The organism is Nocardia sp. NPDC004711, assembly GCF_053601595.1.
The window spans coordinates 57,374-99,470 of the sequence record NZ_JBSGCB010000039.1 but is presented as its reverse complement, the minus strand read 5'-3'; the positions used below and the strand labels follow the sequence as shown (position 1 = coordinate 99,470).

The window sequence follows — 42,097 nt, the reverse complement described above, 5'->3', positions numbered from 1 at the left end:
CTCCCCACCCCCCCCTTTCTCCGCCGGGGCCCCCCCCCCGCGGGGGGGCGGGTCCCGCGCCCCGCCCCCGCCCCCCCCCGCCCCCGCCCCCCCCCCGCCCGACGCCAGGTGCGGGTCGGGCCTACCTGATGCAGGCCCGGCGGACCGGTAGACCGCGGTCCTCCAGCACGGCGAGCATGGCCTGGCCGCGGCGCGCGCCCTCCGAGGACGAGGTGCGCGACAGCGCGGGCACGTAGGTCGCCGCGCCCACAACGGATTCCGCGACCAGGCCCCAGAAGCGGCGGACGCCCAGACCCGAGCAATGCGCCATCGCCTCCTGGACCAGGGACAGGGCCGGCAGGCAGCGGTGGGCGAGCCAGACGTAGAGCGCCGGCTCACAGGGCAGGGCCACGACGCCGTCCTCGCCGGTGAGGAGGTCGCCGTCGATCACGCGGATCGTGGTGTCGGACAGGCCCGCCCAGTCGATACCGCCGTCGTTGTCGGTGTGGATCCACAGGTTCTCCAGGCCCGGATCCCAGGCTCGGCCCTCGGACACCACAATGGCCATCACCCGGCCGATCACCGCGTGGATGAGCGCCGTGGCCACCACCTCGGCCGCGATGTCGGCATTGCTCATCTCGGCCGCGTGCCGCCGGTACATCATCTCGATCCGCCCCTCGCGGATGCCGTCGGCGAGCCGCCACCAGCGGCGTTTGCCCTGGTCGGCCATGGCGGCGACGGCGTAGACGCGCGGGTGTTCGGGTTGCAGGGCGCGCAGGCGGGAACAGGCCGTCCCGAAGGCGAGCCGGGAATCGCGCGGCGGACACACGGTTACGGGTTCGAGCATCGAACCTCCTCATTCATCGACTATTCGGCCAATGCAGGGGCAATGAGCACGGGAAGATAGGTTAGGCTTACCAGACTTATCGAAGCAATGAACGCGTCAGGAGTAGTTCGTCACCGTGCCCGCCGTAGTCACCACCAGACGGCGACGTCTGTCCGGACTTCTCGTTCTCGCCGCCCTGCTGCTGTGTGCCATCGCGGCCAGCATTGCCCTCGGCTCCCGGAATCTGAGCCTCGGGACCGTGTACGACGCGCTCATTTGCCCTGGTGGACTGCCACTCTCGTGTCCCGCGGACGGCTCGGCCGCCCAGATCGTGCGCGAATTACGCCTTCCGCGAACAGGACTCGCCCTGGTCGCCGGACTCGCGCTCGGCATGGCCGGAGCCCTGATCCAGGGCTACACCCGAAACCCGCTGGCGGACGCCGGATTACTCGGCATCAATGCGGGCGCGGCCTTCCTGGCCGCGCTGAGCATCCACCTGCTCGCCCTCACCACGCCCGCGCAGTACATCTGGTTCGCCTTCGCGGGCGCGCTGCTCGCGGGCCTGGTGGTGTTCGGCGTCTCCTCGCTCGGGGGCGGCCGGGCGAGCCCGCTCAGCCTGGTCCTCGCCGGCGCGGCGGTCACCGCGTTCCTGCAGGCCATGACCAATATCGTTGTCCTGCTGGACGGCACGGCCCTCAATACCTACCGCTACTGGGTGGTCGGCGACGTGGCCGGGCACGACGCCTCCACCTTCGGTCAGGTGCTGCCGTTCCTCGCGCTGGGCGCGATCCTGGCCCTGGCCTCCGCCCCCGCCCTCAACCTGCTCGGCCTCGGCGATGACGTCGCCCGCGGTCTCGGCGTGAACGTCACCCGCAGCCGGGCACTCGGCCTGGCCGCGGTCGTCCTCCTGGCGGGCGCGGCCACCGCCGCCGTCGGACCGATCGCCTTCCTCGGCCTGATCGTCCCCCACCTGGCGCGCGCCCTCACCGGCCCCGATTACCGCTGGCTACTCCCCTTTTCGGGCCTGCTCGGCGCCCTGGTCCTGCTGCTGGCCGACACCGCCGGCCGCCTCATCGCCCGCCCGGGCGAACTCCAGGCCGGCGTCACCCTCGCCGCCCTGGGCGCACCCTTCTTCATCCTTCTGGTCCGCCGCCGAAAGCTGGTGAGCCTGTGACTCTTCCGACACCTCCCAATGCCACCCGCAGCGCAGTGAGCCCCAGCCACCCCATGGCAAACACCCGGGGAAACACCGCGCCGAGTTCCGTCGACAAGGTGCGCACGGTTCGACCTGCGGTGCGAGTGGGTCGAATCTCGGCGGTGCTGCGAATCGGCGCGGTGCTCACCGTGGTTGCGCTGGCAGCGATTCTGCTCGGGTTGTTCGCGCTGGATATCGCGGTGGGCGAGTTCCGGATTCCGCTCGGGCGGGTGCTGGATGTGCTGGGCGGCGGGGGGACTCGCGCGCAGCGGTTCGTGATCATGGATTCGCGGCTGCCCAGGGCGCTGACCGCGATCGTGGTCGGGGCGGCGCTGGGGTTGGCGGGCGCGGTGACACAGTCGATTCTGCACAATCCGCTGGCCAGCCCGGATCTGCTGGGCATCACCTCCGGCGCGAGCTGCGGCGCGGTCGCGGTGCTCGTCGGGATGGGTGGCGTCGGGACGGGTACGGCCGCGGCGCTGGGTGTTTCGGCGGCGGCACTGGCCGGCGGGCTGCTCACGGCCGTGCTGATCTACCTGCTGGCCTGGGGCCGGACCACGACCGGGGACAGCGGGGTCATGGGATTCCGGTTGGTGCTCATCGGGATCGGCGTGAACGCGGCGCTGCTGTCGGTGGTGAGCTGGCTGCTGACGCGGGCCACGCTCACCGATGCCGCGCATGCCCAGCAGTGGCTCACCGGGTCGCTGAACGCGGCGGACTGGTCGACCCTGGTGCCCGCCGCGATCGGCCTGGGCGTCGCGCTGCTCGTCACGGCCGGGTCGGCGCGGACGCTGGCCGCGCTGCGATTCGGCACCGACACCACACGCATCCTCGGCGTCCGCATCCAGACCCAGCAGGCGATTCTGATTGCCGCCGCGGTCGGTTGCGCCGCGCTGGCAACCGCGGCGGTGGGCCCGCTCGGGTTCGTGGGGCTGGCCGCGCCGCAGATCGCGCGGCGGCTGCTGCGCACGCCCGGGGAACCGGTCATCGCTTCGGCGCTGGTCGGAGCGATCGCGGTGGTCGGGGCGGACCTGCTCGCGCGCACCGTCTTTCCCGTCTCGCTGCCGGTCGGCGTGGTCACCGCGGCCGTCGGCGGACCGTTCCTGCTCTACCTGCTCGTTCGGACCAACCGGAAGGCGACACTGTGACTCTCGCGGCGGAAGACATCACCCTCGGCTACGGCGAGCGGATCATCGTCGACGGGCTCTCGGTGCAGATCGAGCCCGGGCTGATCACCACCGTCATCGGCCCCAACGGCTGTGGCAAGTCGACGCTGCTGCGCTCCCTGGGCCGGTTGCTGCGGCCCCGGTCGGGCCGAGTCCTGCTGGACGGCAAGGCCATCTCCACCATGAAGACCAAGGACATCGCCCGCATCGTCGGCATGCTGCCCCAGACGCCGGTCGCGCCCGAGGGCCTGACCGTCGCGGATCTGGTTGCCCGCGGCCGGCATCCGCATCAGTCCTGGTTGCGGCAGTGGTCGGCCGACGACGAGGCCGAGGTGACCGCCGCGCTGGAACTGACCGGTATCGCGGAGCTGGCGGGCCGGACCCTCGACGAGCTCTCCGGTGGCCAGCGCCAGCGCGCCTGGATCTCCATGGCCCTGGCCCAGGGCACCGACATCCTGCTGCTCGACGAGCCGACCACCTACCTCGACCTCGCCCATTCCCTCGAGGTCCTCGACCTGGTCGATCGCCTGCACGACGATCTCGGCCGCACCGTGGTCATGGTCCTGCACGATCTGAATCTGGCCATCCGCTACAGCGACCGCCTCATCGTCATGCACGCCGGCCGCATCGTCGCCCAGGGCGTCCCCGCCGACATCATCGACGCCGAGCTGCTGCGCGCGGTGTTCGGCCTGCGCGCCGAGGTGCTCGAGGACCCGGTGTCGGGGCGGCCGATGATCGTGCCCATCGGCGCCCGGCACGTGCGCGACTCCCGATCCGGAGACATGCCGGCCGATGCCGGGGTATGAGCAATACCACACCAGCAACTCGCCGGTTACGACGGGCTGTAGTACGCATTCCTGTCGTTGTCTCCGTAAACTTGTGGGATGGCAGGTCTTGGTGAACTCGAGAAAGCGGTCATGGACCAGTTGTGGTCGGCCGACGAACCGCAAACGGTCCGGCAGGTCCATGAAGCCCTCGCTGAGCGTCGTGAACTCGCGTACACCACGGTGATGACCGTTCTGCAGCGCTTGGCGAAGAAGAATCTGGTGGTCCAGCAGCGCGACGACCGTGCGCACCGCTACGCGCCGGTGCACACGCGCGACGAACTCGTCGCCAGCCTGATGGTCGACGCACTGCAGCAGGCGGACGAAGTCGGCAGTCGCCGCGCCGCGCTGGTGCACTTCGTCGAACAGGTCGGCGCGGACGAGGCTGCCGCATTGCGCGACGCACTCGCTAAGCTCGAAGCCACCGAGGTGGCGCGCAAGGACAAACCCGAGTCCAAATAGCCGTAGCCTCGGCCCGAGCCCCACAACGCAGTGAGCTGAGGACATGGACTGGACAGCGCCGGTTTTCGCCGGTCTCGCCTTGTTATTGGCGGGACCGGTGCCAACGCTGCTCAGCCGTGCCACCTGGCCCTATCGCAGCCCCCGTGCGGCGCTGGTACTGTGGCAGGCGATCGCGCTGGCCGCGGTGCTGAGCGCCTTCGGTTCCGGACTCGCCATCGCCTCCCGGCTCCTCGTCCCGGGCGGCGACGGCCGTCCGACCACCACGCCCAGCAAGGAGATCGACGCCCTCGGTCTGCCGCTGTGGCTGGCCCTGGTCCTGGTGTTCGCGCTCACCCTGCTCGTCGGGGCGCGGCTGATCTGGTCGGTGATCCGGGTCGGCATCCACACCCGCCGCCGCCGCGCCCACCACCGCATGCTGGTCGACCTGCTGGATCAGTCCGGTGTGCATCGGAAATCCGCCGACATCCGGGTACTGGCCGCCACCGAGCCGATCGCCTACTGCCTGCCCGGCCTGCGCCGGCGCGTGGTCCTCAGCCAGGGCACCGTCACCAATCTGTCCGACGAGGAACTCACCGCCATCGTCAGCCACGAGCGCTCCCACCTGCGCGCCCGCCACGATCTGGTGCTCGAGGCCTTCACCGCCGCGCACGAGGCGTTCCCCCGCGTGGTCCGTTCCAAATCCGCGCTGGACTCGGTGAAGCTGCTCATCGAACTGCTCGCCGACGACTCCGCGGTCAAGGTCACCGGTCCCACTCCCCTGGCGCGCGCCCTGGTGGCCTGCTCCAATTCCCCGGCCCCGCAGGGCGCCATGGCCGTCGGCGGCCCCACCACCCTGATCCGCATCCAGCGCCTGGCCGGTCCGATCGGCGATCTCCGCATCGCCGTCGCCGCCTACTTCGCCGCCGCCGCGATCCTGGTCGTCCCGACCCTCGCCGTCGCGATCCCCTGGCTGGTCGAGCTCAGCCGCCTGGTCAGCCGTGCCTGACTCCCACCTGCCCGCTCCCGAATCCGACTCGGGCGCGGCGCAATCCGCCATGCCCGCCGCCGATTCCGGCCCGGGCGAGAGCCTTTCGCCACCGCCCGCGACCAGCGGCCACCCCACTTCGACTTCGACACCCACTTCAGCCCGGGAGGAAACCATCGCCACCGACTCGTCACCCGCAGCCGAGGCTTCGCCGACCGACCGAGCGGCCGAAGCCCTCCTCCGGACCGGCGCCCGCGAGAGCGGGCGGGACCAGCGCGACCCGGCTGGGACCGCGAGCCCGGTGGACGAGCGCGTGAGGGTCGGTTCCGAGGGTGGCGAGGTGCGGTTCACGGATCTGGGACTGCCGCCGGTGCTGGTGCAGGCGCTGCGGCGGGGCGGAATCGATAAGCCGTTTCCTGTTCAGGCAGCGGTGATTCCGGACATTCTGGCTGGACGGGACGTGCTGGGCCGGGCGGCGACGGGGTCGGGGAAGACGCTCGCGTTCGGGCTGCCGATGCTGGTGCGGCTGTTCGGTGCGCCGAGTGCGCCGCGGCGGCCGCGCGGGCTGATTCTGGCCCCGACGCGCGAGCTGGCGATTCAGATCGAGAGCGCGTTGGACGAGCCCGCGCTGTCACTGGGGTTGCGGCTGGCCACGGCGGTCGGCGGGTTGCCGATCAAGAAGCAGGAGGAGCGGCTGGCACGCGGGGTGGACGTCGTCATCGCGACGCCGGGGCGGTTGACCGATCTGCTCGGGCGGAAAGCGGTGCAGCTGGGCGACATTCGGGTCGTCACGGTCGACGAGGCCGACCATATGGCCGAGCTGGGCTTCCTGCCGCAGCTGACGGCGCTGCTCAACAAGGTGCCGGGCGAGGCGCAGCAGCTGCTGTTCTCGGCGACCCTCGACGAGACGGTCGACGGACTCGTACGGAAGTACCTGCGGGAACCGGCGACCCATGCGATCGGCACCCTTCCGGCCGCGACGTCGGCGGGGCCGGTGGAAGCGGGTGTGGCAGACACGGATTCGGGCAGCGAGCTCGGGAGCGTCGCGGCCGGACCCGATATCGCGCACTACGCCCTGCATGTCCGGCGGTCCGACAAGCGGGCGGTGGTCAGCGAGATCGCCGCGCGGCAGGGCCGGACGCTGCTGTTCGTGCGCACCCAGCACGGTGCCGACAAGCTGGCGCGCAAGCTGCGCGAGATCGGGATCGGCGCGGTAGCGCTGCACGGCGGGAAGGCGCAGAACCAGCGCAATCGCATGCTCGCGGCGTTCGCGGACGGGACGGCACCCGTACTGGTCGCCACCGATGTGGCCGCCCGCGGGCTGCACATCGACGATGTCTCGCTGGTCGTGCACGTGGATCCGCCCGCGGATCCCAAGGACTATCTGCACCGGACCGGGCGGACCGCGCGGGCGGGCGCGTCGGGCACGGTCGTCACCATCGTCACCCCGGACGATCGGGAGGAGGCCGCGCGACTGGCGGAGCGAGCCTCGGTGACGCTCTCCGACGTGGAGGTGCGGCCGGGCGATCGGCGGCTGCTCGAGATCACGGGCGCGCGCCGGCCGAGCGGCCGTCCGGTAGCGGATCCCTCGGCGCCGCCGGCGCCCGCGGCGGAGGCTCCGCGCGAGCAGGCGCGGTTCCGGCAGCGGTCGCAGGGCGAGAGCCGGCCGCACAACAAGAAGCGCAAGCCGGGCGCGGCCCGACGCTCGTCCCGGTGACGCCGACACGTTTGGACGTTCCTACGACACGCGCGCGAAATCGAGCGGGTTTTCCGGCAAATCGGACGAGATTGAGATAACTCCGAGCCCGAAAGTGGCCGTAGCAATCTATTAGCAAACGGCACTTGGATGCCCCGGCACGGGGAGCGGACAGCCTCCGCGTCATTCCCCGCAGGGAATCGCGAACTCGCAGCCGGGCGGTGAACATTTGGGCCATGAGCGAACGAAAGAACCTGCGCTACACCGTCATCGAAGCCACGAACGAGGGCGGTTCGACCTTCACCGACGCCGAAATCCCTTTGGCTGAGCGAACTCTGGCGATCGGAGTGCCCGCCATGGCCGTCGGCGGCATGCCCTCGACCGCGGGTGTGTCCTATCTGCGCAGCGCGGGCTTCGACAGTGCGCCGCATCCGGCCCCGGCCCGGCAGTGGGTGGTCATGCTGCGCGGCGTGATCGAGGTGACCACCTCCGACGGTGAGCGCCGGCGGTTCGCACCGGGCGATCTGGTGCTGGCCGCCGACACCGAGGGACGCGGTCACACGACCGTCGCGGTGGGCGAACCGCCCTTCGAGGCGCTGTTCATCCCCACCGCGTCCTGAGCTACCGCTCAGAGCAGGTCGGCATTGCCGTCGATGGTCTTCAGCTGGTATTCGAAACGGTCGATGCGCCAGCCCTTTTCGGTCCGCCGCAGGCCGAGGACATAGCTGCCGACGAACCAGCGGGTGGTGCCGCCGGTGGCGTCGTTCTTCACGTGCACGGCGATGGCATCGGCGTGGGCCAGCGCGGTGTCGCCGGTGATCTCGACGAGGTGATTGCCGGCCTGGTGGTGGACGGCGTCGAGAGCGCCCAGGCCGGTGGCCCAGGCATCGGCGATGTCGGCGCCGGGCCGCGGGCCGACGGGTCCGCCGAAGCCGTTGTCGAAGAACACCTCCGCCGCGAGTACCGACTCGCGCAGGTCGGCCCAGCGGGCCTGGTCGCAGTAGACGAAGAGTTTGGTGATGGTGTCGCTGACATCCAGTCGATCGGCGAGCGCCGCAAGATCGGTCACGGACGCCAACATAGGAGACCCCGCTGGCGCCCGCCTGGCATTTTCCCCGCCCGATCGCACCGCGAACTCCCAGCATTCAGCTACCATGGTCCAACGTGCAGTTTCTTCCCGGGCAGACTCCGCCCTACGACCTGACCTACGACGACGTCTTCCTCGTCCCCCGCCGGACGGATGTGGCGTCCCGGTTCGATGTCGATCTCTCCACCACCGATGGGAGCGGCACGACCATTCCGCTCGTGGTCGCCAATATGACAGCCGTCGCCGGCCGCCGCATGGCCGAGACCGTCGCCCGCCGGGGCGGCATCGTGGTACTGCCGCAGGATCTTCCGATCCCCGCGGCCGCCGCCACCATCGCCTTCGTCAAGAGCCGCTCGCTCACCGCCGACACCCCCGTGGTGCTCGATCCCGACCAGTCGGTGTCCGACGCGCTGGCCCTGATCCACAAGCGCGCCCACGGCGCGGTCGTGGTGGTCGAGAACGGCAAGCCGGTCGGTGTGGTCACCGAGGCCGCCTGCGCCGACGTGGACCGCTTCGCCCGCCTGAGCGTGGTCGCCGACGCCAATTTCGTCAGCGCCCCGGCCGACTCCTCGCCGCGCGACATCTTCGATCTGCTCGAGGCCGAGCACGCCCACCTGGCCGTGCTGGTCCATGCCGACGGCACCCTCGCCGGCGTGATGACCCGGACCGGCGCCATCCGCACCGGCATCTACACCCCGGCCACCGACGCCAATGGCCGGCTGCGCATCGCGGCCGCCGTCGGCATCAACGGCGACATCCCGGCCAAGGCCAAGGCCCTGGTCGACGCGGGCGCCGATGTCCTGGTCATGGACACCGCGCACGGCCACCAGCAGAAGATGCTGGAGGCGCTGGCCTCGGTGGCCGCGCTGGGTCTGGGCGTGCCGCTGGTCGCGGGCAATGTGGTCTCCGCCGACGGCACCCGCGATCTGATCGCGGCCGGCGCGGACATCATCAAGGTCGGTGTGGGCCCCGGCGCCATGTGCACCACCCGCATGATGACCGGGGTGGGCCGCCCGCAGTTCTCGGCGGTGGCCGAATGTGCCGCGGCCGCCCAGGAATTCGGCAAGCACGTGTGGGCCGACGGCGGCGTGCGCCACCCGCGCGACGTGGCCCTGGCCCTCGCGGCCGGCGCGGCCAACGTGATGATCGGCTCCTGGTTCGCGGGCACCTACGAGTCGCCCGGCGACCTGCGCGTCGACCGCGACGGCAACCGGTACAAGGAGTCCTTCGGCATGGCCTCCAAGCGTGCCGTGGCCGCCCGCACCGCCACCGACTCGGCGTTCGACCGGGCCCGCAAGGCGCTGTTCGAGGAGGGCATCTCCTCCTCGCGCATGCGCCTGGATCCCGAGCGCCCGGGCGTCGAGGACCTGATCGACCACATCACCTCCGGCGTGCGCAGCTCCTGCACCTACGCCGGCGCCCGCACCATCGGCGAGTTCCACGAGCGCGCCGTACTGGGCGTGCAGTCGGCCGCCGGTTTCGCCGAGGGCCGGCCGCTGCCCTCCGGTTGGTGATCACCACCGGGTAGTACTGCACATCCCGAACCCGGCGGGTCCCTCTCGGACCCGCCGGGTTTCGCGTGTGCGGAGCCCGGCCCTGCGGCGATGCGGGGCCGCCGCCGGATGTGATACGGCACCGCTGTGCGGAAACCACGGAAGCCGCCCGGTAGCATGGCCTGACCGGACCCAAGAAATGGGTATCCGTGGCGTATCTCCGCCAGTAACCCCTGCGAAAGGAACAAGTTGTCACCCGCGTCCAAGGGCGCTTCACAGGAGGGCTCCTCTACCGAGCCGGGTGACGAACCCGGCTTCCCCGCAATACCGGCTTCGGAAACGGCCAGGTGGTGCTGACCGTGTCGGTCCTGCTCACCGTTCTCAGTCTGCTCGGATTCATCGCTCTGACCGCCGGCACGGCACTGTTCGTCGCTGCCGAATTCTCGCTCACCGCCCTGGAACGCTCCACCGTGGAGGCACACGCCCGCGACGGCGACCGCCGGGCCCGGCAGGTGCGGCAGGCGCATCGCACACTCTCGTTCCAGTTGTCGGGCGCCCAGCTGGGCATCACCATCACCACGCTGATCACCGGTTATATCGCCGAGCCCGTGCTGGCGCGGCTGCTGGAGCCGATGTTCCGCTCGTTCGGGGTGAGCGCCGGTACCGCACAGGGCATTTCGCTGGCGCTGGCACTGCTCATCGCGACCTCGCTGTCCATGATCTACGGCGAGCTGGTGCCCAAGAACATCGCCATCGCCAACCCGCTGTCCATGGCACGGCTGACCGCCGGGCCGATGATCGCGTTCTCCACCGTGTTCAAGTGGATGATCAATTTCCTGAACGGGGCCGCCAACTGGGCGGTGCGCCGGCTGGGCGTGGAGCCCGCGGAGGAACTCCGTTCGGCGCGCTCGCCGCAGGAATTGGGTTCGCTGGTGCGGACTTCCGCGCTGCACGGGGTGCTGGATCAGCGCACCGCGCAGGTGGTGGACCGCTCGCTGCAGTTCGGTGAGCGCACCGCGGAGGAGCTGATGACGCCGCGGATGACGATCGAATCCCTTGATCAGGACTGCACTCTCGCCGATCTGGTCGACGCCGCCCGCGAGACCGGTTACTCCCGCTTTCCGGTCATCGACGGCGACCTGGACAACACCCTGGGCTTCGTGCACGTGAAGCAGACCTTCGTGCATCCGGCCAGGGATCGCCGCAGCATCAAGCTGAAGACGATCGCCCAGCCGGTGCCGATCGTGCCCGCCAGCCTCGATGGTGACGAGGTGCTCGACCGGGTGCGCCGGGACGGCATGCAGGTGGCGCTGGTGGTCGACGAGTACGGCGGCACCGCCGGCATCGTCACCATGGAGGACCTGATCGAGGAGATCCTCGGCGACGTACGCGACGAGCACGACGAGGAGGAGCTCGACGTGCGCCGCACCCCGAACGGCTGGAACTGCTCGGGCCTGCTGCGCATCGACGAGGTCTCCCGCACCACCGGTTACGACGCGCCCGAGGGTGAGTACGAGACCATCGGCGGCCTGGTGCTGACCCGTTTGGGCCGGATCCCCGAGACCGGCGACGAGGTGCTGCTGCCGCACCCGGGCAACCACCAGCTGGAGCAGCCGCACACCAAGGGCGGCTGGATCGCCCGGGTGGAGCGGATGGACGGCCGGCGCATCGACCGCGTCCTGATCCGGCCCGTCGACGCCGAGGCCCTCGCGACCTGGGAGCACAGCCATGGGTGACCTGTACGCCGTCCTGCTCACGCTGGTGCTGCTGCTGGGCAACGCGTTCTTCGTGGGTGCGGAGTTCGCGCTCATCTCCGCCCGCCGCGACCGGCTGGAAGCGCTTGCCGCGCAGGGCAAGCGAAGCGCCAACACGGTGATCGAGGCGGGTCAGAACCTGTCGATGATGCTGGCGGCCGCGCAGCTGGGCATCACCATCTGCTCGATCCTGCTGGGTCGCGTGGGTGAGCCGGCGGTGGCGCATCTGCTGGAGAAGCCGTTCGATCTGGTGGGCGTGCCGGATTCGCTGCTGCATCCGATCTCGTTCGCGCTGGCGCTGACCATCGTGGTGATCCTGCACATTCTGCTGGGCGAGATGATTCCGAAGAACATCGCGCTCGCGGGGCCGGAACGGTCGGCACTGCTGCTGGTCCCGCTGCATCTGATGTGGCTGCGGCTGGCGAAGCCGTTGATCGCGATCTACAACTTCGCGGCCAATATCACCCTGCGCGCCCTGCGGATCGAGCCAAAGGACGAGCTGGATTCCACGGTGTCGTCGGTGGAGCTGGCCGAGATGTTCGGCGAGTCGCGTTCGGAGGGTCTGCTGGACGAGGAGGAGCACCGCCGCCTCACCCAGGCGCTGGGCTCGAGCGACCGGATCGTCGCCGATGTGATGGTGACGCTGGCCGAGACCCGCTCGGTGCCGCTGCGCGGGGACGGGACCACGCTGGGCGATATCGAATCCGCCGTCGCCGAAACGGGATTCTCCCGGTACCCGGTGCGCGCGGACGACGGTTCCCTGGTCGGCTACCTGCACGTCAAGGACGTGCTCGATCTGACCGCCGACGACAGTGCGGGCCCGGGCACCCCCATCCCCCGCACCGATATCCGCCCGCTGCCCACCGTCAGCATGGGCACGACTCTGTTCGAGGCGCTGGCCCGCCTGCGCCGCACCAACTCGCATCTGGGCCGCGTGGTCGACAGTCGCGGCAATACGGTCGGCATCGTGGCCCTCGAAGATCTGGTGGAGGAGTTCGTGGGCACCGTCCGCGACGCCACCCACCGCCTCGCCGAATGATGAACGCGCGCACCGATTCCACCGTGTCACCCGGACCCGAATGGCTGTCCGGCCCCGCTTGGCGGGGCCGGGCGGCCGCCCACCGCGACCGCGTCGACGCCCTGGTCGGCCCGTACCTCGAACGCCGGGCGGTCGGTTCGAAACACCCGGTGATCGATTTCCTGTTCACCTACTACGGCCACAAGCCCGCCCAGCTCAGACGCTGGCACCCCGGCTTCGGCGTGGTCCTCGCCGATGCCGGCGACTACGCGGGTTCCCGCGGCTACCACCAGGTCTCGCCCCCTCCCGCCGACGGTGTCCCCTCCTCCGGCTGGACCGCCGACCCGGCCTTCCTCGAAAAGCGCCGCGACACCCTCGAATTCGTCGCCCGCCTGCTCTCGGCCACCGCCACCCGCCCCGCCCAGCTGTCCTGCTTCGGCCTCCACGAGTGGGCCATGGTCTACCGCACCGACGACGTCCGCCACCAGCAGGTCCCTCTCCGCCTGGGCTCCGAAGGCACCGACGCCGTAGTCGACTCCATGCAGCTGCGCTGCACCCACTTCGACGCCTTCCGCTTCTTCACCCCCGAAGCGGCCCCCCGCAATGCCGAACCCCTCACCCGCGACCTGCAAATAGACCGCGAACAACCCGGCTGCCTCCACGCCAACATGGACATCTACAAGTGGGGCTTCAAACTCACCCCCCTGATCTCCTCCGACCTCCTCTTCGAGGCCTTCGAATTGGCCTGCGCCGCCCGCGAACTCGACATGAAGGCCAGCCCCTACGACCTCCTCTCCTACGGCTACACCCCCATCTGCATCGAAACCCCCACCGGCCGAGCCGAATACGTCCGCGCCCAAGCCGACATCGCCACCCGCGCGGAAGTCCTCCGCACCCGCCTGCTCGATGCCTGCCGAGCGCTGCTGACCGGGGTGATCACGCCCGCGCCGTAAAGCGGAGGGGCGGTGGGTCTATTCCGTAGTCGCCGCCAGATCGGCGAAGTTCGGCGTACCGGGCTCGTTCGGCAATCTGGTCACACGCGCGACGAAGCTGATCGCGTGGTACCAGCCGCACAGCAGCACCAGATCCAGCAACTGCCGCTCGTCGAACTCCTTCGCCAGCGCGCCCCACAGGCCGTCATCGATATCGCCCTCGCCGTGCAAGGAGTCGACCGCGCGGATCAGCAGGCGTTCGGATTCCACTGTCCAGCAAGGATCGTCGGGCTCGCCGTGGGTGAGCGAGATCTGCTGTTCCGTGGTGAGCCCGGCACGCCCGGCGAAGACCGCGAGGTGTACACCCCACTCGTACTCACAACCGCAGCGGGCAGTGGTCCGGTCGATGACGATCTCGCGTTCGCGCAGGTTCAGTGACAGCTCCTTGCTCAGTTCATAGCCTCCCCAGCCGTGCATTGCGGTGGCCATGGGCAGGTTCTTGACGAAGAGCCGGAACAGACCGATCGGGGCCGCGCCGCCGGGCATCATTCGGGCCAGCAGTGAGCCGGTTTCCTCGGCGTACGGCGGCTCGAGAGGTTCGATCCTGGACATGTCCAACTCCCATGTTTCGGAAATAGAAACACCCCGGATGCTTGTGTTTCGATATTCGAAACACAAGGAGTGCGATGGGAGTCCCACGGCCCGGAAGACCGGTACGCGGTTCATCGACGGGACGTCCGCTGATGGCGGCCCTCGACCTGCTCGGACGGCGGTGGACCCTGCGCATCATCTGGGAACTTCGTGACGGCCCGGTCGGAGCGCGAGGTCTACTCGCTCGATGCGAGGGACTGTCGTCCAGCGTGCTGTATCAACGGCTGAGGGAACTCACGGAGGCCGGGGTGCTGCACGCAGACGAAGACGGGTACGCGCTGACTCCACTGGGCGCCGCGCTGCGCGGCGCACTCGGCCCACTCGACGCCTGGGCCATCACTTGGGCCGAAACCCATTCCAGCACAGACTGACTCGCAGAGACCACGACCATCGGCACCTCGACTGCCCTGTTCGCGATCATCGTGAGCACCGAGCGAAGGCAGTGGCAGCCAACGCGTTACTCGGTGACGGGGTGGATCTCGAGGGTGCAGGTGTAGACGGCGGTGTCGATTACGCGGGTGTCGATTGAGTTGGGGGCGGTTACTTCGGTTTTGACGACTTTGGGGTCGGGTTTGCTGTAGGGGCCGCAGGAGGTGCCCTCGGCGATGGCGTGGGCGGGGTGGCCGGATTTGACCACCACGGTGGGTGGGGTGTCGGTGCCGGCGGGGAGGCCGCCGATGTAGCCGTTGGGGGTGCGCTCGGCGTGGATGACGGTGCCGGTGTCGGTGATTTCGTCCAGGCCGGGGTAGCCGGTGAGGGTGCAGGCCTGAGACGGGTTGGCGATGGCGAAGGTGAGGGTTATGCCGTTGTGGCTCATGGCGGCGCCCATGCTCTTCGCAGTGACGTCGACCTGGCCGGAGGCGCAGGCGGGGATGGGGGTGTCGGTGGGTTGCGCGGCCGTGGAGGCGGGAGTGCCGGTGGCCGGGCCGCCGCCGGGATTGCCGCCGCCCTGGTTGCCACCGGACGGGGTGCCGCCCGTGGTGAGCGCGGAGGTGGTCGGCGCGGCGGATGGAGTGGAGGACGGGGAGCTCGAGCAGCCGGTGGCGGCTGCCAGTACGGCGCACGCCAGTAGTGCCGTGAATCCTGTTGTGCGCATGAGTCACCTATCCCCTTCGATCATCGGATGTTTCCGAAATCGACGGGCCGACCGGGTCTGTTACGCACTGCAGCAAGGGATTTGGCCCGGCACCCGAGACGATCAGCCCCATTGACCGATAGTGTCACAGACACTTATTTGTGACTCGCCCTACCGGACAGTCAGTTTATGCGTTAGCGTTTCGAGACGTAATGGTGACCACATTGCATAGCTGTCTGTGCCACCGGTCACGATACGGACATTTCGGAAGAAGACGGGGGTAACCGCAATGATGCGGTTCACGGGCGTGCGCCGGTCCAAGCCGGCGGCGGTGCTGGCGGTGACGCTGCTGGGGGCGGCCCTGCTGCCGATGCAGGGTGCGACGGCGGACCTGCAGTCCGACATCGCGAATCAGGTGCAGCAGTTCCTGGATGTCGGGCGCACCTCGGTGCCGCGGGCGGACTGCGGGGACGACGCGCTGCCGGAAACCGGTCTGCAGGGCGATGTTCCGGCCGAGGATCGCAACAGCGGGCGCAGCACGCTGGGGTATCGGTGCAATCTGTCGTTCGTCGGCGGCTATGTGGGCAGGGGCGCGGGGATCACCTCGGCGACCTACGACCACTGCTCCTACACCGGGTCGATGTTCCCGGGCAATATTCTCGGGCCCGCGCAGGGTGTGCAGGTGCTGGATGTATCGGATCCGGCGAACCCGGTGGTGACCGGCAGCCTCACCGAACCCGCCATGCTCGCCGGCACGTGGGAATCGCTCAAGGTCAATGCCGAGCGAAAGCTGCTGGTGGGCACCGGCGTTCCCGTCGGCGAGGGCGCCGGGTTCCTGTCGGTCTACGACATCTCCGACTGCGCCCACCCGAGGCTGCTCAATCCGGGTGCGGGCACGAATCTGCTGATGCCGCTGCCGATCACGACCCACGAGGGCGGGTTCTCCCCGGACGGCCGGACCTACTGGGCCTCGGGCATCGCGCCCGGTTTCGTCAGCGCGGTCGACCTGACCGACCCGGCGAATCCACACGTGATCTGGCAGGGCCTCACCGGCATCGAGGCGCACGGCTTCGGGATCAGCCCGGACGGCAACCGCATGTACCTGTCCGCCCTGGCCGGTTTCACCGTGCTGGACATCAGCGCGGTGCAGCGCCGGGATCCGAACCCGCAGGTCAACCATCTGGGACGGGTGTTCTGGACCGATGGCTGGGCGACCCAGCACAGCATTCCGGTCACCTATGACGGCAAGCCGTACCTGTTCACCGTGGACGAGGGCGGCGCGGGCGGGGTGAAGCTCATCGATATCTCCGACGAGACCAACCCGACGGTCGCGGCCAAGATCAAGCTGGAGATCAACCTGCCCGAGCATCAGGATTCGATGCTGGCCTCGGCCATGGGCGGCTCGGTGTTCTCCTACGACGCCCACTACTGCGCCGCCGATCGGCCGGAGAATCCGACCGCGCTGGCGTGCGGCTGGGAGGAATCCGGCATCCGGGTGTTCGATGTGCGGGATCCGTTCCACGCCAAGGAGATCGCGTACTTCAATCCGCCCGCCCGCAAGGGCCGGAACCTGGAGCTGTGGAACTCCCCGCACGCCCTGGCCTCACTCATCGGTGTGCCGGTGATGGAGTTCCCGTCGGCGGCGCGGGCGGTGCTGGAGGGCAAGTTCGATCCGAACAAGGCGCTCTCGTCGCGGTCCGGCATGGTCGCCTTCGGTGACCTGTCCACCGACTGGTGCTTCTCCCCGCCGGAGTGGCACGGCAACCAGTTGTGGGCCACCTGCAATGACAACGGCTTCATGGTGTTGCAGCTCGCCGACGACGTGTACACCCCGCCCGCCGACCAGCAGTCCGTGGTGGGATCGTGACGGCTCGCCCGGGCGCTCGGGTCCGGCGGCCGGTGGCGCTGGCGGTGCTCGCCCTCGCCCTGCTGGCGGCCGGGATGCTGCTGCGCCCACTGCTGATTCCCGAGAGCCGTTCCGCGCCACCGGTGCTCAGCCGGGTCGAGATCGGCTTCAGCCAGGACATGACCGCCCATCACGAGCAGGCGCTGATCATGGTGCAGCGCTTGGATTCCGCGGTGGATCCCACGGTGCGCCGGCTGGCCCAGCAGATCGCCGATGCCCAGCGCATGGAGATCGGCACCATGCTCGGCTGGCTGCGCCTGGCCAACGCCTCGCCCGACTCCACCCATCCGATGGCGTGGATGACGGCGGATGCGGCTGCCGCGCACGACCATTCGATGCCGGCCATGACCGGTACGAACGGCACCTCCATGCCCGGCATGGCCACCCAGGCCGAACTCGACTCGCTGGCCGCCGCCCGGGGCAAGGCCGCCGAGGTCCTGTTCCTGCAGCTCATGCTGCGCCACCACCGCGGCGGCGTGGCCATGGCGCAGGCGGCCGATCGGCTGCTCGCGTCGGGTCCGGTGAAGGAGGCCGCGCGGGGCATGATCACGGCCCAGTCGCAGGAATCGGGGCTGATGACGATCCTGCTCGCGCAGCGCGACGCCCAGCCCCTGTCCTGAGGTGCGGCTGAGGCACTGCCTGTCGCCCACGGCCGCAACGGTTTTGGAGTCTTCATCGCTCGACTGGCGGAATCGGACGCTGCCGCGGGACGCCCCTGTCTCCGCCACTCGATGTGCTGTACTGGCGGCATGATCGAATCTGGTGGCCTGACCGAGGCGGTCGACGCGGTGGTCGAACGGTCGTTGCTCGGCGGCCCGCGCCGGTACACCCGCGCGCAGGTGGCCGAGCTGTCCGGTGTGCCCGCCGACCGGGCCCGCAAGCTCTGGGTGGCGCTGGGCTTTCCGGCCGCGGCCAGCGACGACGAGGTGGCGTTCACCGACAACGATGTCGCCGCGATTCGCGCCTTCACCAGCCTGGACCAGGCCTCGATCGCGAACGAGCAGAACCAGATCGCCGCCGCCCGCACGCTGGGCCAGGCGATGGCGCGGCTCGCCGAGTGGCAGGCGGATCTGATCACCCGTGAGATCGGCGGCCGGATCGCGGCCGGCGCCGGGCGGCCCGAGGCGGGCCGGGAGGCCACCGAACAGGCCATCGCGGTCCTCGCCGAATTGCAGGACTACGCCTGGCAACGGCACATGGCCGCGGCGCTCACCCGCTCGCTCGCCTCCGGCGGAGCCACCCGCCACCTGCTGGTCGGCTTCGCCGATATGGTCGGCTACACCCGCCTGTCCCGCCACCTCGACCCCGACGAGCTGACCGAACTGCTGGAGACCTTCGAGTCCGCGACCACCGAGGTGATCACCGCGCACGGCGGCTGGGTGATCAAGAATGTCGGCGACGAGGTGATGTTCGCCGCCGAGGACGCCCGCTCCGGCGCCCGCATCGGGCTGGACCTCAATACGGCGATCACCCGTGCGGCCCAGACGATTCCGGAGATGCCCCAGATCCGGGTGGGCCTGGCCTACGGACCGGTCCTGACCCGCTTCGGCGACCTCTACGGCACGGTCGTCAATGTGGCTGCCCGGCTCACCGGTGTGGCCCGCCCCGGCACGGTCCTGGTCGACGACGGCGCGGCGGCCGAACTCGACGGCGACGATGAACTGACCATCCGCCGTCTGCGCAGCGTGCGGGTCAAGGGCTTCTCCCGCTTGCGTTCCCACCTGGTCCGCGAGCGCAAGCGCCGCTAGCCCGACCGCTCCGCCGCGGCCGGGCCCGGGCAACCGTGGGCCGGCCCCGGTGATTCCCGCCCGAACCTCGGCTGTTCCGGCCGATGCCCGGCCTCGTCATCGCTCTCACCGCGAGTGGGAAATTTCACCGGCTGCGCCCCGGCCTGCCGTGGGTATGGTCGAAGGGATGATCGGCCGACCGGCCGGGAGAGGTTGACTGTCAGCATGACTCGGGCCGAGGCGCTCACCATTCCGACGCATGTCCACGGCTATCCGGAGATCGCGTTCGGCGGCTACCTCGCGGGCCTGCTGGCCGCCCATTCCGGCGCGGACACCGTGCGCGTCGACTTCCGGCGTGCCGTCACGGTCGACACCCCGATTCTGCTCTCGCGTCCCGGCGACGGCCGCGTCGCCTTCACCGCCACCGACGACACCCTGCTGGTCGAGGCCGCGCCCGCGGCGCTCACCCTCGATCCGCTGCCCGCGCCCACTTGGGCGGCGGCGAAATCCGCTGTCGAACTGGGGTTGTCGGGCGACCGGACGGTCACCGACTGCTACGGCTGCGGGCTGGCCTGCGAGCCGGGCCGCGGGCTGCTGCTGTTCCCGTCGGAGCTGCCCGGCGAGCAGATGATGGCCGCCGCCTGGACCCCCGACGCCGGGCTCGCCGACGAGTCCGGGGAGCTCCCGCCCGAGGTGGTCTGGTCGGCGCTCGACTGTCCGGGCGGCCGCGCCGCGTTCGTCTTCTCGCGAATGGGCAGCGGCGCGTTCACCGCCGCCATGACCTCACAACAGCTGCGCCCGATGTACGCCGGGGCCGACTACATCTCGCACGCCTGGGTGGTGGCGCGCGACGGCCGCAAACACACGGTCGGCGTGGCGCTCTCGACCGCCGACGGCGAACTGTGCGCCCTGTCCGAAGCGCTCTGGATCGAACCGCGCCGGGGCTGAGCCCGCGCGCCGCGCGCGCCGCGCCGCCGATGCCGTTGGCCGCGAGGCGGACTCGCCGCAACCGCTGAGCGCGGCAACGGCACGCGTGCCACACTGACCGGGTGGCAGGATCTTCGTCGCCCCAGGCCCAAACCGACGCCATGGCAGCGGTCATCGACTGGAATGTCGTCGGCCCCGCGTTCCACGATTTCTGGACCAGCACCTACGCCCGCGAGATCGCCAACACCGGCCGCCTCACCGGCCGATTCCGCAGCTGGGGGCAGATTCTCCGGTTCATCGCGATGGTCGCCAGCGCCGTGGTGACGGGACTGGCCGGATTCGAGGGCTCCCTCATCCGCGCCGCCACCGCCTTCGCCGGCGGGGTGGCCGTGGTGGCCACCGGCAGCGCCGCCATCTTCCACGCCGACCAGCGGGTGGCGACCAACCGCCGCACCCAGCAGTTGCTGCTCTCCGAAGGCTGGCGCTTCGTCGCCGGCGCGGGCGATTACGCGGGCGGCCCCACCCCCGCGAACGCCACCAAGTTCCTGCTCAGTGTCGAGCAGATCCTCTCCACCTACGTGGACGACTACATCAAGACCATCGACGAACCCTCGCCGGCGCCCTGATCGCCGATCGGCCCGCGGACGAGAGGCACCGGATCGCCCTCGTCCGTGGGCCTTTCGATCAGGCGGGCTAGAGGTTTCCGACGGCGTGCTCGAGCCGGTCGGCCACCAGCTGCCGCGCTTGTTCGCGCAGGGCGGGCCGGAAACCACTGGGGTAGACCGGATCTGCGGGCGCGTAGGTCTTCAGGACCTCCTTCGCCAAGGTGATCTTGTGCACCTCCGTCGGCCCGTCGGCGATCGCCATCACCTGGGCGTAGTTCATCATGTCGAGGAACGGCAGATCGGTGCTGACGCCGATGGCCCCGTGCAGATGCATGGCACGCTGGGCGATATCGTGCATGACCTTGGGCATGGCCACCTTGATCGCGGCGATGTCGTGGCGGACCTTGCGGTAGTCCTGTTCCTTGTCGATGCGCCAGGCGGTGCGCAGCACCAGCAGCCGGAACTGCTCCATCTCGATCCAGGATTCGGCGATCTTCTCCTGGGTCAGCTGCTTGCCGCCGAGCACGCCCTTGCCCATCGGCCGCGACACGGCCCGCTCGCACATCATGTCGAAGGCCTTGCGCACCAGCGCGACCGTGCGCATGGCGTGGTGGACGCGGCCGCCGCCCAGGCGGGTCTGGGCCACGACGAAGCCGAGGCCCTCCGCGCCCAGCAGCGCGTCCGCCGGAATGCGCACGTCGGTGAAACGCAGGTGGGCCTCGTGCTCGCTGAAACCGGGGACGGTGAAGTTCCGCACGATCTCGAGACCGGGGGCGTCAGCGGGCACGATGAACATCGACAGCCGCTGATGCGGCGGCGCGTCCGGATCCGTCACCGCCATGACGATGTGGAAGGCGGCGAACTCGGCCGCGGAGTTGAACCACTTCTCGCCGTTGATGACCCACTCCTCGCCCTCGCGCACCGCGCGGGTCCGGAAGGCCGTCGGGTCCGAACCGCCGGTGGGCTCGGTCATGACGTAGCACGAGCCGATCTCGCCATCGAGCAGGGGCTGCAGGTATTTCGCCTTCTGCTCGGGCGTGCCGAAGTGGGCCAGGATCTCGGCGTTGCCGGAATCCGGTGCCTGACAGCCGAAGACGAGCGGGGCCCACAGGGACGTGCCCAGCATCTCGTTGAGCAGCGCCAGCTTCAGCTGCCCGTAGCCCGGTCCGCCCAGCTCGGGTCCCAGGTGGCAGGCCCACAGCTGCTGCTGTTTCACCTTCTCCTGCAACGGTTTCATCAGCGCCCGGATCTCCGGGTTCCGACGGTCGTAGGGGTTGGGGTAGAGCAGGTCCAGAGGTTCCACCTCGGTCCTGACGAACTCCGCGACCCAGTCCAGTTTCTTCTGGTATTCCGGGTCCGTCTCGAAATCCCAAGCCATGATCAGCCTTTCGTGCTCTTGCGCGGTTGGATGAGTCCGTCCAGGACGGTGGTGCAGAGAATGTCGGCGATCTCGTCGGGGGTGTGCTGCCCGTCCGCCCGGTACCAGAAGGTCACCGAATTGAGCATGCCCAGCACGCCGTTGGTGACCACGTGGTCGTCGGTGCGCAGCACGCCCGTGGCCCGGCCGGCGTCGATGACCTGCTGCCACAGCGCTTGCAGGCGGTCGCGCAGCTCCTGCAGCTCCCGCGCCCGTTCGCCGGTCAGCGCGGTGACGTCGCGCAGCTGGATGGCCACGGCAAGGCGATTGGCGATGATCAGCCGGACGTGGCTGTGGATCAGCTTGCGCAGCTTGGTGATCGGATAGTCGGGGCCGTCCGCGATCTGCTCGGCCTCGGCCAGCATGAGCCGGGTGTAGTCGGCGAGGATCTGCCACAGCAGCTCCTCCTTGGATCCGATGTGGTAGTACAGCGCCCCGCGCTGCACATCGGCCCGTTCCCCGATCTCGGCGACGCCGGTGCCGTGGAAACCCTGCTCCGCGAACAGTTCCAGCGCCGCGCGCACGATCCGCTCCCGGGTCTCCCCCGGTCCGCTCGCCGACGCGGGCGGGCGGCCGCGGCGGCGGGCCGGGACGGCGGCGGTCATCGGAATCCACCGTCCAGGGCGAGGGTCGCGCCGGTGCAGTAGGCGGAGGCGTCGGAGGCGAGGAACAGCACCGCCCCCGCGATGTCGGCGGGCACCCCGATCCGGCCGAGGGCGGTGTGCCGGGCCAGTTCGGCGCGCATCTGCGGCGGCCACGCCTTGGCGATATCGGTGTCGAAGGGGCCGCAGCGGATCGTGTTCACCCGCACCGACGGCCCGTAGGTGTGCGCCAGCCCCACGGTCAGGGCCTCGAGACCGGCCTTCGCGGCGGCGTAGGGCACCGCCAGCGGTTCGGGATGCGCGGCCTCGATGGAAGATATATTCACGATCGATCCGCCGCCCGCCGCGGCCATGCGCGCGCCGATGAGCGCCGAGAGCCGGAAGGGCCCCTTCAGATTGGTGGCGATCACCTTGTCGAACATGGCCTCGGAAACCTGGTCCAAGCTGGGATAGAGCAGGGACATCCCGGCGTTGTTGACCAGTACGTCGACCGTCCCGAACTCGCCGTAGGCGGCCTCGGCGAGCGTCTCGCACTGCTCCCAGTCGCCCACATTGCAGGCCACCGCCAGCGCCCGCTGCCCGGTCTTCGCGCGCACCTCGGAGGCTAGTTCCTCACATGCCCCGAGCTTGCGGCTGGCGATGACGACATCGGATCCGGCCGCCGCGAGCGCCAGCACCATCTCGCGCCCGAGCCCGCGACTGCCGCCGGTTACCACAGAGACCTTGCCGGACAAGGGTTTTCCCATGAATCGCACCTTCGCTCGGAGCGGCCGGAAAATGTTCCAACCAGTACATTAAATATACCGATCGATACAATCAACCCCCATCGTTCGAGGCCTCAACCCCGAGGCCGTGAAATACCGCCCGGTAACCGCGAGTAATATGACGCCCGTACTTTTTCCACCCGGCTTCTCGAAATGAGGCAGTAGATGACAGAGCGGATTCAGGTCGGCGGGCTGCAGGTTGCCAAGGTGCTCCACGATTTCGTGGAGAACGAGGCCCTTCCCGGCACCGGTGTTGATTCCGCCGCGTTCTGGTCGGGTGCCGAGGCCGTCATCAATGACCTCGCTCCCCGCAACCGCGCACTGCTGGCGGAACGCGACGACATCCAAGCCAAGATCGACGAGTGGCACCGCGCGAACCCGGGCGCAGGCTACGACAAGGCTGCCTACAAGCAGTTCCTCACCGAGATCGGCTATCTCCGTCCCGAACCGGCCGACTTCCAGATCGGTACCGAGAACGTGGACGCCGAAATCGCCACCCAGGCGGGACCGCAGCTGGTCGTGCCGGTGATGAACGCTCGCTTCGCCATCAATGCCGCGAACGCGCGCTGGGGCTCGCTGTACGACGCCCTGTACGGCACCGACGCCATCTCCGAGGCCAATGGCGCGGAGAAGGGTTCGGGCTACAACAAGGTCCGCGGCGACAAGGTCATCGAGTGGGCCCGCAACTTCCTCGACGACGCCGTGCCGCTGATCACCGGCTCGCACGTCGGCTCCACCAAGTACTCGATCGAGGACGGCGAGCTCGTGGTCGGCCTCGAGGACGGCACCGAGATCGGCCTGGCCGACAACGACGCGCTGGTGGGTTACCTGGGCGACCCGGCCAACCCGACCTCGGTGCTGCTGAAGCACAACGGCCTGCACATCGAGATCCAGATCGACCCGGCCTCCCCGATCGGTTCGACCGACACCGCGGGCGTCAAGGACGTGGTGCTGGAGTCCGCGGTCACCACGATCATGGACTTCGAGGACTCGGTCGCGGCCGTGGACGCCGAGGACAAGGTCCTCTGCTACCACAACTGGCTGGGTCTGATGAAGGGCGATCTGGCCGAGCAGGTGTCGAAGGTCGGCAAGACCTTCACCCGCACCATGAACCCGGACCGCGTGTACACCGCCCTCGACGGCAGTGAGCTTGTGCTGCACGGCCGTTCGCTGCTGTTCGTGCGCAATGTGGGTCACCTGATGACCTCCGACGCGATCATCGACGCCGCCGGCAACGAGGTGCCCGAGGGCATCATGGACGGCCTGATCACCGTCCTGATCGCCAAGCACGCCCTCAACGGCGAGACCCAGCTGAAGAACACCCGCACCGGCTCGATCTACATCGTGAAGCCGAAGATGCACGGCCCGGACGAGGTGGCCTTCACCAACGAGCTGTTCGGCCGCGTCGAAGAGGTCGTGGGCCTGCCGGTCAACACCCTCAAGGTCGGCATCATGGACGAGGAGCGCCGCACCACGGTGAACCTGAAGGCGTCCATCTTCGCCGCCAAGGACCGCGTGGTCTTCATCAACACCGGCTTCCTGGACCGCACCGGCGACGAGATCCACACCTCCATGGAGGCCGGGCCGATGGTCCGCAAGGCCGAGATGAAGGCCCAGCAGTGGATCAAGTCCTACGAGGACTGGAACGTCGACACCGGCCTGGCCACCGGCCTGCCCGGCAAGGCGCAGATCGGTAAGGGCATGTGGGCCATGCCCGATCTGATGGCCGAGATGCTGGTCCAGAAGGTCGGCCACCCGAAGTCCGGCGCCAACACCGCCTGGGTGCCCTCGCCCACCGCCGCCACCCTGCACGCCACCCACTACCACCTGGTGGACGTGTTCAAGCGGCAGGCCGAGATCGCCAAGGGCGGCCCGCGCGCCACCGTCGCCGAGATCCTCGAGATCCCGCTCGCCCCGAACACCGACTGGTCCGCCGAGGAGATCCAGCAGGAGCTGGACAACAACTCGCAGGGCATCCTCGGCTACGTGGTGCGCTGGATCGACCAGGGCGTCGGCTGCTCGAAGGTGCCCGACATCAAGGACATCGGCCTCATGGAGGACCGCGCCACCCTGCGCATCTCCAGCCAGCTGATGGCCAACTGGCTGCGCCACGCCATCGTGACCGAGGCGGATGTCATCGCCTCCCTCGAGCGCATGGCCCCCGTCGTCGACCGCCAGAACGCCGGCGACTCGTCGTACTTCCCCATGGCCCCGGACTTCAACGCCTCCATCGCCTTCCAGGCCGCGAAGGAACTGGTCCTCGAGGGCACCAAGCAGCCCAACGGCTACACCGAGCCGATCCTGCACCGCCGCCGCCGCGAGGCCAAGGCCTTCAACAAGTCCGTCTAGGACACATCCGCTCCACCTCATGAAACGAATCCCCGGTCGGCAATGGTCGACCGGGGATTCGCTTTAGACTGGCGAAGTTCCCTGATGAAAGGACAGGAGCCGGTGAGTGTCGCCTACGAGGACGGGTACGGCTACGGGCCGTACACCGTGGAAGATCTGCACGGCCTTCCCGATGACGGCAAGGCACACGAACTCGTCGATGGCTGGCTGATCGAATTGCCGCCGAGCACTCGCCACGACTACCTCGCGCGGGTCCTGGCGCGCATCGTGGAACGCGCAGCCGAAGACTCCGGGACCAACTCCTACGTCCAAGCTCCGATGGATATCTCGACACCGTCGGGCGCCCGGAAACCCGATGTAGCCGTCATGAGCGCAGCCGCTGCCAGGAACGCTCGCGACCTGGGGATTTCCCTGTACCCCGGCAATGACGTCCAACTTGCGATCGAGATCGTGTCGCGCGGCTCGGGCAGCGAGCGAGAAGACCGCGGCCGCAAGGTGATCGAATACGCCCGCACCGGAATCGATCAGTACTGGCTGGTCGATTTCGACCCGCATCCACGGATCCAGATCCGCCGCCTCAACGGCGCCGTTTACGGTGACCCGACCATTCTCGAGGAAGCAGACGTCCTCGAGGTCTCCGACCCATTCCCGATCTCCTTCCCCTTGTCCCGCTTGGCCGACTTTTCTTGACTTCTTCGTCAGGTCAGCCGAATACCCCTCAGAGTGAAACAGCGAGCCGCCCAGGGCTTTTCAGCCTCAGGCGGCTCGTCGCGTTCGAGGTCGATCGGGAAGCTGAGCCCCCGCCTCAGGGCCGCTGGCAGCTCGCCCGGGATGATTCGCTTGGCCCTATGGATGCTAGGTTTCGGCTCAGTGGGCGTAGGAAGGAGGGCGGATGTCTCCGCGGGTTGGGTTGACGACGGAGCGGGTGGTCGGGGCGGCGGCTGAACTGGTCGATGAGATCGGGTTCGAGAAGCTCACGCTGTCGGCACTGGCCAAGCGGGTCGGGGTGAAGGATCCGAGTTTGTATGTGCATGTGCGGGGGTTGCAGGACTTGCGGGTGCGGGTGGCGCTGCTGGCCAGTGGGGAGCTGAACGAACGGATCGGGGCGGCTGTTCTCGGTCGCTCCGGGAGGGAGGCATTGGTGGCGTTCGCCGACGCGTATCGAGCCTATGTGCTCGAGTATCCGGAACGCTATGCGGCCACGCAGATTCGGATGGATCCGGCCGAGGTCGCGGATGAGCCGGCGCTGCTGCGCAGTGTCGAGCTGACGGCGGCGCTGTTGCGCGGGTACGGGTTGGGGGAATCCGAGGGGCTGGACGCGGCTCGCCTGCTGCGCAGTACTTTTCACGGATTCGCCACGCTCGAGTCGGCCGGCGGCTTCGCCCACTCACGCTCCCCCGGCGACTCCTGGCCGCACATTGTCGAAGCGCTGCACCAGACGTTGTCGAACTGGCCGTCCTATACATAGCGGCGGGCCATGGCGGCGGTTTCGGTGGCGATGCGGTGGCGGAGGTCTTCGGGGGCGAGGACTTCCGCGCCGGCGCCGAGGCGGAGCAGGTCGGGGATGGCGCGGTCGATGGATTCGATGGGGAGGCGGATGTCGCGGTGGCCGATGGAGGTGGGGTCGGTGGCCGAGTCGCGGGCGGCCTGCGCGGTGGCGGGGTCGAGGAGTTCCGGTAGGCGGTCGAAGGTTTCGGCGGTGACGCGGATCAGGGCCGAATGGTGGTGGCGGCGTTGGTCGAAGGATTCCAGGTAGGTGGTCCAGTAGGCGACGAGGTCGAAGTCGGGTGGACGGGATACGGGGTCGGCGAGGACCTCGAGTTCCATGATCCGGGAGATGCGGTAGGTGCGTAGGTCGGTGGCGGTGTGGCCCACCAGGTACCAGTTGCCGGATTTGAGCACCAGCCCGAGCGGCTCGATGGTGCGGGTGACCAGATGTGGTGTGGCCCAGCGGATGTAGGTGAAGCGCAGGGTGCGTTCGTTCCAGACGGCGTCGGCGACGGTGGTGAGGTGGGGCGTCGGCTCGGCTTCGCTGTACCAGCCGGGGGCGTCGAGGTGGAAGCGTTCGGCGACGCGGCCCGCCCGGTCGCGGAGTTCCGGGGGCAGGGCGGACATGACCTTGAGGTTGGCGGCGGTGACGATGGCGCCGAGTCCGAGATCGGCTGCGGCGCTGGGGAGTCCGGCGAAGAACAGGGATCCGGCCTCGTCGGTGGTCAGCAGCTCGAGCTTCGTGCGGAAGCCGTCGAGGAGGCGGTAGCCGCCGTCGTGGCCCGGATCGCCGTAGACGGGGATGCCGGCGGCGGAGAGGGATTCCATGTCGCGGTAGACGGTACGGATCGAGACTTCCAGTTGGCCGGCGATCTCCTGGGCGGTGACCCGGTCGCGTGTCTGCAACAGCAACAGGATCGACATGAGACGGCTGGCGCGCATATCGGAAATTCTGCCGGAATCCACTGACACTAGATGTCAGTGAAGCCGACATACGGTCCTCCTCGTTCCGAACGGACCCCGTCCGACCATCGAATGAGGAGACACCACAATGCCTTTCGTCGAAACCCGTACCGGCACCTCGCTGTTCTACCGCGATTGGGGCACCGGCCGCCCGGTGCTGTTCCTGGCGGCGGCCGGGATGGACAGCACCGAACCGCGGGGTGTGATGGCCGATCTGGCCGAGCGCGGCTTCCGCACCATCGCCCTGGACCGCCGCGGCCACGGCCGCTCCGATGACCCGGGGCACGGCTACGACTACGACACCCTCGCCGATGATGTCGCCGACCTGATCGACCACCTGGACCTGCGTGATCTCCTGCTGGTCGGCCATTCCATGGGCGGCGGCGAGATCGTCCGCTATCTGACCCGCCACGGCAGCGCCCGGGTGGATCGCATCGCGCTGGTGGCGGCCGCGCTGCCGTTCCTGCTGGCCACCGACGACAACCCGGACGGCGCCCCGCGCGCGGCCGCCGATGCCCTCCGCGATTCCTGGCACCACCATCAGGACCGCTGGCTCACCGACAATGCCGACCCCTACATCGGTGCCGGCCTCCCCGGCTGCGAGGTCTCCGCGATCGCCCGCGACCGCGTCCTGCAATCCATTGCGGGAACATCGATGTGGGCGACCATCGAATGCAACCGCACGGTGGTCGAAACGGACTTCCGCGCCGAGATGCGCACCATCACCGTCCCGACACTGATCATCCACGGCGACTCCGACGCCTCGATCTCACTCGATCTCGGCGGCCGCCGCCAAGCCGCCCTCGTCCCGGACAGCGAGCTCGTCATCTACGAAAACGCCCCGCACGGCCTCTACCTGACCCACCCGGAACGCCTGACCCGCGACCTCCTCGCCTTCGCGACGTCCCCGGTTCCCGCCTCGGCGTAGCGAATTCGCTCCAGCCCGGCCGCCGCCCGCTCCACACCGATCCGGCAGCCGCGGCCCACGCCCCACTCTTGACTCTGTACCCGGGTACAGGGTTGAGAATGGCGGTATGCGCAGCAGCGAGGTGGCCGCCCGCGCGGGCGTGAACGTGCAGACCCTGCGGTATTACGAGCGGCGAGGTCTGCTGGCGGAACCGCCGCGTTCGGCGGGCGGGTACCGCGCGTATCCCGCAGACGCGGTGGCGACGGTCCGGTTCGTCAAGCGGGCGCAGGATCACGGGTTCAGCCTGGACGAGGTCGAGGTGCTGCTGCAGCTCGCCGCGGGCGGCCCCGAGGACTGCGATACGGCGCGGGAGCTGGCCGAGTCGAGGATAACCCTGCTCGCCGAGCGCATCGCCGACCTGCAACGCATGCGGCGATCGCTGGCCGAGCTGGTGGCGACCTGTGAGCGCCCGCGCGAGGACCGCTGCTGCTCATTGCTGGAGACCTTGCACGAGAAGGGAGATCGGTCGTGAAGCTCGAGATACTGCAGGTTCCGGACTGCCCGAGCGTGGCCCTGCTGGAGGATCGCCTCCGGCGGGCGACTGCGGACCGTCGGATCGTGCTCGAGATCAGTCACCGGGTCATCGACGACCCGGACGAAGCGGCCGTGGCGGGCATGGCCGGGTCGCCCACGCTGCTGGTCGATGGCGTCGACCCGTTCGCGGTGCCGGGCCAGGTCCCGAGTGTCTCGTGCCGCCTGTACCGGTCCGAATCCGGTGGCATGGACGGTGCCCCGACGGTCGGCGCTCTCCGCGCTGCCCTGCAACTCGAGTCGATCGATACGCCGGAGGACTCCCGGGCTACCGGCGACTGCTGCGCACCCTCGGAGACCGGGGGCGCCCCCGCGTCCGGACTCACGACCTGGCGCAGCACCGCACAACCGGCGGACCCCGCCGAAAAGGCTATCCACCAGGCCGTTCTGCGCGGCTTCGCCGCCACTGGCCGACCACCGAGTGCAACGGAGCTGACCCACATCGCCGCGCGATTCGACGCCTCCGCCGCATCGGTCCTGGCTCGCCTACATGAAGCGGACGTGATCCGTCTCGATGCCGCCGGCGCTATCGCCTCGGCCTATCCGTTCTCGACCTCGCCGACCCCACACCGCGTTCGAATCACCAACGGCGCAACGGTTTACGCAATGTGCGCGGTCGACGCACTCGGTATGCCCGCGATGCTCGGCACCGATACCGTCATCACTTCGGCGGACCCGACGACCGCCGACCCCATCGAAATAACCATCCACGCAGGCGAACTCACCGCTCACCCGACCACCACGGTCGTCTTCCTCGGCGCCCGAGCAGGCGAGGGCCCCTCCGCAGACTCCTGCTGCAACGACCTCAACTTCTTCACCGACCGCGAGACCGCCGAACGCTGGTCCGAGGCCCATCCCCACCTCGACGGCACGATCCTCGATCTGCCTGCCGCCCACCGACTCGGCAACGACATCTTCGGCACCCAGCTCCAGTGCTAATTCACCTTTGCGCCAACCCATATCGCTCCCAGAATCCCTCGACCACGCTCCGCACCGTCAACCCACCCCGAGCACTGAGGAAACACCGATGGGTTCAACCGTCCTCGACATCGTCAACTTGATCCTGGCCCGCATCAACGCCGGCTGGTCCTGGGCCTCGTCGGGCTCGTCCGGCCCGATGCCGCTGTAACAGCGGTCCCTTCGATTTCGTGAACCCCCTCGCCGCACGCGGCGGCGGGGGTTCGCGCGTCTCCGCGTCAGCCGACCACGATCACGGACTTGCCCGTGGAGTGTCCGGCGGCCAGGTGGGTGATGGCGGCCGTGGCTTCGGGGAGGGCGAAGGTTCGGTCGATGCGGGGAGTCAGCGCGCCTGCGGTGGCGAGTTCGGCCAGGGTGCAGAGGGTTTCGGGTTTGGGGAGGGCCAGGAGGGAGCGCAGGCGGTGGCGGGTGAAGGGTGAGAGGAGTTGGGCGCGGACGGAGCGGCCGAGGCCGCCGAACCAGCGACCGCCGCCTTCGCCGCCGCCGAGCACCAGGGTGCCGGTGGCGGTGAGGAGGGAGCGCAGCAGTGGGAGGGGACGGTTCCCGGCCATGTCGAGGATGAGATCGTAATGGCCGGTGAGGGTTTCGGTGGTGTAGTCGATGACGTGGTCGGCGCCGAGGTCGGTGACGAAGGCGGTGGACGCGCCCGAGCAGACGCCGGTGACCTCGGTGCCGTAGTGCTTGGCGAGCTGGACCGCGAGGTGGCCGACGCCGCCCGACGCGCCGATGATCAGCACGCGCTGGCCGGCCTCGATGCGGCCCGCGTCGCGCAGGCCCGTGAGCGCGGTCATGCCGGAGATCGGCAGGGCCGCGGCTTGTTCGAAGCTCAGATTGATGGGTTTACGCTGGAGTTTCACGGCGGGGGCGCAGGCGAATTCGGCGTACGAGCCGGGGACGGTGCCGAAAACCTCGTCACCGGGCCGGAATTCGGTCACCTGCGGCCCGACCGCCTCGACGACGCCCGCGACATCCCAGCCGCGGACCCGTTCCCGGGGCGCGCGCAGCCCGAGCGCCAGCCGGGCGATCCGTGGCTCGCCGGTCATGAAATGCCAGACGCTGGGATCCACACCCGCGGCGCGCACGCGGACGAGCACGCCGTCCTGCCCGGTGTCGGGCGTGGGAATGTCGGTATAGGACAACATGTCGACGGTGCCGTACGCGTCCTGCGCAATAGCCTTCATGGCTGGTCTTCTTCCGGATACTCGAAGATCTCGTCCAGTGGTGCACGGAACACCCGGGCGATCTGGAACGCCATCTCCAGCGATGGCGAGTACTTGCCCTGTTCGATGGCATTGACGGTCTGCCGGGTCACCCCGAGCCGGTCGGCCAGTTCGGCCTGTGTCATCTCGCCGTGCGAGAAGCGCAGCGCGCGAATGTTGTTGGTGACCCTGGTCGGCTTCACCATGGCCAGGTCCCCCGCCGGTAGGCGACGAGCTTGGCGACCGCGCCCACCACCGCGGAGAGCGTGAAGCCCAGGTAGATCGCATTGGCGATCCAGAACCGGTCGCCGTTGGCCATGGCCAGTACCAGCGCGGTGACCGCGCCGAGCACGACGAAGGCATTGCCGGCCTGCGTTCCACGCATATCGATTTCACGGTCGCGCTGATCCCGGCGGTCCCGGTCTCGTGACCCGATGGCCACGGCGATACTGGCCACGATCGAGACCACGATGGACCCGCCGACCGTCCACAGCAGTGGCTCGACATAGGCCACGTCCACCATCGCGGTGTGCCGCGCACGCGCCAGCACGACGATCAGATAGATCACGTACGAGACCACGGCCGCGACACCCAGGATCCAGGTTCGCTTCTCCTCGTAGGGCATGCACCCAGTGTAAAGAAAACACGACTTCATGTACAGAATCTTTTACATCCAAACGAATTGTCGTTCGCCGCAATCGATTCCATCGACTAGGGTCGCGGTATGGCCGATATCGAAGCCCCGGACCGGATCGAATCCATCAGCCCGGAGTTCTTCGCCGATCCGCACGCCCACTACCGGCGCTGGCGCGAGCACGGGCCGGTGCGGCGAGTCCGGTTCCCCGACGGAGTGATCCGCTGGGTCATCCTCGACTACGCCGCGGGCCGCGCCGCGCTGTCCGATCCGCGCCTGCAGAAGGCGGCCGCTGTCAGCGACGCACTGCTCAGCCGCAAACGCGGTGTGCCGCAGTCGGATCCGAATATGCTGGCGTTGCTATCCCACATGCTCAACACCGATCCGCCCGGCCACACCCGGCTGCGGAAACTGGTGACCCGGGCTTTCACCCCGCGCCGGGTGGCCGCGCTGGGCCCGCGCATCGAGGAGATCACCGGCTCGCTGCTGGATGCCCTGGAGGGCCGCTCCGAAGTGGACCTGCTGCGCGAATTCGCCGAGCCGCTGCCGATCACGGTGATCTGCGAGCTGCTCGGTGTTCCGCTCGGCGATCGTGCGGACTTCCAGGAGTGGACCCGGGCGCTGGTCGCGGTCGCGGGCCTGGACGAGGACCGGGCCCGCGCCTCCGAGGCCATGGCGGCCTACCTCACCCAGCTGGTGCGGGCGAAGGCGGTGGAACCCGCCGCCGATCTGCTGTCCGCGCTGGCCGTCCCCGCCGACGACGGCGATGCCCTCACCGAGTCCGAGCAGGTCGGCATGGCCTTCCTGCTGCTGGTCGCCGGGCACGACACCACCGTCAATCTGATCGCCAACGGCACTCTCGCCCTGCTCCGCAATCCGGCGCAGCTGCGGGCCCTGCGCGCCGACCCCGAGGCGATTCCCGCTGCGGTGGAGGAATTCCTGCGCTTCGACGGCCCGGTGAACATGAGCACCATCCGGCACACGGCCGAACCGGTCACCATCGCGGGCACGGATATCCCCGCGGGCGAATTCGTCTTCGTCGCCTTGGCCGCCGCCAATCGCGACGCCGACCGCTATCCGGCCCCCGATGCCCTGGATCCCGCCCGCGACACCACCGGCCATCTGGCCTTCGGCCACGGTATCCACTTCTGCGTCGGCGCCCCGCTCGCCCGCCTCGAAGCGCGGGTCGCCTTCGCCGCATTGCTGTCCCGGTTCCCGGACCTGCGCCTGTCACCGGCCGCCGAGGCGCTCGCCTGGCATCCGAGCACCCTCATGCACGGGCTGCACGAACTGCCGGTGCTGCTGTAGTACCCGCCGGGGTCAGCGGGCCCGCAGGGTGACCGGCAGCGCCGACGGCGAGAGCACGAAATCCCGGTTCGAGGCCCGCACCCGGTGTCCCGGCACCGGGGTGATCCGCCAGCGGGACAGCAGCGCCGCCGAGGCCAGCGCGATTTCGAGCAGGGCGAAGTGGTCGCCGAGGCAGCGGCGGCGGCCGACGCCGAAGGAGATCATCGCCTTCTTGGCGGTGTCGGCGGCGTTCTCGGCGGACCAGCGTTCCGGATCGAAGGATTCGGGGTGGGTGAACCAGCGCGGGTCGTGCTGAACCATGTAGGGGCTGAACATGATCGCGGCCCCCGCCGGAATGGTGACGTCCCCGACGGTCAGGTCGGCGCTGGCGTTGGCGGCGCTGATCCAGGGTCCCCAGAATCGAATGGTCTCGGAGACGACCTGTTTCAGGTACGGCATGGCGGCCAGGTGTCCGGGCCGCACGTCACCGGTGCCGACCACGGCGTCCAGTTCCGCGTACAGGCGTTCGGCGATGGCCGGTCGCAGGCTGACCTCGTGCCACAGCCACCCGGTCAGCGACGCCATGGATCCGACGCCGCCGGCGAGCATGAGGATGGCCTCGTCGATGATGTGGTCGTCGGACAGCCGCGCCCCGGTCTCGCTGTCGGTGTGCCGGATGAGCGCCGACACCACATCGTTGAAATCCTCGTCGCGCCTGCGGTATTCGCTCACCACCGCCCCCACGGCGGCACGCAGGTGCCGGGACTTGCTGCGCCACCGGTAGTTCGCGATGACCCGCAGCCTGCGCAGCTGCGGCGGCAGTGCGGTGCGCACGATGACCTGACTGAGCAGCCACGGCACACTGTCGCGGATCTCGCGGCGCGCACTGTCACCGAAGTCGGCCGTGAACAGGGTCGCCGACACGGTATCGAGCACCAGTCCGTGCGCCTCGTCCATGAGATTCACCCGCTGACCGACCGGCAGTGCGGCGGCCCAGGCATTGGCGATATCGGCTGCGGCTTCGGCATATTCGGCCAGCCGGCTCTGCCGCAGCGCGGGCGAGATCATCCGGCGGCGCAACCGGTGTTCGGGCCCGCGCAGCACATTGACCGCCCCGCCCGCGATATCGTCGATGGCCTCGCGCAGGTCCTCCCGCTCGAATTCGGCGTCGCTGAGATTGACCTCGCGCAGCAGGTCCGGGGTGGTGAGCACGTAGCCCGTCTGGCGGCCGAAGTGCACGCGCACGATCGGCCCGAGCGCGGGCAGCGAGGTCACGAAGCCGGGTGCGTCGGTGAGCGCGCGCAGACTGTGCCCGAGCACCGGCACGCTGCCCGGGGCGGTGGGGATGTCCGCCAGGCTCCGCGGCATGACGGGCGGCGGCGCGGCGGCCAACCCGGCACCGGCGTCCCGGTAGACCTCCAATACCCGTGCGATCTGGTGTGATTGGCGCACGGTGTCGGCCTGTCCGGCCAGTTGCGCCCGCAGTGCGGCGAGCACCGAGCGGTCCGCCGCCAGCTTGGCGAGGGTCTCGCTCAGCGCCTCGACCGACGGATCCGCCGACCGGATGCCCGCGGGCACCGATTCGGCGAGATCGGGATCGCAGTACACCACCGGTAGTCCGACGGCGGTGGCCTCGAGCAGCACCATGCCCTGGGTGTCGAATCCATTGGAGGGGAACAGCAGTGCGTCCGCCGTAGCCATGGCGTCGAGGCAGGCGGCCTGGCTCACCCTGCCGTGCAACCGGATTCGCTCGCCGAGCCGCCGTTCCACGATGCGTCCGACGGCCGCGCCGCGCAGGTCGCCCTCGCCGTAGATGTCGAGCACGCAGTTGTCGGCGCGCCGCACCGCCTCGATGGCTTCCAGCAGCCGCTTCTCCCCCGACAGCCGCCCGCACCACACCAGCCGCAGCGACCCGTCCGCGGGGCGCGTCACGGCGGTGCGCGCGTCGAGCAGCGCGTCGTCGACGCCGTTGGACACCACGGTGATCGGGCGGGTGAGACCGTGCGCGAGCAGCAGGTCGGCGAAGTGCCGGGTCGGCGCGATCACCTGGTCGGCGGCCTGGGCCTGTCCGCTGATCGTCCACCAGGCGTGCCGGGCGGCGGCCGATTCCCCGGCCCGGTGCGGCATGTGATGGTCGTGCGGCACATAGCGGCCGTGCAACCCGCGCAGCGCCAGCGCGGTGGCGTAGGGCGCGGGCGAGGTGTGCTCGATGAAGGCGTCGTCGCGGCTCTGCGCGGTGTGCACGAGCGGAATCCGGTGCCGCCGTGCGGCTTTCATGCCCGCGATGGCGACGCCGTAGGTGCTCTGGGTATGCACGATATCGATCGGTCCACGAGCGGCGAATTCGGCGTCGATGAGCGCGGCATTGCGCCGGGTCGGTGCGACGACCGCGAATCCGTTCACGGCCGGAACCGGCAGCGGTTGCAGCGCAACGACATCCGGGTCGGGCGCGGCCGCCGGATCGGGCACGGTGAACACGGTGACCCGGTGCCCGGCGCGTTCGAGTCCGCGGCGCAGCCCGGTGACGGCGGTCTGCACCCCGCCGAGCGAGGCCGGGTGGTAGTCCACGAACATGGCGATGTGCATCAGCGCAACCCTACGCAGCGCCGCCCGTCAGTGAAATGCCCACATTTCCTAGGTCTGGACGCCGGCCCGCAGAGCACCCCAGGGTCAAGGGATCCCGTCCCCACGCCGAGAGAGGCCGCATGCGCATCGCGATACCGCTGACCGGAACCCGGGGCGATGTGCACCCGATCGTGGGCCTGGGCGTCGAATTGCAGCGGCGCGGCCATGAGGTGCTCATCGGCGCGCCGCCGAATCTGGTCGAATTCGTCACCGCCGCAGGCCTTCCCGCACAGGCCTGCGGACCGGACGTGCAGCGGCTCTACAGCTCCGTCGAAGGCCAGCGGGCGCTGGCCGCGGGCAACACGCTGCGGCTGATGCAGCTGGTCGGCAAGCAGATGGCCGAGTACGGCGAGCGGATGAACCGCGAGGTCATCGACGTGTGCGCGAAGGCCGATCTGATCGTGGCCAGCACCGTCACCGAGGATCGGGCGTCCTCGATCGCGGAGGCCATGGGCGTGCCGCTGGTCAGCCTGCACTACTACCCGGCACGGATGAACAGCGCCTACCCGTTCCCCGGTCTGCTTCCCGCACACTGGAATCCGCCCGCCCCGGTCAATCGGGCCACCTGGCTGCTGGCCGAGAACCTGCGCCGCGTGGTGTTCCTGCGCTACCTCAACGAGCTGCGCGGCATGCTGGGGCTGCCGAAGTCGTACACCAGCCCGGCCGCGGCGCTGGCGCGGGCGCGGGTGCCCGAGATCCAGATCTACGATCCTGCCCTGGTGCCGAACCTGCCGGAGCAATGGGACGACCGCCGCCCCTTCACCGGCTTCCTGACCCTGGATCACGCCACCCGCGCGGCGGTCGGCGAGCTGTCGGGCAGCCACGACGACATTCTGTCCTGGGTGGAGGCGGGCGAGCCGCCGGTGTTCTTCGGCTTCGGCAGCATGCCGATTCGCGATGCCGCGGCCGTGTTCGCCATGGTGGAACAGGTGTCCACCCGGCTCGGGGTGCGCGCCCTGGTGCACGCGGGGTGGAGCGACCTGGACGTCGCGAACACCGTGACGGGCGACCGGATCAAGCTGGTCGGCAATTTCGCCTACGACCTGATCTTCCCGCACTGCGCGGCCGCCGTGCACCACGGCGGCATCGGCACCCTGTTCGAGAGCCTGCGGGCCGGACTGCCCACGGTGGTGTGCTCGGTGTCGTTCGAGCAGCCCATGTGGGGCGGGCAGGTGGAGAAACTCGGTGTGGGCGCACATCTTCCGTTCACCGCCATGACCGCCGACCGCCTGGCGGGCGCGCTGGCGCCGCTGCTGAACGCCCGGACCCGGCAGCGGGTCGAGGGCTTCGCGGCGACCCTGCGGACCACCGGGGTGGCCGGGCACACCGCGGATCTCATCGAGGCCGCCGCCCGGTGACCGCTCCCATGCTCACGGCGGTACGCCATTTCGTCCCCGACACCCTGGTCATGTTCCGGCGCTGCGCCCGCCGGACCCTGCGCAGCACGGACACGCTGGTCATCTCGCTGACCATGCCGATTCTGATGATGCTGCTGTTCACCTACGTGTTCGGCGGCGCGATCGAGGTCGGCGGCTCGTACCTGAACTATGTGGTGCCGGGAATCATGCTGCTGTGCACGGGTTTCGGCGCGTCGATCACCGCGACCAGCGTGTGCACCGATATGACGCGGGGCAGTATGGACCGCTTCCGGACGCTGCCGATGTTCCGGCAGGCACTGTCGGCGGGGCATCTGAGCGAGGGCCTCGTGCGCACCATGGCGGCCATCGCCATCGCGGTGGGTGTCGCGGTGGCACTGGGTTATCGGCCGGGTTCGGGGCCGTTGGGCTGGCTGGGCGCGGCCGCGCTGATCGCGCTGTTCGTGATCGCGATCACGGCCGTCGCGGTGGCGCTGGGCATGGCGGCGAGCAATCCGGAGGCGGCGGGCGGGCTCACCTACGCGATCACGTTCATTCCGTATGTCAGCAGCGCGTTCGTGCCGACCCGCACCATGCCGGGCTGGCTGCGCGGTATCGCCGACCGGCAGCCAGCGACCCCGGTGGTCGACACCGTGCGCGCGCTGCTGGACGGCACCGCCGCCGATCGGGCGCCGGCGGCGGTGCTGTGGTGCCTGGCCATCGCGGTGGTCGGATTGGCCTGCGCCGCCGTGTCCTTCCGGCGTTTGTCCTACCGCTGATCGGTCAGCCGCGGGTGGCCACCGCCGCCTGCGCGATCAGCGTCAGGTACAGGGTGAGGATGAACAGGACCGCGGGCAGCACCGGGTACTCGTCGTCCCGCGACCGCACGAACCGCCATGCCCCGATCGCCGGGATCAGCGTGAGTGCCAAGGGAATCCAGCCGACGACTGCGGCCGCGCCGTGCCACTCCCACGGCTTTGCGACGGCGATCTCACCCACCGCCGCCGCCAGTGCGCACAGTACCGACGCCCCGGCGCTACCGAGTGCACCGAGCGTGTTCGAGTAGTACATCTCCCCCGGCCGCACGCTGCGCGAGGTCTTGCGGGCGAACTCGAATTGCAGGAAGGCTCCGGCGAACACGACGGCCACCACCGCGACCCGGCCGCGAGGCGCCGCCTCGCCGGTGTCGATGGCCGACAGCACGACATACGCGGTCACCAGCAGCTGCACCGGATAGGTGACCACGAGGTTGAGCATGATATCGGTGCGCACCGTCTCCGAAAGCTGTTCCAGCGCCCAGAGAATCAGGCCGTACGCGAGCACCGCCGCGATGGCCACCGCCGAGCGCACCGACAACGCGAGGCTGCCCGCGATGGAAACCACCGCGATCACCCCCATGGCACTGCGCAATTCGAGCGCACTCACCGCTCCGGTGACCAGCGGCCGGTCCGGATTGTGCACCCGGTCGTACTCGAGGTCCTTCTGCTCGTCGACCATGCGCAGGTACAGCAGCACGATCGCGACGATGCCGATACGGGCGGCGGTCGCGCCGGTCGGATGCCAGGCGACGCCCGGCTGCGTCAGCAGTGCCGCCGTCCCTTCGAGGGCCAGCACCCAGAGGATGCCGTACAGCAGATAGTGCGGCTTGTACATCACCTTGGTGAACCGTGCGATCCGGCCCGCCGAGGTGAGAAGGCCGGTGCGGGACGGGATTTCGGCGAGATCGGTCACGGCGCCGCCACCTCCCCCGGCGTCGGCCAGCCGTCCCAGCCGGTCAGTTCCGCGGCGGGTGTGCGGCGCACGGGTTTGCCGCCGCCCGGCAGCAGGTGCGCGACCGGCAGCATGGCCACCTGGGTGACCTCCTCGAACGGAATGCCCAGCAGCTCGGCGACTTCACGCTCGTAGGCCAGATGCGCTGTGGTCAGCGTCGATCCGAGTCCGCGTGCGCGCAAGGCCAGCTGGAGATTCCAGACCGCCGGATAGATCGACCCGTAGAAGCCGGCCAGCCGCAGCGCCGAGGGTTCGGCGGGCGGGCGGCCCAGCGTGCACACCACGATCAGCGCGGGCACCTCGCCCAGGTGGTCGGCCAGGTGCTGCCCCGAGGCCAGATCGGCCAGCTGATCCGGCCGGGGTGTGCGGCCGGAGAGGTTGGCGGCGAACCCCTTCCGGTAGTACTCGCCGATCCGGGATTTGAGTCCGGGGTCGCGCACCACCACGAACCGCCACGGCTGCCGGTTCGAGCCGCTGGGCGCGTGCACCGCGATCTCCAGGCACTCCCGCAGGTCGCGGTCGTCGACGGGGCGCTGCAGGTCGAGGCGTTTGCGGACCGCGCGGGTGCCGGTCAGCAGATCGGTGTCCATCAGTCGCCGTCCTCCGCCAGTGCCAGGTCCCCCGCGAATTCGAGGTCGATCCGGGCCGCCACGGCGCCGGCCTGGCGGATCTCACAGTGCACCACGGTGGCGTCCACCCCGGAGTCGGTGCGCTCGGCCACGCACACGGCGGGCAGGTCGAGTTCCACGAACTGGTCGAAAGCGCTTGTCACGCTGATCAATCGGCGGTGCGGGCCCACGGTGGTGAGCGCGACCTGCCGGCAGGCCTCGATGAGCAGGTTGCCGGGCACGTGGTCGAGCTGATGGTCGAACAGGATCGGATGGGTGGTGTCCGCGACCAGCGCGGCGCGGGACCGGCCCGGGGTGGACTCCGGCGGCCCGATCACCACATTGCGGGGATTCTCCCGGCCGACCAGCGCCGCGGCGGCCCGCGGGCCCGGCGAGGCGGGAATCTCGAAGGGCCCCAGGCCCAGGTGCTTCCGGTAACCCGCACGGATGGCGGCCCACTGCCGCGGATCCACCCAGGAGAAGGAGCCGTCGACGGTACCCATCGGAACTCCCCGGCAGCTGATGTCGAGGACCAGGTCCAGGCCCTCCAGCCGCTCACCCCGATGGTGTTCGCGCAGCGCCCGCACCCGCAGTTCGAGATCAGCGGGCGCGGAACCGATCTCCCAGATCGCGCCGTCGATGCCGGTGCCGTTGAAGGTGCGCACCAGGAAGGCGCGGTCGGTGGGCACATCGAAGAACTCGTGGGTCACGGCGATGGAGGCCTGCCGGGCGGCCTCCATGACCGCGATCAGGTCGTGGTGCAGGCCCAGCGCGCCGGCGTGATCGCCGTAATGGCCGTGCATGCGCGGCAATTGGGCGCCGGCCACGAAGACGCCGGAGGTCTCGGCCTCCAGCGAGGTCACGAAGACCTCGGCGACCGCGTGCCGGTGCGCGAGCGCGCGCGAGATGGTGCGCAGGTGGGTGGCGCGCACGGCGGCGGCCCGGGTGAGCGGGTGCGCGGTTCTGGGTGGCTGTGTCGTCGTCATGGTCTGGCCTCCAGCCAATCGGTCGCGCTGACCGGGCGCAGGGTCTGCGACCCGGTCCCGGCGCGCATGGGTAGGACGTAGGAACCCAGCACGATGAGCGACCAGGGGTCGAGCTCGCGGCCGCTGGACCACGCCACCTCCAGCAGCGCGGCCTGGGCGGCCGCGGAGCCGGGTTCGGCCGCGGAGATCCGATCGTCCAGGGATTTCATTGCGGCGGAACCCAGTTCGGTGCACAGCCGGGCGATGGCGTCGGAGCGCTCGAAGCTGCGGGCGGGGGCCCGGTCGTAGAGGTCGCGGGCCAGCGCGGCGGCCGCGTCGGTGCGGTCGCGCGCCTCGAGCGCGTGGGCGAACACCTGGGCCCGGGTGGTCTCGTCGAAGTAGATGGCGAGTTCGCGCAGCACGTCGGCGGGATCGTCGGGGGAATGCACGAGATTGAGCAGGTAGTTGTGCCGGCCGAGCAGGTAGCGCAGTTCACCGGGCTGCCGTTTGCGGGGGTCGGTCGCGCCCTTGGCGGCGGTCAGGCGCACCGGTGTCGGCAGGTCGGCGACCGGGCCGCGGACCACGAGCACCAGGACGTCTGAGATCCCCACCAGCAGGTCGGCCAGCCGCCGCCGTTCCGGGGAGGCGATGTTCCACGCGAAGTACCACAGGGCGCGGGCCACATGCCGGTCCACCACCACGCGGCGGGCGTCCACCACCTGGAAGTCGTTGTCCGCCAGCCACGTCAGGGTCGGTTCGACAGCCCGGGCCACGATGGCGTCCGGTTTCAGCAGCAGCAGCGAGTGCTCGCGGGCGAAGGCGGCGGCGTCGATACCGAGCCGCTGTGCCTGCTCGACGGTCTCGAGCACATAGGTGTCGGTGAGGTAGGCGTCGACCTTCTCCTTCGACGGAGTCGCGTCGGCGAGCAGGGTGCGCAGGGCGTCGTCCGTCACGACCGGACCCCCGCTCCCGGTGCCGATGCGCCGATTCCGGTGCGCGCCAGGGTTTCCGCGATGGATGGCAGCGGCGCGCCCAGGTAGCCGGACTCCAGGCAGTGGTCCAGCAGCGCCCGCAGGTAGTCCTTGCCGGTCCGCGGTGGGAGCCGGTCCAGCAGGCGGTCCGCGTTGCTGGTGTCGAAGGACAGCCGGCGCTGGAAGTAGCTGGTGTAGAGCGCGCCGATGCGCAGGTAGTACTCGCGCTCGATGGGGTCGAGATCCTCGGCGCGGAAGGAGGATTCCGGCACGAAGGTCGCGACCTCGAAGGACGGGTACTCGGCCAGCACGTCGGAGACCTCGCGCAGTGACAGCG

General features: G+C 69.5%; 43 protein-coding genes (1 of these 43 only partly in view). 26 read left to right on the top strand and 17 right to left on the bottom strand.

Annotated features, from left to right (window positions below; translation table 11 throughout):
• Nucleotides 1-121: 121 nt before the first annotated feature.
• Nucleotides 122-826 (bottom strand): hypothetical protein, encoded by a 705-nt coding sequence (locus tag ACWEKS_RS33335; RefSeq protein WP_452343768.1) that lies wholly within the window; start codon nucleotides 824-826, stop codon nucleotides 122-124.
• A gap of 115 nt (nucleotides 827-941) precedes the next feature.
• On the opposite strand from ACWEKS_RS33335, the gene ACWEKS_RS33330 reads away from it, so the two are divergent.
• From ACWEKS_RS33330 to ACWEKS_RS33300, 7 genes are all read left to right on the top strand, one after another.
• Nucleotides 942-1,979, top strand: a complete 1,038-nt coding sequence (locus tag ACWEKS_RS33330; RefSeq protein ID WP_452343767.1) for a FecCD family ABC transporter permease — start codon at nucleotides 942-944, stop codon at nucleotides 1,977-1,979.
• A gap of 53 nt (nucleotides 1,980-2,032) precedes the next feature.
• Nucleotides 2,033-3,148, top strand: a complete 1,116-nt coding sequence (locus ACWEKS_RS33325; RefSeq protein ID WP_452343766.1) for a FecCD family ABC transporter permease — start codon at nucleotides 2,033-2,035, stop codon at nucleotides 3,146-3,148.
• On the top strand, nucleotides 3,145-3,972 hold the full coding sequence (locus ACWEKS_RS33320; protein ID WP_452343765.1) for an ABC transporter ATP-binding protein: 828 nt from the start codon (nucleotides 3,145-3,147) through the stop codon (nucleotides 3,970-3,972). Before ACWEKS_RS33325 ends, ACWEKS_RS33320 begins: the two co-directional genes overlap by 4 nt.
• A 78-nt stretch (nucleotides 3,973-4,050) precedes the next feature.
• Nucleotides 4,051-4,452, top strand: coding sequence for a BlaI/MecI/CopY family transcriptional regulator (locus tag ACWEKS_RS33315; protein ID WP_354831823.1), 402 nt, complete (start codon nucleotides 4,051-4,053; stop codon nucleotides 4,450-4,452).
• 43 nt (nucleotides 4,453-4,495) lie between these two features.
• Complete coding sequence (locus tag ACWEKS_RS33310; protein WP_452343764.1) at nucleotides 4,496-5,437, top strand: M48 family metalloprotease; 942 nt, start codon at nucleotides 4,496-4,498, stop codon at nucleotides 5,435-5,437.
• Nucleotides 5,430-7,133, top strand: a complete 1,704-nt coding sequence (locus ACWEKS_RS33305; RefSeq protein ID WP_452343763.1) for a DEAD/DEAH box helicase — start codon at nucleotides 5,430-5,432, stop codon at nucleotides 7,131-7,133. Before ACWEKS_RS33310 ends, ACWEKS_RS33305 begins: the two co-directional genes overlap by 8 nt.
• A gap of 215 nt (nucleotides 7,134-7,348) precedes the next feature.
• Nucleotides 7,349-7,732, top strand: a complete 384-nt coding sequence (locus ACWEKS_RS33300) for a hypothetical protein (protein ID WP_452343762.1) — start codon at nucleotides 7,349-7,351, stop codon at nucleotides 7,730-7,732.
• Nucleotides 7,733-7,740: 8 nt separating this feature from the next.
• Here ACWEKS_RS33300 and ACWEKS_RS33295 read toward each other — a convergent pair whose 3' ends face one another.
• Nucleotides 7,741-8,181, bottom strand: coding sequence for a nuclear transport factor 2 family protein (locus ACWEKS_RS33295; protein WP_452343761.1), 441 nt, complete (start codon nucleotides 8,179-8,181; stop codon nucleotides 7,741-7,743).
• A 95-nt stretch (nucleotides 8,182-8,276) separates the two neighbouring features.
• Between ACWEKS_RS33295 and ACWEKS_RS33290 the strand changes: the two genes are divergently transcribed.
• The 4 genes from ACWEKS_RS33290 to ACWEKS_RS33275 all read left to right on the top strand — a co-directional run bounded on the left by ACWEKS_RS33290 (nucleotide 8,277) and on the right by ACWEKS_RS33275 (nucleotide 13,417).
• A complete protein-coding gene (locus tag ACWEKS_RS33290) occupies nucleotides 8,277-9,713 on the top strand; it encodes a GuaB1 family IMP dehydrogenase-related protein (RefSeq protein ID WP_452343760.1) in 1,437 nt (478 codons plus the stop codon).
• A 338-nt stretch (nucleotides 9,714-10,051) separates the two neighbouring features.
• The gene (locus ACWEKS_RS33285; protein ID WP_452343774.1) at nucleotides 10,052-11,428 is read left to right on the top strand and encodes a hemolysin family protein; all 1,377 of its coding nucleotides are present in this window, start codon (nucleotides 10,052-10,054) and stop codon (nucleotides 11,426-11,428) included.
• A complete protein-coding gene (locus ACWEKS_RS33280) occupies nucleotides 11,421-12,485 on the top strand; it encodes a hemolysin family protein (protein ID WP_452343759.1) in 1,065 nt (354 codons plus the stop codon). The genes ACWEKS_RS33285 and ACWEKS_RS33280 overlap by 8 nt, the downstream gene beginning before the upstream one ends.
• Nucleotides 12,485-13,417 (top strand): 3-methyladenine DNA glycosylase, encoded by a 933-nt coding sequence (locus ACWEKS_RS33275; protein WP_452343773.1) that lies wholly within the window; start codon nucleotides 12,485-12,487, stop codon nucleotides 13,415-13,417. Before ACWEKS_RS33280 ends, ACWEKS_RS33275 begins: the two co-directional genes overlap by 1 nt.
• 18 nt (nucleotides 13,418-13,435) lie before the next feature.
• On the opposite strand, the gene ACWEKS_RS33270 is transcribed toward ACWEKS_RS33275, so the two are convergent.
• A complete protein-coding gene (locus ACWEKS_RS33270) occupies nucleotides 13,436-14,008 on the bottom strand; it encodes a carboxymuconolactone decarboxylase family protein (protein ID WP_452343758.1) in 573 nt (190 codons plus the stop codon).
• Between the two features lie 131 nt (nucleotides 14,009-14,139).
• Between ACWEKS_RS33270 and ACWEKS_RS33265 the strand changes: the two genes are divergently transcribed.
• Nucleotides 14,140-14,418 (top strand): winged helix-turn-helix transcriptional regulator, encoded by a 279-nt coding sequence (locus ACWEKS_RS33265; RefSeq protein ID WP_452343757.1) that lies wholly within the window; start codon nucleotides 14,140-14,142, stop codon nucleotides 14,416-14,418.
• Between the two features lie 86 nt (nucleotides 14,419-14,504).
• Here the strand turns inward: ACWEKS_RS33265 and ACWEKS_RS33260 are convergent, their stop codons facing one another.
• On the bottom strand, nucleotides 14,505-15,143 hold the full coding sequence (locus ACWEKS_RS33260) for a DUF4232 domain-containing protein (protein ID WP_452343756.1): 639 nt from the start codon (nucleotides 15,141-15,143) through the stop codon (nucleotides 14,505-14,507).
• Between the two features lie 268 nt (nucleotides 15,144-15,411).
• Between ACWEKS_RS33260 and ACWEKS_RS33255 the strand changes: the two genes are divergently transcribed.
• The 5 genes from ACWEKS_RS33255 (at nucleotide 15,412) to ACWEKS_RS33235 (ending at nucleotide 20,308) form a co-directional block, all read left to right on the top strand.
• Nucleotides 15,412-16,989, top strand: a complete 1,578-nt coding sequence (locus ACWEKS_RS33255; RefSeq protein WP_452343755.1) for an LVIVD repeat-containing protein — start codon at nucleotides 15,412-15,414, stop codon at nucleotides 16,987-16,989.
• A gap of 74 nt (nucleotides 16,990-17,063) precedes the next feature.
• Complete coding sequence (locus ACWEKS_RS33250) at nucleotides 17,064-17,648, top strand: DUF305 domain-containing protein (protein WP_452343772.1); 585 nt, start codon at nucleotides 17,064-17,066, stop codon at nucleotides 17,646-17,648.
• A gap of 129 nt (nucleotides 17,649-17,777) precedes the next feature.
• Nucleotides 17,778-18,776, top strand: coding sequence for an adenylate/guanylate cyclase domain-containing protein (locus ACWEKS_RS33245; protein WP_452343754.1), 999 nt, complete (start codon nucleotides 17,778-17,780; stop codon nucleotides 18,774-18,776).
• Nucleotides 18,777-18,980: 204 nt separating this feature from the next.
• Nucleotides 18,981-19,703 (top strand): PaaI family thioesterase, encoded by a 723-nt coding sequence (locus tag ACWEKS_RS33240; RefSeq protein ID WP_452343753.1) that lies wholly within the window; start codon nucleotides 18,981-18,983, stop codon nucleotides 19,701-19,703.
• Nucleotides 19,704-19,804: 101 nt separating this feature from the next.
• Nucleotides 19,805-20,308, top strand: a complete 504-nt coding sequence (locus ACWEKS_RS33235) for a DUF4231 domain-containing protein (RefSeq protein WP_452343752.1) — start codon at nucleotides 19,805-19,807, stop codon at nucleotides 20,306-20,308.
• A 67-nt stretch (nucleotides 20,309-20,375) separates the two neighbouring features.
• Here the strand turns inward: ACWEKS_RS33235 and ACWEKS_RS33230 are convergent, their stop codons facing one another.
• Genes ACWEKS_RS33230 through ACWEKS_RS33220 form a run of 3 tightly spaced genes read right to left on the bottom strand, consistent with a single transcriptional unit; the run spans nucleotide 20,376 to nucleotide 23,052 of the window.
• Nucleotides 20,376-21,665, bottom strand: a complete 1,290-nt coding sequence (locus ACWEKS_RS33230) for an acyl-CoA dehydrogenase family protein (RefSeq protein WP_379402010.1) — start codon at nucleotides 21,663-21,665, stop codon at nucleotides 20,376-20,378.
• 2 nt (nucleotides 21,666-21,667) lie between these two features.
• Entirely contained in the window at nucleotides 21,668-22,309 is a 642-nt protein-coding gene (locus ACWEKS_RS33225; protein ID WP_452343751.1) for a TetR/AcrR family transcriptional regulator, read from the bottom strand.
• The gene (locus tag ACWEKS_RS33220; protein WP_452343750.1) at nucleotides 22,306-23,052 is read right to left on the bottom strand and encodes an SDR family NAD(P)-dependent oxidoreductase; all 747 of its coding nucleotides are present in this window, start codon (nucleotides 23,050-23,052) and stop codon (nucleotides 22,306-22,308) included. The genes ACWEKS_RS33225 and ACWEKS_RS33220 overlap by 4 nt, the downstream gene beginning before the upstream one ends.
• Before the next feature lie 183 nt (nucleotides 23,053-23,235).
• Between ACWEKS_RS33220 and ACWEKS_RS33215 the strand changes: the two genes are divergently transcribed.
• The 3 genes from ACWEKS_RS33215 (at nucleotide 23,236) to ACWEKS_RS33205 (ending at nucleotide 26,887) form a co-directional block, all read left to right on the top strand.
• A complete protein-coding gene (locus ACWEKS_RS33215) occupies nucleotides 23,236-25,419 on the top strand; it encodes a malate synthase G (RefSeq protein ID WP_452343749.1) in 2,184 nt (727 codons plus the stop codon).
• Nucleotides 25,420-25,521: 102 nt separating this feature from the next.
• On the top strand, nucleotides 25,522-26,109 hold the full coding sequence (locus ACWEKS_RS33210; protein ID WP_452343748.1) for a Uma2 family endonuclease: 588 nt from the start codon (nucleotides 25,522-25,524) through the stop codon (nucleotides 26,107-26,109).
• A gap of 202 nt (nucleotides 26,110-26,311) precedes the next feature.
• Nucleotides 26,312-26,887, top strand: coding sequence for a TetR/AcrR family transcriptional regulator (locus tag ACWEKS_RS33205; protein WP_452343747.1), 576 nt, complete (start codon nucleotides 26,312-26,314; stop codon nucleotides 26,885-26,887).
• Here ACWEKS_RS33205 and ACWEKS_RS33200 read toward each other — a convergent pair.
• On the bottom strand, nucleotides 26,878-27,849 hold the full coding sequence (locus ACWEKS_RS33200) for a helix-turn-helix transcriptional regulator (protein ID WP_452343746.1): 972 nt from the start codon (nucleotides 27,847-27,849) through the stop codon (nucleotides 26,878-26,880). The genes ACWEKS_RS33205 and ACWEKS_RS33200 overlap by 10 nt on opposite strands.
• Nucleotides 27,850-27,958: 109 nt before the next feature.
• Here ACWEKS_RS33200 and ACWEKS_RS33195 point away from each other — a divergent pair, with 109 nt between their 5' ends.
• The 3 genes from ACWEKS_RS33195 to ACWEKS_RS33185 all read left to right on the top strand — a co-directional run bounded on the left by ACWEKS_RS33195 (nucleotide 27,959) and on the right by ACWEKS_RS33185 (nucleotide 30,307).
• Nucleotides 27,959-28,798: an alpha/beta fold hydrolase gene (locus ACWEKS_RS33195; protein WP_452343745.1), complete on the top strand. Its 840-nt coding sequence runs from the start codon at nucleotides 27,959-27,961 to the stop codon at nucleotides 28,796-28,798.
• A gap of 106 nt (nucleotides 28,799-28,904) precedes the next feature.
• The gene (locus ACWEKS_RS33190; protein ID WP_452343744.1) at nucleotides 28,905-29,309 is read left to right on the top strand and encodes a MerR family transcriptional regulator; all 405 of its coding nucleotides are present in this window, start codon (nucleotides 28,905-28,907) and stop codon (nucleotides 29,307-29,309) included.
• Complete coding sequence (locus ACWEKS_RS33185) at nucleotides 29,306-30,307, top strand: alkylmercury lyase family protein (protein ID WP_452343743.1); 1,002 nt, start codon at nucleotides 29,306-29,308, stop codon at nucleotides 30,305-30,307. The genes ACWEKS_RS33190 and ACWEKS_RS33185 overlap by 4 nt, the downstream gene beginning before the upstream one ends.
• Before the next feature lie 257 nt (nucleotides 30,308-30,564).
• On the opposite strand, the gene ACWEKS_RS33180 is transcribed toward ACWEKS_RS33185, so the two are convergent.
• Genes ACWEKS_RS33180 through ACWEKS_RS33170 form a run of 3 tightly spaced genes read right to left on the bottom strand, consistent with a single transcriptional unit; the run spans nucleotide 30,565 to nucleotide 32,170 of the window.
• Nucleotides 30,565-31,527 (bottom strand): NAD(P)-dependent alcohol dehydrogenase, encoded by a 963-nt coding sequence (locus ACWEKS_RS33180; protein ID WP_452343742.1) that lies wholly within the window; start codon nucleotides 31,525-31,527, stop codon nucleotides 30,565-30,567.
• Nucleotides 31,524-31,751, bottom strand: coding sequence for a helix-turn-helix transcriptional regulator (locus ACWEKS_RS33175; protein WP_040857236.1), 228 nt, complete (start codon nucleotides 31,749-31,751; stop codon nucleotides 31,524-31,526). The genes ACWEKS_RS33180 and ACWEKS_RS33175 overlap by 4 nt, the downstream gene beginning before the upstream one ends.
• Entirely contained in the window at nucleotides 31,745-32,170 is a 426-nt protein-coding gene (locus ACWEKS_RS33170) for a hypothetical protein (protein ID WP_452343741.1), read from the bottom strand. Before ACWEKS_RS33170 ends, ACWEKS_RS33175 begins: the two co-directional genes overlap by 7 nt.
• Nucleotides 32,171-32,269: 99 nt before the next feature.
• On the opposite strand from ACWEKS_RS33170, the gene ACWEKS_RS33165 reads away from it, so the two are divergent.
• Complete coding sequence (locus tag ACWEKS_RS33165) at nucleotides 32,270-33,487, top strand: cytochrome P450 family protein (protein ID WP_452343740.1); 1,218 nt, start codon at nucleotides 32,270-32,272, stop codon at nucleotides 33,485-33,487.
• Nucleotides 33,488-33,499: 12 nt separating this feature from the next.
• On the opposite strand, the gene ACWEKS_RS33160 is transcribed toward ACWEKS_RS33165, so the two are convergent.
• Nucleotides 33,500-36,052, bottom strand: a complete 2,553-nt coding sequence (locus tag ACWEKS_RS33160) for a cytochrome P450 (protein WP_452343739.1) — start codon at nucleotides 36,050-36,052, stop codon at nucleotides 33,500-33,502.
• A gap of 119 nt (nucleotides 36,053-36,171) precedes the next feature.
• Between ACWEKS_RS33160 and ACWEKS_RS33155 the strand changes: the two genes are divergently transcribed.
• Both ACWEKS_RS33155 and ACWEKS_RS33150 read left to right on the top strand, forming a co-directional pair.
• The gene (locus ACWEKS_RS33155) at nucleotides 36,172-37,449 is read left to right on the top strand and encodes a glycosyltransferase (protein ID WP_452343738.1); all 1,278 of its coding nucleotides are present in this window, start codon (nucleotides 36,172-36,174) and stop codon (nucleotides 37,447-37,449) included.
• Nucleotides 37,446-38,225: an ABC transporter permease gene (locus tag ACWEKS_RS33150; protein WP_452343737.1), complete on the top strand. Its 780-nt coding sequence runs from the start codon at nucleotides 37,446-37,448 to the stop codon at nucleotides 38,223-38,225. The genes ACWEKS_RS33155 and ACWEKS_RS33150 overlap by 4 nt, the downstream gene beginning before the upstream one ends.
• Before the next feature lie 4 nt (nucleotides 38,226-38,229).
• Here ACWEKS_RS33150 and ACWEKS_RS33145 read toward each other — a convergent pair whose 3' ends face one another.
• The 5 genes in view from ACWEKS_RS33145 to ACWEKS_RS33125 are tightly spaced (each overlapping or abutting the next) and all read right to left on the bottom strand, a layout consistent with a single transcriptional unit that may run on beyond the window.
• Nucleotides 38,230-39,177 carry a hypothetical protein gene (locus tag ACWEKS_RS33145; RefSeq protein WP_452343736.1) on the bottom strand — a complete coding sequence of 316 codons (948 nt, stop codon included), beginning with the start codon at nucleotides 39,175-39,177 and terminating at the stop codon, nucleotides 38,230-38,232.
• Nucleotides 39,174-39,806: a nitroreductase family protein gene (locus ACWEKS_RS33140; protein WP_452343735.1), complete on the bottom strand. Its 633-nt coding sequence runs from the start codon at nucleotides 39,804-39,806 to the stop codon at nucleotides 39,174-39,176. The genes ACWEKS_RS33145 and ACWEKS_RS33140 overlap by 4 nt, the downstream gene beginning before the upstream one ends.
• Nucleotides 39,806-40,810: a ScbA/BarX family gamma-butyrolactone biosynthesis protein gene (locus tag ACWEKS_RS33135; protein WP_452343734.1), complete on the bottom strand. Its 1,005-nt coding sequence runs from the start codon at nucleotides 40,808-40,810 to the stop codon at nucleotides 39,806-39,808. The genes ACWEKS_RS33140 and ACWEKS_RS33135 overlap by 1 nt, the downstream gene beginning before the upstream one ends.
• Nucleotides 40,807-41,742 (bottom strand): nucleoside-diphosphate kinase, encoded by a 936-nt coding sequence (locus tag ACWEKS_RS33130; RefSeq protein WP_452343733.1) that lies wholly within the window; start codon nucleotides 41,740-41,742, stop codon nucleotides 40,807-40,809. The genes ACWEKS_RS33135 and ACWEKS_RS33130 overlap by 4 nt, the downstream gene beginning before the upstream one ends.
• On the bottom strand, nucleotides 41,739-42,097 hold the 3' portion of the coding sequence (locus tag ACWEKS_RS33125) for an SDR family oxidoreductase (RefSeq protein WP_452343732.1). It continues 751 nt past the right edge of the window; only the last 359 of its 1,110 coding nucleotides appear in the window; the start codon falls outside the window, past its right edge — the gene reads right to left on this strand; the stop codon is at nucleotides 41,739-41,741. Before ACWEKS_RS33125 ends, ACWEKS_RS33130 begins: the two co-directional genes overlap by 4 nt.

Coding starts and splice junctions, on each gene's coding strand:
- ACWEKS_RS33335 (WP_452343768.1), bottom strand. CDS start 826: ATGCTCGAACCCGTAACCGTGTGTCCGCCGCGCGATTCCCGGCTCGCC.
- ACWEKS_RS33325 (WP_452343766.1), top strand. CDS start 2,033: ATGGCAAACACCCGGGGAAACACCGCGCCGAGTTCCGTCGACAAGGTG.
- ACWEKS_RS33315 (WP_354831823.1), top strand. CDS start 4,051: ATGGCAGGTCTTGGTGAACTCGAGAAAGCGGTCATGGACCAGTTGTGG.
- ACWEKS_RS33310 (WP_452343764.1), top strand. CDS start 4,496: ATGGACTGGACAGCGCCGGTTTTCGCCGGTCTCGCCTTGTTATTGGCG.
- ACWEKS_RS33300 (WP_452343762.1), top strand. CDS start 7,349: ATGAGCGAACGAAAGAACCTGCGCTACACCGTCATCGAAGCCACGAAC.
- ACWEKS_RS33280 (WP_452343759.1), top strand. CDS start 11,421: ATGGGTGACCTGTACGCCGTCCTGCTCACGCTGGTGCTGCTGCTGGGC.
- ACWEKS_RS33275 (WP_452343773.1), top strand. CDS start 12,485: ATGAACGCGCGCACCGATTCCACCGTGTCACCCGGACCCGAATGGCTG.
- ACWEKS_RS33270 (WP_452343758.1), bottom strand. CDS start 14,008: ATGTCCAGGATCGAACCTCTCGAGCCGCCGTACGCCGAGGAAACCGGC.
- ACWEKS_RS33265 (WP_452343757.1), top strand. CDS start 14,140: ATGGCGGCCCTCGACCTGCTCGGACGGCGGTGGACCCTGCGCATCATC.
- ACWEKS_RS33260 (WP_452343756.1), bottom strand. CDS start 15,143: ATGCGCACAACAGGATTCACGGCACTACTGGCGTGCGCCGTACTGGCA.
- ACWEKS_RS33255 (WP_452343755.1), top strand. CDS start 15,412: ATGATGCGGTTCACGGGCGTGCGCCGGTCCAAGCCGGCGGCGGTGCTG.
- ACWEKS_RS33250 (WP_452343772.1), top strand. CDS start 17,064: ATGCTGCTGCGCCCACTGCTGATTCCCGAGAGCCGTTCCGCGCCACCG.
- ACWEKS_RS33245 (WP_452343754.1), top strand. CDS start 17,778: ATGATCGAATCTGGTGGCCTGACCGAGGCGGTCGACGCGGTGGTCGAA.
- ACWEKS_RS33240 (WP_452343753.1), top strand. CDS start 18,981: ATGACTCGGGCCGAGGCGCTCACCATTCCGACGCATGTCCACGGCTAT.
- ACWEKS_RS33230 (WP_379402010.1), bottom strand. CDS start 21,665: ATGGCTTGGGATTTCGAGACGGACCCGGAATACCAGAAGAAACTGGAC.
- ACWEKS_RS33225 (WP_452343751.1), bottom strand. CDS start 22,309: ATGACCGCCGCCGTCCCGGCCCGCCGCCGCGGCCGCCCGCCCGCGTCG.
- ACWEKS_RS33220 (WP_452343750.1), bottom strand. CDS start 23,052: ATGGGAAAACCCTTGTCCGGCAAGGTCTCTGTGGTAACCGGCGGCAGT.
- ACWEKS_RS33215 (WP_452343749.1), top strand. CDS start 23,236: ATGACAGAGCGGATTCAGGTCGGCGGGCTGCAGGTTGCCAAGGTGCTC.
- ACWEKS_RS33205 (WP_452343747.1), top strand. CDS start 26,312: ATGTCTCCGCGGGTTGGGTTGACGACGGAGCGGGTGGTCGGGGCGGCG.
- ACWEKS_RS33200 (WP_452343746.1), bottom strand. CDS start 27,849: ATGCGCGCCAGCCGTCTCATGTCGATCCTGTTGCTGTTGCAGACACGC.
- ACWEKS_RS33195 (WP_452343745.1), top strand. CDS start 27,959: ATGCCTTTCGTCGAAACCCGTACCGGCACCTCGCTGTTCTACCGCGAT.
- ACWEKS_RS33190 (WP_452343744.1), top strand. CDS start 28,905: ATGCGCAGCAGCGAGGTGGCCGCCCGCGCGGGCGTGAACGTGCAGACC.
- ACWEKS_RS33180 (WP_452343742.1), bottom strand. CDS start 31,527: ATGAAGGCTATTGCGCAGGACGCGTACGGCACCGTCGACATGTTGTCC.
- ACWEKS_RS33175 (WP_040857236.1), bottom strand. CDS start 31,751: ATGGTGAAGCCGACCAGGGTCACCAACAACATTCGCGCGCTGCGCTTC.
- ACWEKS_RS33170 (WP_452343741.1), bottom strand. CDS start 32,170: ATGCCCTACGAGGAGAAGCGAACCTGGATCCTGGGTGTCGCGGCCGTG.
- ACWEKS_RS33165 (WP_452343740.1), top strand. CDS start 32,270: ATGGCCGATATCGAAGCCCCGGACCGGATCGAATCCATCAGCCCGGAG.
- ACWEKS_RS33160 (WP_452343739.1), bottom strand. CDS start 36,052: ATGCACATCGCCATGTTCGTGGACTACCACCCGGCCTCGCTCGGCGGG.
- ACWEKS_RS33155 (WP_452343738.1), top strand. CDS start 36,172: ATGCGCATCGCGATACCGCTGACCGGAACCCGGGGCGATGTGCACCCG.
- ACWEKS_RS33140 (WP_452343735.1), bottom strand. CDS start 39,806: ATGGACACCGATCTGCTGACCGGCACCCGCGCGGTCCGCAAACGCCTC.
- ACWEKS_RS33135 (WP_452343734.1), bottom strand. CDS start 40,810: ATGACGACGACACAGCCACCCAGAACCGCGCACCCGCTCACCCGGGCC.